Genomic DNA, 54,963 nt, shown 5'->3' on the forward strand with positions numbered 1-54,963 from the left:
CTCCCAAACCAAGGTTTTTGAGAACCTCAGCGCTTAACCCCGCATCGGCAATTTCTTTTAACGCATTGGCGATTAAAGGGTACTGTTTATGCGGATTATCAGCAGCAATATGCTTTTTCATCTGATCATCAGCGTAGCCCTTTACCTCAATAACTTTATCGTCAACGTACTGACGCGTTGCCAGCACAACCGACGGATCAATTTTCAGGGAAATTGATGATGTGCTCGACACAATAAGAATCATGCGGATGGTCTGCGTGCGGCCACTGCCTTCCTGCAGCTGAGGCTTATATGTCTCCGGGCAGTTAGCCACGGCGATCAGAATGCCGTCGTCGTCATAGAGACCGATCTCTCGGATCCAGAAACCGCCCTCATTCTCGGGAATAATCTGTTCAGCGATGATCTGGCTGGTATTGTTTGGGTCAACAGCGAGCAGGTTCAGCGGCGCTATGCGTTTTTGGTTGACGAGCTTCGTCTGCGCCGGGTCGGGGGTTGGCAACGTTCCGTTGGCGTCGCCTACCGCCATTTGCGTCAGGTTGAGTTGCGTACCAAGTGCCGTCGCGTTAGCTAGCCGCGCCGCGCCCTGATTCGTCAGTATGGCAAAATATTTTGCGGTCATGCGTTCACTCTCAGGTTATCAATCAAATGGATGGCCGAGGCCGGGTAATAATCACCACTGACAATAAGTTCCTCAGTGGTATAGGGGTAAACAGCCAGCGCATCGCCGTGATAGCATCCTGCGCCAACATAAAACTCTCCCGTTGAGCTCAGGCTGATAGCCAGCCCGGTCATGTGTCTACTTGCCGGTTTGGCATCCTCAATGAGCCGTTCAAGCTCCTGATACATTTCGTCAGTGATGCCGTTATCAAGCACACCGACAACCAGACGGAATGTGCCAGGCTCCTCACCGAGCTGCCACCACTCGCGCACCTCAATCAAAAAGCCAAGCGGTTCCACCACACGACGCAATGCGCTGATGGTTCCTTTGTGCTGATGGACGAAAAACGAGGACATAATGACGCTGCGCTTCGTGCTCTCCGGCCACGCCTCATCCCAACGGTCTACCGACAGCGCCCATGCCAGGTAGGGAAGTAAATTCACCGGGCACGCGCTGGGGTTCCATAAGGTGCGTAGCGGTACCGGCACTCGTTCAATATTCGAGAGCGCAGCGGCAGCGGCGACTTCCAGCGGCGAGGATCCAACGGGTAACAGCCTTTCACTCATCCGAACCCCCGATCGCTATCTGATACGAGGTACAGTTCGAGGCCTGCGACTTACTCAGTACAATGTCAGAGTGGGGAGATTCCAGTTCCACGCGCTGCACGCCTTCAACGTGAAGTGCTGCATAGATGGCCGAGAGACGAATATCGCGTCCAAGGCGATGCTGCGCGCTGATATAATTCTGCAGCTTCTGCTCTGCAGCTTGCCTGATGGGTTCAGCTTCTGGTCCGGGATAAACGTAGAGCGTTGCGTTTATCTTGTAAGGCACAATTTCTGCTGACTGGACAGTTACACGATCGCCGACCGGGCGGACGGTTTCAGCGTTAAGCGCTTTTTCAACAACCGCCAGTAGTTCAGGACGAGCGGTACCATCACCCTCACGGGATAACACCGAAATCGTCACGTATGCGGGCTGAGGGCTTTCAACTGAAACGTCAGCGACCCGTCCGTCGGCGCTTCGACCATGATATTCATAGGCTCCAACCGGTCCCGCGACGCTCAACCCTTCAAAGGCCTGCTGCGCACGCAGTCGCAGGTCAGCATCAGACTCCATGACGGCAGCCGTTGGCGGAATGGTAGTGTCATCGCCCGGGGTGATGGTCAGGCGTTCGGTATTATTGTTTCCCGCAATAACGTCCAGATCGTGACCGGAAGAATAGGCCAGCGTCACGGCCAGCGCAGCCTCATTAACCCGCTGGCGCCAGATAACTTCCCGGTAGGCATTCTCCTGCAGCAGCTTCACAATCGGCTCGGATTCCAGCGTCAGCGTCCGTGCAATCGCCTCTCGCTCCTCTTCCGGATAGAGGGAGACAAAGGTGGCCTTTCGTTCTGCCAACAGCGTTTCATAATCCACCTCCTCCACGACATCAGGCGCGGCGAGCTGGCTCAGATCAACAATAGCCATAGCGTTTAACTCAGTGAAATGGTGATAGAAAAGGATTGCCCGGAGGTCGGGCGCGTGCCGGTGATATCGACATACAACGTCCCGTCGTTCTCCGAACGCTCGAAAGTGATGGCCGTCAGGCTTATTCGCGGCTCCCATTTCTGGATGGCGGAATAACAGGCGGCCATGATTTGCAGACGCAGCGCCGGGCTCTGCGGCCTGTCGATCATCGCCGCCAGCAGCGAGCCGTAATCCCGCCGCATGACCCGCGAGCCAATCGGCGTAATCAGAATGTCGCGCACGCTTTGCCGGATGTGTTCCGCCTCTGAAAGGCTAAGCCCGGTCTGCCTGTTCATCCCCCTGTAACGCACCGTCATTGTGTCCCCTTAGTCCAGCTTCCGCCGCTTTGCACACTGCCGTGCGCGTGGTTATCCACCTGCACCCCGTTGGAGGTGAATTTACCGCCGGAATGCTCAATATTTCCGGCCATCACACCGCCCTTCTGCACTTCAAGAGAGGCGGTAATTAACTTGTTAGTGCACACCACTTCAGGCGTATCCAGCGTGATGCGGGACGTTGACGTCACCCTCACCTCCGGCACGGTGGCGGTCAGCGATTCAGAGGCGGTAATATCGGCCGTTTTAATGCCTGTAACCGTCAGCGCCCCGTGACCGGGTTCGTACTCGATGACCGCCCCGTCAGGAAACGAGACGTGGAACGCATCAGGCGACCCGGACGGCGCCGGATGGTCGTCAGAGAAAATGCCGGGCAGCACAAAAGCGGTATCAAGCTCGCCGCCGATGGCCAGCAGCAGCACCTGTTCCCCCTCGGAAGGGGCCCACCAGACGCGCGAACGTCCCGCACGACAGGTGAGCCAGTTCAGCCAGGTGGTTTTCATCCCGCCGGTCTGGACACGACAAAGTCCTCTGCTGAGGTCAACATCGGTCACAACACCGATACGAATAAGATTGCGGATCGCGCGAGCGATGCCGTTCATGGAAGTTAATGTATTCATGAGAAGAGAATGCCGTTCAGGAGGAACGGCAGCAACGAGACGGGGTTTTCTGCGGGATGATACAACAAGCGGTCCAGACGGCAGGCGGATGGCGGCCTTCAGCGCGGGGAAATTACTCCTCCCACTGGCTGACCAGCTCGCCGTTGACGTACAGCGCCTTCGGCCGCGTGACGGGCTCCGGCAGCGGCGGCTCGGGGGAATACGTCGCGTGCAGAGCGCCCTGCTCCTGGGAAACAAGAATACGCTCGGTTAATTGCACGCTGATGGTGATATCCATCGTATCGTCATCGTTTAAGACGATCGCGAAGGTGTAACCGTTTTTACGGCCTTCATCGAGGGTAAAAATATCCGGCTGGTTTTCCCGAAGCCAGGCCAGCACCGGGACGAAAAATCCCTCGCTGTCGCCGGTGAAGCCGCTAACCTTCACGTTCAGCGCATACCGCTTTTCAAAGGAGAGCGAGGAGGCCTGGCGGGCGTCAATATTGCCGCCTCCGACCGACATCTGCAGGCGCTCCGGGTTGGCATTGAGTTGGGGGATCGCGTCAATTAATGCCTGACGCAGGCTCTTGAGTTTGTGCATCGAGTTTATCCTGACAGTCTTTAATGGTTTCAACCTGCAGCGCGCAGGCGATAAGGGCGTATTCCAGCCTGCGAATATCCGCGCTGAGATCGCCGTTAGTGGCGGGTTCGCTTCCCGGCATCGGGCAAAGGCTCACCTTCGGGCAGGCGTTGTAAACAATGTGCTGCGGAGGCGCAGGCGGTGCGGGTGTGCAGCCTGCGGACAGCATCAGGCAGCTGAGCGGTATACCAGCGGCGTAACGCTTCATTTTCATTGAGTAATCTCCCGATAGTCGCTTCCCGTCTTGCCCCCTCCTCGCCCGCCGTGACAAGCTCCTCACGGAGCCTGACCTGGGCGTTTTCATTTGCTCTGGCCATCCGCTGCGACAGGGACAGCTGCTGATTAAGCGTGGCGAGGGCCGTTTTTTGCTCGCTGGCGACCCGATTGGCCGTAGCTAAGGAACGGGACAGGTTCAGATTGTCATGACGAAGCCACAGCGCGATGGCCAGCAGCCCGGCCAGCGCCAGCATGAGCGTTCTCATGGCAGCCCCTTCATGCACCAGGCCTTCTCGCGGACGCGACGGTTTTCCAGCCCGGCATTTTTGACGCCGTTGACGTACACCCAGCGGGTAAGCTGCCCGCATGCCTGCACCCACTGTTTACGTTTGATAAAGGACATCAGCGTCGAACGGCAGGCGGCGCCTGCGCCGACATTAAAGGTAAAACTCACCAGCGCGTCATAGACCCGGGGCGGCATCTCTACTGGCGCACACGCCGCCAGACGCCGCTCAACATTGAGCACATCAGCGACCAGATTTACCGCGGCCTCACGCTCGGTAATGTCCCGCGTCGGCACAACGTTTGCCGTGTGGCCAATGCCGGACGTCCATACGCCGGCGCTACACCGGTAGGGCGAGAGGCGACATCCTTCGAGATCGGCAATCAACGCCAATCCTTCCGGGGACGTTTTCAGTAATCGAAAGTCAGGCATCAGCACCGCCAGGGCCAGCACGCCGGCGACGCTGCAACGCTTAATGATTGAGTTCACGAATGCTCTTCTTATCGAGGCCAAGAGACTGGAGATAGCGCCAGGTTTTTCGCTTAAACCAGTAATTCGTTAATGCGGTAAAAATGGCGCAAAGACTCCCGACGTACAGCGCGACTTTTTCAGGAGACATCGCCCCGAACCAGGCCAGCGCCACGGCCAGCCAGTAGGCGATAAACGTGGTGATTTTCTCCAGGCTCAGTCCCATAGGTTTACGGATTCTTTTGTGGGGGCGCTATTCACCTCCGGCATCTCTACCGGCGTGCCGTGAGGCAAGATAACGCCTAACTCCGCGAGGCCAGGATTGGCCTTCAGAACGGCTTCAACGACGCCAGCCGTGCGCCCATAAAAGCGGGCGCAAACGGCATCAAGCGTGTCCCCCTGCATTGCATAGATTTTCATCAGACGCTCCCAACATCCGGTTTCCAGGTACTGTAGAGTTTCCCGGGCCAGCAGGCTTTTCGCTATCGCTGACGGATGGACAATCGCGGGCACAACAGATCGTCCGCGAGCGGCGAAGCGTGGTTCAACGGAAGCGCAAAACAGGAATGAGGGTGTTGGTACGGGTGATGACGCCGGGGCTAGCGCCAGCTCTCGTCTTCCCAGACTTCCCGGAGGATAGCGTCCAGCGCCTCGCGATCGGCTTCTTTTTCAAGCCCCTGGAGCTCGACACCCGTCACCGATCCTATTTTCACGTTCACCCGCGATGACGGAAACAGGTAGCGTATTCTGCGGGTCAGTTCGCACTGAAAGGCCTCAACGACGGCATGATCGATCTGCTGATCTTTATCGAGAGTAATGTTCACCCGAACGTTACCCTCTTTTTTGATTCGTTCCGGAACAGGCGATGCTGAGAACACAACGGTAAATGCGTTGTTCTTGATTAAATTTCCCCGCGCTATCTCAGCAATCAAATTCAGGGCAATCTCACGATCTCTTTCCTGACACGTTCCTTCCGTCGTCAGTCGCGCAATCAGCTCGACTCGTTCAATCATGACCTGCTCGTTCAACTCTCTGTCCACATAACCTCCACCACGAGATACTGTATAAACATACAGTAGCACGTATTCACAAAAAGAGTGAAGCGAAAAATCAGAACCCTTCACGGTATGTACATGATATGGATGGAGATTAGCGTGCCCTCTGAGCGAAGAGATCCGTTAAAAGCCCAATACGTTCAAGGATTTTCCGCGCCTTTTGCTGGTAAGAACACGGTGCCGGAAATAGCGATCCGTCAGCTGCGCCCCTGCACCATTTATCGTTAAAGCGGCTGATGCCTCCCGCCATAAGATGCAGGGCTTCTGCCCGGCTGATGGCTATCCCGGTGGCGAGCCGTATCTCATCGATCACCTTCTCCGGTACCCCGTTCTGCGGGTCGCTCGCGAAGACGACGGGCGCTGTCGCGCCAGGGCGGATGAATTTGATGCGTTCGGTTAACGCCCGCCTCGCACGTCGGCTGAGGGGTTGAGAAAGATCGGTCTGCGTACAGTTATTGACAGAACTCCGAGAGGATACGGGCGCGTCCTTAAGATCCGCGGCCCGCTTCGGCACAATTTTCCACTGCGTGAGCCGGGTTAAAACTGGGCTGCCCGCGCCAACGGCAGAATCGTACACGCCGCGGATGCGGACCGTTTCCTCGCCGTACTGGTTAAACCCGGCGCGCGGCTCATACAGCGTGCGCACCTGTAAATCATCGCGACGCACAAACGGCCCGCCCTGCGCAGTAACGTAACCCGCCCAGTCCCCGGCGTCGGCAGCCTCCTGGACGGCGGCAAACTCAACGCTCAGACCGCGCGCGGCATCGGTATCCACCAGACGCCGCAGCTCGCGGTAGACCGTAACCGGCGCGCCGCCGATGAACTGAAACTGGCGAATGTGCCAGCGCCCTGCCCAGGCCGACACGGCGGACGCCGTCTCCTTCAGCAGCCCGCCGCTTTCGCTATCGGTCTCGCCATCGAGCGCATAGCCGTCGATATTCTTTGAGATGTATTTGGCGATATAGCCGGTAGCGCTGCCTTTCTGCGGATCGATCGCGTCCGCGTGAAAGCGCGCCTGTCTGGCGCCTTCGCTCTGCAGCTCGGCAGCATCCTCCTGCCGGGCATAATCCCCGATAATCCGGCGAACGCATTCGACGTCTTCCGGCAGCATAAACATCAGCATGTGCCAGTGGGGTGTACCGTCGTGATGGGGTTCCGCAACGCGGATACCAAAGATACGGCGCCCGTCCCGGTGCAGTTTTGCCCTGATACGCGCCCACAGGCGGGTAAAGTAGATTTGCGTATCCGCCGGGCTGGCCCCGTTCCACTTCGCGTTGGGGAAGCCTGATTTCAGCGTCGCGTGATACTGCGCGGGCGCGGTTAAGGTATAGAACTCGCCCACGTAGCCCAGCGCCTCACAGATATTTTCAAACCCGCGGATGCGGGTCATCAGTTCACAGCGACGTATCGCCGGGTTGGCCGCCGAGCTGTCGTATTTTTCAATCAGGCTGATGCGGTTGCCCTCTTCATCTTCCAGCTCCATGCCCTTGAGAAATTCGCGCGTGCGGCGCTTCTGCTCGCGCCACTCGGTCACGCAGCGTTTGCTCGCATACGCCGTTCTCCGTTTGCTGACGTTGCCGAGGGCGATCTGCAAATGCTCGCGCCAGGCAGCCGCGACCCGACGCAGACGCCCGCGCCACCACGCCTCGGAAAACATGCGGATCACCGCCGCGGCAACGTCATCTTTGTTGAAAAACGTCTTCGACACCCGCTCCCAGTGCGGTGGCGACACGTTGAACTGCCGGGCAATCAGTCCGGCGCGCTGATACCAGACGTACAGCGTCTGGTATTCGCCCATCTCAGCATCATTAATATTCGCCAGCTCGCCGCGAATAAAGCTGGCGATATCTGCGGCCAGCAGGTCGATGTCCGCGCGGGACATATCAGGAAGGCGGTTATAGCGGGCAACCAGTTCGACCATCCGCGAGGCGAGGTATTGCAGAAGCAGAGTGTCGAAATGGCCGTCAAACACGGCCCTGGAGACCTCGTCGTGCAGGCCTGTGCAGGCATAGCGTTCAGAGACCCGCCTCAGACGGGGCAACATCCTTTTGCAGAAGCGGATCAAAAAGGCGTTAGCCTGCGGGCTGCCCCGATGCTGTTCGAGGGCGTCAACCGTGCGCCAGACCTCGAAGCGTACGCAGTCTGGCTGCTGTGAGAGGGCAATTCTTGCCTGCTGCAGCGCCGCGAAAAGGCGATCGCGGCGCTGCTGTTGGGCGTGGGTGAGATAAGGGCTGGCAATGGCCGACCGTGGGGCATTCCACGGATAAGCAAATGACGTAGCCAACTTATCCTCCCCGGACGTGTTTATTTTTCATCTCCGCGATCTCCTGGCAGGTCACGCACAGGGCTACGCCAGGCACCGCTATTCGGCGCGCCTCCGGTATCGGGGCCTCGCAGTCCTCGCAGAGGAAACGCGAAGGCGATGCGGGTCGTCTGCGGGCGCGATTAATGTAACGCTCTCTGTCCTCCTGCTCGCGCACCTGCGCAAGATCGATAAAATCGGCCATCAGTGTAGCTCCTGGGATTCACGCTCGTAGCGGGCCGCCTCGTGGCACAGCAGTTCGGCAACGTCTTCTCCGCTCATGCCGGTTTTGTAGATATGGCTCGCCAGGGCCTCCAGACGCAGGGAGACCGCGAGGGCTCGCGCGCATCGTTCCTCTGTTTTTGCCTCTGCCAGCAGGCGCTTCAGTTCTTCACTTCCGGTCGGATAAGGGCGGTTTTCACTGTTTCGCATCACGCGTTCTCCTTAAATTCAGGCAAAAGGATGCCCGGCGGGTTTACGCCATTAGTTTTTGGGTTGGGTTATATCGGCATGGTCAGCCGTTCAGGAAATAAACTCACGACAGCACGAAAATGATTCATGGCGTTAATCAGCGCCCTTTTCTCCTCTGTGGTTAGCTCACTGAGCTCGCACTCATGACGGGCGACGGGCAATCTCGCCAGGAAAAAGAGGGCGGCCAGCGCCCTGCTGTTCTCCTCAAAACAGGGATCGCGCTTATCGCGCAGCTCAGCCATAAACCGCGCCAGCTCTTTTCCGCTATCGCTCCCGTATCGGGCGCGCAGTTCAGCGATGTGGTTAAGCCCGCTAAGGCGAGCTCCCACGCTAAGTGGAACCCTTGCACGGGCAGCTTCTATCGCCATATCTCCCCTCGCGTAAACTCACGCACGCTAGTGCGCTGAAAACGGGCAGAGCACGGTTTTTTCCGCCGTTTGATGATTGCGATTTCAGATGCCATGCTGCATGATTCCCATTTTGATAATGTCTGCAATCATTAGCCTCTGTTTGCCAACGCCTGCCGCTGATTGCCCGAATTTGTAATGATACTAATACTCAATTGAGTATTAGTAAACACCCAAAGGAATATATTTTGATTTTAGATTCTCAAGTGAATAATGAAGAGTTACTCGATAGAATCTGTCAGGTATATGGTTTCACGCAGAAAATCCAGCTGGCCCGGCACTTTAATATCGCCGCCAGCTCGCTTCAGAACCGCTACGCGCGCGGTACCGTCTCTTACGACTTTGCGGTTCAGTGCGCGCTGGACACCGGCGCCAGCCTTCGCTGGCTGATGACCGGACAAGGTGCGCAGTTTGAAGGTCACCCCGCGCCGGGCGATCCGGTTTCGGTTTCCACATTCACACTGAGTGATGGAAAGCTGGAAGAAAATACCACTTTGAGTATTGACTCTGGTTTCTTTAGCAAACCGCTGGCTCGCGGCATCGCCGTTCGGGCGGAGGGAAAGCTGCACTTTATTGAAAAAGAGGCATCGTTAACCGACGGCCTGTGGCTGGTTGAGATTGAAGGCACCGCCAGCATCCGCGACCTCACGCTGCTGCCGGGTAAAAAACTCCACGTGGCGGGCGGCAAGGTTCCGTTTGAATGCGGTATCGACGAGATAAAAACGGTGGGGCGCGTGGTGGGGATTTACAGCGAGGTTAATTGAGGGTGGGTCGTGAGAATCCTACTGGCGGTTGGATTTGCGAGCCCTATCCAAACGGGGCAATAGGCAAACGTATCAAAAAGAAATTCGCCACCAAAGGCGAGGCGCTGGCGTTCGAACAGTACACCGTTCAAAACCCGTGGCAGGAAGAAAAGGAAGACAGGCGCACGTTAAAAGAGTTGGTTGACTCATGGTATAGCGCTCGTGGCATTACTTTAAAAGATGGCTTAAAACGCCAGTTAGCGATGTACCATGCTTTTGAGTGTATGGGCGAACCACTCGCACGCGATTTCGGTGCGCAGATGTTTTCCCACTACCGGGAAAAGCAGTTAAAAGGTGAGTATGCCCGTTCAAACAGGGTGAAAGAGGTATCGCCTCGTACGCCTAATCTTGAGCTGGCCTACTTCCGGGCGGTATTCAATGAGCTAAACCGCCTCGGAGAATGGAAGGGTGAGAACCCGCTGAAAAATATGCGCCCATTCCGCACAGAAGAAATGGAAATGGCCTGGCTAACTCACGACCAAATTTCGCAACTGCTCGGAGAGTGCAAAAGGCATGACCACCCTGATTTAGAAACAGTGGTAAGAATCTGTCTCGCCACTGGCGCACGCTGGTCTGAGGCCGAGAGTCTGAGAAAAAGCCAGCTCGCGAAATGCAAAATCACATACACCAACACAAAAGGCAGAAAAAACCGCACTGTCCCAATCAGCAAAGAGCTCTATGAGTCTCTGCCTGATGATAAAAAAGGCCGTTTGTTCAGTGATTGTTATGGCGCGTTCAGGTCAGCTCTAGAAAGAACAGGCATCGAATTACCGGCAGGGCAACTTACCCACGTTTTGCGCCATACCTTCGCCAGTCACTTTATGATGAATGGTGGTAATATTCTGGTCTTGCAGCGCGTACTCGGCCATACCGACATCAAAATGACGATGCGATATGCTCATTTTTCACCTGATCATCTTGAAGACGCAGTAAAATTCAACCCATTAAATATTAATAATGAAATTAAAGGAGATGAGTTTTGAATTCTATACCAAATTTATCAATTACTGAGTTATCATTTTCTGGTGGACAAACACTAAAACTCTCTAAGAGAGATAAGTTATTAATTGTTGGACCTAACAATAGCGGAAAATCACAATCAATCAGAGATATTGTAATCTTACAATCTGAGCATCAAGGCACCCCCATAGTCGTTACAAGTATAAAAACACAAAAGAATTTCGACAAAATATCACTCGAGAATTATCTCAAAGAAAATGCGGCATTAGTAAATGGAACGTATCATATAGGAGCCGCACAAGTGCACATGAATCATGTTTCAACTTATAGTGGACACGAAAAAATATATTCACTATCCAAATTATTCACTAAGCAAATAAATGCAAAAGACAGATTAAATATATGTGAACCCCAATCTAGCATTGATTTAACACAACCAAAAACAGTTCCACAGCATGTCCTTTATGACAATAGTGAATTGATGGATAAAGTTAGTGCTATTTTTAAAAAGGCGTTCAACAAAGAATTAGCTTTCGATTATCGCGCGGGAAAAACGATACCAATTCACCTTGTTGAGAAGAAAGATCTTGACCATATTGCTGATCGTGTAAGCAATGAATATGTTAATTTGTTGAGGGAATTTCCACGATTAGATAAACAAGGTGATGGAATTAAAAGTTATGCGGGAATTTTGTTTGAAACCATTGCTCATAACTACGATGTTACAATGATTGATGAACCCGAAGCATTTTTACATCCACCACAAATGCGGAGATTAGGGCAAACACTTTCAGAGGAAGTAAATGGGCAATTGATAGTTGCTACTCATAGTAGCGATATTCTCCGAGGTTTTCTTGAAGGAACAAAGGGAGACCTCAAAGTTATAAGAGTAAGAAGAGACAACAATGTTAATTATATACATGAACTAGATCAGACAATCGTAAAAGAACTATGGTCAAAACCAAATCTGAGATATTCAAATGCATTAGAGGCTATTTTTCATGAGCAGGTAATTATCTGCGAAGATGATAGCGACTGTAGATTATTCAATTATGTTGCAGATCATCTGATAAATGAACATAACCATATTTTTCCTGACACATGTTTTGTTCCAACAGGCGGAAAGCATGCTATACCAGGAATTGCAAATGCACTACGATTATCCGGCGTTCCTGTCAAATCAATTTTCGACTTTGATCTTATTTCAGAAAAAAACATATTGAAAAAAACTTTATTGGCTTTTGGTTGTGAGGTCGAGAAATTGGATAAAGTTTTAACTCTATGGGATCAGATAAATGCAGAGATAACGCAAAAATGCAAGGTAATTAGTAATGAGGATATCAAGAAAAATATTCTTGAATTTCTAGAAAAAACACCTGCAGATAAAGTTTCAAAGAATAAAATAGAAGAATTTTTCAAACAAAAGAAACCATGGAGTCATGTTAAGGATAATGGTATAACCGGATTACCTAAGGGTAATATACGTAAGATATTTCATGAATTCAATAATGAGCTAAAAGCCTTGGGAATATTTCTGATTCCAGTTGGTGAAATTGAGAATTTCAGTGCAGAAACTGGCCTTCATGGTCCTGCCTTTGTTGAGAAATTTCTCACTGAAAGGAATGTTGAAGATGACGATTTGAAGAGTCTTAAGGATTTCGTCTTTGAAGTTTTCAGCTCAAAAATTTCTAATCCAGTTTTAGCATTAAAAGAAACCATCATTGGTGGCGATAAAGTGGCGGTAGAAATGGCGAATAATGGGTAATCATTGGCAAATAGTGGCAATCTATGTCAATGATAAATAACGCAAAGCAATGATTTTCGGTTGTTGTGATAGGCACTCATAATCGCTTGGTCGCTGGTTCAAGTCCAGCAGGGGCCACCAAATTTTAGCTTTGCAATCATATAATTAAGCCACTCCAGCGAGTGGCTTTTTTCTATGTTACTGACAGCGGCCCTTTATCGTCCCCCTACTTCTTAACTGAGCCCGTTCCCAATCCAGACCCCAACTGTATGACGCAGAGCAGAACAGGCTTAACTTCGCCTCGACGACCACCTTGCGGGTCAGTTTTATGATTAGCTTTTGTATCGAGTGAAATGCCGGTAAATTTTTTTCGTTGCCAAAATGGCGAGTACGCCCAGGAGAATTGAAGCTAAGCCAAGGAAAACTAGTAAAGAAAGGAGATGACTGAACAAGCCACCAAAGCTAGTGAAATCACTCAATCGTGCAAACTGCTCCGGAGTGAGTACACGAACGACGATCTCTGGAATAGTTAGAAAGAAAATAATTACTACCAGAACATAAATTGCCACTCTACCGCTTTTTTTCATTATCTTCCTTGCCCCCTATGACAACGATGATCAATTATTGACAGGGTCATGTTACAACAAGGGAAATTACAATGGCAGAAGGCTATGCAAAAATGAAGCTGCAATCAGAAAGGAATTTAGCTCTGGCGCTTACCAAAGCATTGCGAGAAATACAAGCCACCAATATGAGCACTATCGAAAATCTGAAGCTTGGTACACAGCGTTTAATGAACTATGGCTCGTGCTTGATACCAGACGATTACTACCGCAATGCCTGTCGCGAGCTAATAAATGAGGACCGCCGTCTAACATTAGCACTTGCTGAAATTTATAATCGAAACGATGTTGCTCTTGATATGGTTGAGATTTACTTTCGGAAAACTCTCAAACGACTTGGAGAGCAAAAGAGTAGCAATCTCGCTGTCTTTCTTAAAAAGGAATTAGGCGATAAGGCTTATGAGTACGCCGAAAAATCCAGCAAACTAGCGCTGTCCTTAACTATTGCAAAGCTCATAATCAGTAGTGGTGATTTTCATCAGTCGCATATCAGAATGGTCAATTCATTATCATCAATGTATGTTAACGGCGCCATAATCTATTCGAAAGCGCAGGTAGCTGCATTAGCGGCTAATAAGCTCAAATTTCAGGATTCAGAATATTATCAGGCCTTGTACCAACAGAATCTTGAGATGCTTTATTTTCTTATTGAACCACAAATGACAAAAATAATTTATCAAGTTGAATCAGGTGGAAACAATGAGGAAATAATCGGCGATGCTTTATATGAGTTATTAAAAAGATGAAACGAGCAATATTATGGTTTCTGCAGTCTTATATTTATTACATCCCTATAGCACTCATCGTTGCTGGTGCTTATATATTCGCGCGTTTCCTGCCTGACTATTTTGGTATTCTTACCTTTGCAGGGATCATCATTGTTACCTATTTTTATGTAAAACATAATCGTTGGTTCTGATGGGAGTAGGGAAATCAACAGCCCTCACGCGCGCGCGCAAAAAAAGCCAACCCCGTACTCTCCAGGTGTTGGCCCTATCTTAAAGCTGCGACAATCTCACCATGTTAAAACACGTACGCATGTCCAGCGTAAATTCGTTAGAAACGACATGTGCCTTCAATCGATATACAGATGCTCAACTGGCGTGTAGCTACGCCTGCATCTAACGCGAAGTCAGATAACTTTACGCGAGCCGTATTCACGGCCAGGATTGTCCTGCCTGCTGCCTGAGTATTCCTTCTCTTACCTCCACACTGCCCGCCCCCCGGAAGGGAACTGGAATCCCTCTGGTATCCCTCTCTTTGGTCCACTGCCTAATCTACAGATATTTTACCGAACCGTAATGCCTTTACTTGCGTATTTTGCGTAGGGACCCGCCTTGCTTTAGAGATAATTACTCTATATTTCAATGAATTAGATTTAACCTCATAAAGCAACTCTCTTATTTTCCTGTTAAGCGCCCATCTTCACACTCTGTAAATTCTAAAGAAATCCCCCATCGCGCCGATCATCATCCGTGTGTATTATTTCCTGTAGCTTTTACAACAACTAACCTTAACTCAAATACTTAAGCGCCAAAGCGAAAGGCATCATGAGCACACCGATCAAACGGCTAGAAATCATTAAAAATGCCATTGAACTGGAAGATGACGACATCATCCAGAGCCAGCTGACACGCCTGAAAAATGAAGCGTTTGACGATGAGCTACAGGCAATCGTCGTGGCGCTTGAGGAGAAGAACTACACCGCTGCGATGGCGGCAATTACCGCCTGGCTGCAGGGCCAGCGCGCCGTAACCCAGTGGCGAGATCCGCAGGTGGCCGCCAGCAAGCTGGAGCTGAAGGCGCTGGAAGAGCGTCTACGCGATCTGATTGACCGGCGCAACGCCCGGGTGCAGCAGCTTGATGAGTTCAACGATCTCTATTTTTCTCGCCTCGGGCCGCTGATGCAGCAGATCCTCGCCCTGCGTAAAACGCTGGCCGAGCTCAATCTGCGCCGTCAGCAGGCGGAAGCGCGTCGTCGCGAGGAAGATTACCGTCGCTGCCAGCGCTATATGGCGCAGGCGGTAGAGGTGCTGGCGACGCTCACCCAGCGCTGGCGCGATCTCCCGGCCGACTCCGTGCAGGCCGCTGAGGCGCGTAAGCATCTGGAACAGCAAAGCAATCTGATTGCCAACCTGCTGGCCGAAGCGCTGGAGCTGGAGAGCGGCTTAACGCGCGAAGAGGAGCCTGCGCGTCAGGCGCGCGACGACGCTAACGAAGAGTACGAGAAGTATCGCGAGCAGCATCACGATGCCGAAGTGCGGCTGCGCAAGGGCAAGGATCTTTCGGAAGAGGATCGGAACGAGCTCAAGCGCCTCTGGCGGCAGGCGAGCAAGCTCTGCCACCCGGATCTGGTGGCGGACGACCTGAAAGAGGAAGCTAACGCGATGATGGTCCAGCTCAACCAGGCGAAGCAGCGTGGCGACGTTAAAACCATTCGCTCACTGGTGGCCCGGCTGCAGCAGGGCTTTGAGCCATTGATGGCAAGCGACAGGCTGAACGATCTGGAACGTATCCGCAAAAAAATGGCGCAGGTTCGCGAGCAAATCGACATTTTAGTGAACGAGCTGGCGGAGCTGGAGAAAGAGGAGTCCTGGCTTCTGGTCTCGTCGCTGAACAATATGGAAGCATACTTCGCTCAGCAGGAGAAAGCGCTGCACGAGGTCCGCGCCTCGCTCGAACATCAGGTGAGCGAAGCGCAGCTGGATTCCGCCGCCTGATTATTTGGCGTGCCAGTATGCGCTGGCACGCACCAGTTGAGGGTCAATCGCGTCGGTTTCAAACTGACGGCTCAGCGTCTTCACTACCTTCCCTTCCCCGGTCAGCCAGATGAAGTAATCTTCCCCTGGAACGGTCAGCGCCGCCAGATGGTCCGCTACCGCCTGCTCGCTGTGGCCCACCACCCAGGTGATTTCGAACTCGCTCAGGTGTGCCAGATAGTCTTTATAAGATTCGTCCCCGACCGTCACTACCGCATGAACCTGCGGGCGAACCGGCAGTTTAGCAATGCTTTCTAAGCGTCGACGCAGCGCGGGCATGCCGGACTCGTCGCACACGTACAGCTGCCAGGCGTAATCCTCCGGCACCACCAGCGAACCACGCGGACCGCCGATGGTCAGCCTGTCTCCCGCTTTCGCCTCGACCGCCCAGCGGCTGGCAATGCCGCCGTCGTGAATGAAGAAATCGAGTACCAGCTCATGGTTTGCCTCGTCGTACAGCGGCGTGTAGTCGCGCGTCTGAGGACGTACGCCGTCACCCCAGTCGATGCCTTCATCGGTGACCACCGGCGGTACAAATACCGCCCCAGGAGCCGGGAAAAAGACTTTTGTATGGTCGTCGAAACCGCGGGAGCTAAAGCCCTCCAGCTGCTCGCCGCCTAAAACAATGCGCTGGAAACCCGCGCTGGCGCGCTCAACGCGGAGCACCGTCAGCTCGCGAAAGCGCAGGTCATTACGAACACGCTGTGGGTAACGGGTAGATGCCATTTTTAGCCCCTTCTATGGTGAATACGATATATCTAAATCAATTATCCAAATGATAATGATTACTAGTAAGTAAAAATGCAAGATCTTTTAGATTGCATCTGAATATATCTTAGATATAGTTTAGATATATCAAATTGAGAGAGCTACTATGCGACACGAACACGACAGCGGCAGGCGCCGACCGCGCTTTTTCGGCCACGGCGATCTGCGGCTGGTGATTCTGGATATCCTGACCCGCAGCGCGAGCCACGGCTACGAGCTGATCAAAGAGATCGAGAACCTGACCCAGGGGAATTACACCCCGAGCCCAGGAGTGATCTACCCGACCCTGGATTATCTTCAGGATCAAACCTTTATCACCATTACGGAAGAAGAGAACGGTCGTAAGACGATTACGATTACCGCTGAAGGACAACGCTGGCTGGACGAAAACCGGGAACAGCTGGAACAGATCCAGGTGCGTATCAAAGCGCGTTCCGTCGGTTTTCAGCTGCGCAAAAACCCGCAGATGAAGCGGGCGCTGGATAACTTCAAAGCGGTGTTAGACCTGAAGGTGAATCAGGGAGAGCTCAGCGACGCGCAGCTCAAGCAGATTATCGGCGTTATTGACCGCGCGGCGCTCGAGATCTCCCAGCTGGACTAAGCCGGAGCGTGCTCGCTCACGCGGAAGACGCGTACCAGCTCCTTCAGGTGCATCGCCTGTTCGTTAAGCGATGCTGCCGCCGCGACGGACTCCTCCACCAGCGCGGAGTTCTGCTGGGTGGTGGCATCAATCAGGCCAATCGCGCTGTTAATCTGCGAGATACCTTCCGTCTGCTCGTGGCTGGCCTGGCGGATTTCGCGCAGGATCACGTCCATCTCTTCCACGTTGCCGACCATCCCGTTGATCAACGCACTCGCTTTTTCAACCAGGTTCATCCCGTCCTGGGTCTGGCTGGTAGAGCTCTCAATCAGCTCGCGGATTTCGCTGGCAGACGACGCGCTCTTCTGGGCAAGCTGGCGAACTTCACCCGCCACCACCGCAAAGCCGCGACCGTGCTCGCCGGCGCGCGCCGCTTCCACCGCCGCGTTCAACGCCAGAATATTGGTCTGGAAAGCAATAGCGTCGATCAGGTCGATAATGTCGGACATTCGGTTCGATGTTTCGTTAATCAGGCGCATTTTGCTGGTCACCTGCTTCATCATCTCGCCGTTGTTTTTGACCACCGTGGCGGCATCCGCCGAGAGGTTGGTCGCTTCCCCGGTATGCGAGGCGGTATTTTTCACCGTTGCGGTGATCTGCTCCATCGAGGCGGCGGTCTGTTCTACAGAACTTGCCTGCTCTTCCGTGCGCGCGGCCAGATCCTGGTTCCCGGCGACAATCTGCGCGGCTGCGCTGGAGATATTCTCCGAGCCGGTTTGCACCTGCTGCACGATGTCCAGCAGTCGCGTTTTCATCTCCATCAGCGCATGCAGCAGCAGACCCGTTTCGTCTTTACCATGTGGCGTGATGCTGCCCGTCAGATCGCCCTCAGAAATGGCTTTTGCAAAATGCACCGCCTCGCCGAGCGGACGAGTGATAGCGCGCACGATAAACCAGCCAATCAGGCTGCCTGCCGCAACGCTAAAAAGCGTGAGCAGGATCAGCAGCAGGCGGTTAGACCTGAAATCCCCTTCCACCTGCGCGCCGGCACTCTGCATCTCGCTGTTTTGAATGGTAATCAGCTCCTTCACCTTCGCTTTATAAGCCTGCTGCACGGCGAGGGTGGTGGTCATCATCTCCTGAATAGCGCCCGCACGATTGTTGTTCTGCACCGCCTGCAGAATGCGGTAGCGCGAGTCCAGATACTGCTGGCGCACGCTGCGGATCTCCGCCAGAACCTGCTGAGACTTTTGATCCTGCAACGCGTTGTTCAGCTCGCCCAGGATCACCGTGATGTGCTCGCTGATCTCTTTCAGGCGCTGCTGAGATTGCCCCGTATAGGTGCCCTGCTCGTCCAGCAGCATCAGCTGTTGAGTGCTAATAAATTCCTGGAAGTTATCGATTAACTGGTTCGCTTTTACCGTGGTCGGATAATCACTGGTAATAATCGATTGCATCCCGTTATTAGCCCGGTTCAGGCTCAGCAGAGACAGGCTCGCACTGATGGCCATCAGGACAATAAAGAACCCGAACGCCAGAAATAATTTCGTGCCGATCTTTACGTCATGTAAAAACATATTTTCTCCATCGATGTGATTATTTCTCAGACGATCGCTGTTATCGGTAACGATTTCGCTAACTTTATGAGTTTGATCGTTTTTTTATTTAATAACCCCCGCAATGCATAGGTGTAGGCTATTAATGTAGCCTCATCGATCGTTACCAGACCGTCAAACGGGGTATTTTCGAAATAGCATTCTGAAGAACTGACTTAGGCAGGAATAAATAACTGAGGCAATTTCTTTAGTTATTTAATATTAAATTAACAATAAACCACATTAATAGTCACAATCAGAAAAATAAAAAGCCGTTTATTCCCTACGGTATAAACGGCTTTTTTGGAACATTACTGACTCAGTGGAGCACAGTCACCGCATCCTTTAGGCGTCCGGCGCGGTGCTTCACCATTGCAGAAATGTGGGCGCTCTCCTCGACCAGGTCGGCGTTTTTCTGCGTGATGCTGTCGAGTTCGGCCACCGCGCGGGTCAACTCTGACAGCCCGGTTGCCTGCTCGGAGGTCGCGTGGCTGATCTGGGCGATAAGCTGCGTCACGTTTTTCACCTGCACCACGATATCATCCATCGTGCGGCCTGCGGCGTGAACCTGCTCAGAGCCGGACTGCACCTTGCTGGCGCTGGCATCAATCAGTTTACGAATATCATTGGCGGCACTGGCGCTGCGGCTGGCGAGATGGCGCACTTCGCCCGCGACCACGGCAAAACCTTTTCCCTGCTCTCCTGCCCTTGCCGCTTCAACCGCCGCGTTCAGCGCCAGAATATTGGTCTGGAAAGCGATGTCGTTAATCAGGGAGGTAATCGAGCCAATTCGCTGCGTGCTGTCGGCAATGTCATCCATGGTTTTGACCACGGTCTGCATCGCGTTGCCCCCTTTCGTTGCCGCGCTGCTCGCGGCCATGGAGAGTTTATCCACCTCGGCGGCGGTTTCAGAGTTACTCTGAACGGAAGCGGCCATCTGGTTCATTGTTGCGACGGTCTGCTGCACGTTCGCCACGGTCTGACGCGTGCGATCGTTCAGGTCTTCATTTCCCTGCGCCAGCCTGTCGCTGCCGTCACGGACGCTCACTACCTGGCTCGACACGTCATTGATTAACCAGCGGCACATCAGGCCCAGCTGCCCGACCGCGCGCAGCGTCAGCCCGAGCTCGTCGCTGCGGTTCAGATGCTGCACGCTGTTGCGCTCACCGGTTGCGACCTTCAGGGCCTGTTGCGCCACATTCTCTACCGGGCGGACAATCTGTTGCTCAAACAGCAGCGTTCCCAGCAGCATCACCACCGCGGCAGCAACGAGCGGCATCCACCCGGCGGAAGTCGCGACCAGCGTGGCGGCGAGTAGCGCAAAAAGCGCCGCCATCACGCTACGCACGCGCCAGCGCAGCGGCATTGCCGGCAGTTTGCCCAGCCAGCCTTTTCCAACCACCAGCCCCTTGTGCACGCGTTTCTTACAGCTCCCGTCGTTCAGCGCCCGGTAGAGCGGCTCCACGATCGCAATCTCTTCGGCTGTGGCTTTGGTGCGAATGGACATATAGCCCGTCACCTGCCCGCGGCGCACCATCGGCACCGCATTCGCACGCACCCAGTAGTGGTCGCCGTTTTTGCGCCGGTTTTTGACAATTCCGCTCCACGGCTCGCCCTGCTGCAGCGTGTACCACATATCGGCAAACGCGGCTTTTGGCATGTCGGGGTGGCGGACCAGATTGTGCGGCTGGCCCGTCAGCTCATCAAGCTGGTAGCCGCTCACCTGCACAAAGGTGTCGTTGGCGTGTGTAATGTAGCTGTGGACGTCTGTGGTAGACATTAAGGTGGTGTCATCGTCCAGAGGATATTCATTCTGGGTGACATAGGTTGGAGAGGACATCGTGGGCATCCCTTGCAGGTTATTTGAATGTTAATTTTGTGGGTCAATGTTTTTTCGGCGGTAAACAATTTATCTTTAGTTGTTAAACTTGATGAAGATCGCAGATTTCACTTAAACCATACTTTTTGTACGATTTTATAATTCATTGATTTCAAATAATTTCTCAAAGAAATTACCTATAAAGCATGACCAGTTAATGCCCACTTAAGTTGCAGCCAATGCACTTCTTTAGTGCAGATGCGCTTTTCCGGCCTCATTTACCCTTTTTGTCCTGTACCGCTAAATCCCGTTTCGGTTGCTCCGGCATGATTAAATATTGTGCAACATTATTTTAACCTGGCGTTTATCCCGATTTTCGTTAAGTCATCTGAAGTGGCGTAATCCCTGCAATACTTAAACCAGTATCATGTGATACGCGATCCCCGGGAGCACATTTTGAACAGGTTACCTTCCAGCGCCTCGGCTCTTGCCTGTACCGCGCACGCACTGAATCTCATTGAGAAGCGAACGCTCGATCATGAGGAGATGAAACAACTTAACCGAGAGGTCATCGATTACTTTAAAGAGCACGTCAATCCAGGTTTTCTGGAGTATCGCAAATCTGTTACCGCCGGCGGGGATTACGGAGCCGTAGAGTGGCAAGCGGGGAGTCTTAACACGCTTGTCGACACCCAGGGACAGGAGTTTATCGATTGCCTGGGTGGTTTTGGTATCTTCAACGTGGGGCACCGTAATCCAGTTGTGGTTTCCGCCGTACAGAATCAACTTGCGAAACAACCTCTCCATAGCCAGGAACTGCTCGACCCGCTTCGCGCCATGCTCGCGAAAACGCTGGCGGCCTTAACGCCCGGCAAACTGAAGTACAGTTTCTTTAGCAACAGCGGCACGGAATCGGTCGAAGCGGCGATTAAACTCGCCAAAGCGTACCAGTCGCCGCGCGGGAAATTCACCTTTATCGCCACCAGCGGCGCGTTCCACGGTAAATCTCTGGGCGCATTGTCTGCTACCGCCAAATCCACCTTCCGCAAACCGTTTATGCCGCTGCTGCCGGGCTTCCGCCACGTGCCGTTCGGCGACATTAACGCCATGCGCACCGTGCTGAGCGAATGCCGTAAAACCGGTGATGACGTGGCGGCGGTGATCCTGGAGCCGATTCAGGGTGAAGGCGGCGTGATCCTCCCTCCGCAGGGCTATCTGCCCGCCGTGCGTCAGCTGTGCGATGAGTTTGGCGCGCTGCTGATCCTCGACGAAGTCCAGACCGGGATGGGGCGCACCGGCAAGATGTTTGCCTGCGAGCACGAAAACGTTCAGCCGGACATCCTGTGCCTGGCGAAAGCGCTCGGCGGCGGCGTGATGCCGATTGGTGCGACGGTTGCGACTGAAGAGGTGTTCTCGGTGCTGTTCGACAACCCGTTCCTGCATACCACCACCTTTGGCGGTAACCCGCTGGCCTGCGCGGCCGCGCTGGCAACCATCAATGTGCTGCTGGAGCAAAACCTGCCCGCGCAGGCGGAGCAGAAAGGCGACATGCTGCTGGACGGCTTCCGTCAGCTAGGCCGGGAGTATCCGGACCTGGTGCAGGACGCGCGTGGGAAAGGGATGCTGATGGCGATTGAATTTGTCGACAACGAAACCGGCTATAGCTTCGCGAGCGAGATGTTCCGCCAGCGGGTGCTGGTCGCCGGAACGCTCAACAACTCGAAAACCATCCGCATTGAACCGCCGCTGACGCTGACGATTGAGCAGTGCGAGCAGGTGCTGAAAGCGGCGCGTAAAGCGCTGGCAGCGCTGCGAATAAGTGTGGAAGAGGCGTAATCAACGCCGGGTGGCGCTACGCTTACCCGGCCTACAAAATACTGCATGCAGGCCCGGTAAGCGTAGCGCCACCGGGCTGCTTTTTATCGGTGAAATTCCGCCACCGTCATGGTGAAGCGAAGCACGGTATCGCCTTCGTTCGCATATCCGTGCGCCGCTTCCGTTTTCGCCACCGCCGATGCGCCAGCGTTAACCTGGGTCACCGTCTCATCCACCGTCAACGTTAAAACGCCTTCGTTCACGTGCAGCAGCTCAAAGGTTCCCGCCGGGTGCCCCGGAGAGGTAAAGCGCTCTCCCGGCTGCATCTCCCACTGCCATAGCTCAATCATATCCGGGCCTGCGGTTCCCGCCAGCAGTCTGGCGCGTCCACCCTGTGCGCCCTGCCACAGCACCGGAATCGCGGCCTCTTCGATAACGTGCACCAGCGGCTCGCTGGATACGTTGACGATATCCGCTACGGAGATGCCGAGCGCGGCGGCCAGCTTGCACAAGATGGCGATACTGGGGTTGGCTGCGCCCTTTTCGATCTCCACCAGCATGCCTTTGCTAACGCTTGCCCGGCGGGACAACTCGTCCAGAGACAGCTTTTTCTCTTTGCGCCAGTTGCGTATGCGGTTTGCCACGGCCAGGCTTACCAGGGCAACATCGGCACCCTGCGAAGTCATTATATTGACTTTATCAGTCATTGGTCACTACCATGGTATAAAACAGTCAATACAGGATTATTTATGTCTCTCGTTACGCCGTCAATAGATTCGCATCTTGCCGGGATTGCCCCGGGCTTTCGGGCGCTGAGCATTCTGGTTGAAGCTGCGCCGATAACCCACCCCGAGGTTGCGCCCGCCGCGTTGGCGCAGTCCTGCCAGCAGATGTTGAATGATGATGTGCCATGGGCTGATGCACACCTTTCAGACTGGGATGAGGTGTTTAAAGCCTTCGGCGCGAAACCGAAACGCACGCCCTGCTCGGCATCTGCCCTGCGCAAGCGGGTACTGAAAGACGGTTCGCTGCCGTCGCTGGATCCGGTCGTAGATATCTATAACGCGGTGAGTATTCGCTATGCCATTCCGGTGGGCGGGGAAAATCTCGCGGCGTATTCGGGTGCGCCGCGTCTGACGCTGGCCGACGGCAGCGAGCCGTTTGATACCTTCAAAGAGGGACAACCAGTGATGGAACATCCGGAACCGGGCGAGGTTATCTGGCGCGACGATCTCGGCGTCACCTGCCGCCGCTGGAACTGGCGACAGGGGGTACGTACCCGTCTGGACAGGCAGGCACAATCCATGTGGTTTATTCTTGAAAGCCTGCCGTCGATGCCCCTTGCGGCACTGGAAGAGGCAGGAGAAGAACTGGTCAACAACCTGCAGCGGCTGATGCCGGGAGCCACGGCTCGGGTTCAGCTGCTGACGCTGTAGGAGGACAACACGATGTTTCACGGGTTAAGCGCGTTTCCGTTAACCCCCCTGAAAGAGGGGACGTTTGACGAGCACTCCTTCATCAATCTTCTGCGCCCCGTGGTCGACGCTGGTATGGATTCACTGGGCATTTTGGGCTCAACGGGAAGTTACGCCTATCTGACCGTTGAAGAGCGCGGTCGGATCGCACGCTGCGCGGTGGCGCATGCTGATGACATTCCGGTCATCGTCAGCATCGGCGCATTGCGGCTGGACGATATTCTGCGTCTAGCTGACGACGCGCAATCGGCAGGTGTCTCCGGCGTGCTGCTGGCACCCGTGTCGTACCAGCGATTAACGGAAGACGAAGTATTTAATCTGTATGAAACGGTGACCCGCCAGCTCTCAGTACCGCTGTGCATTTACGATAATCCCGCCACAACCGGTTTTTCGTTTAGCGATGAACTGTTATTTGCCGCCGCGGCCCTGCCGAATATAGGGTCCATTAAGCTTGGCCGCGTGCCGGAGGACCTGTTGCAGGTACGCGCTCGTCTTCCTGATACCGTCACGCTGGGCATCGCCGGTGACTGGCGAGCGGCCTCCGCCCTGCAGGCCGGGTTTGACGTCTGGTACTCGGTGGTCGGCGGGTTGTTTCCGCAAACAGCGCTGGCGATTGCCCGTTCGAAAGAGTCGGCACAATCCGAGCGGCTGGAGCCGCTTTGGGCGCTGTTCCGCCATTATGGTAGTTTGCGGGTGGTAGCGGCAGCGGCAGAAATGCTGGGGAAAGTGGAAACACCCGCGCTACCCTTCCCCCTTCAGGCTCTTCAGGGTGAGCCGCGCGAAGCGCTTGCTACGATACTTGCGGATCTGGCGCTGGCTTGAACAACGCCGGGTGGCGCTAGCGCTGACCCGGCCTACAAAACCTTTATAACGCCTGTTACTCCGGCAACAGCCCCACAAAACTGCGTTTCTTGCGCGGCTCCGACATCAGCTCCTCAAGCTTATCCACGCACGCTAGATAGTGCGGGGTTTGCTTGTGCGCCAGCACCGCCTCCTCGTCTTTATAGGCTTCGTAGATAAAGAACCGGGTCTTCACCCTCGGGTCCTGCAATACGTCAAAGCGCAGGTTTCCCGGCTCCTGGATTGCCCCCTCGTGGTTGGCGCGAAACACCTCCAGAAACTCGTCCACCCGCTCGGGCTTAATGTTGATCTCCACCAGCGTCACGTTCATTTTGCTTCTCCCTGTTTCTCATCCTGCCAGAACTGGAACGCATCGCGGGCGTTCCAGTTCTCGTGAACCACTTTTTTCACCGCCTTCAGCATGGCGAGCGGCGCGCTGGACTGGAAGATATTGCGCCCCATGTCCACGCCGGATGCGCCCTGATCGATAGCGCGCCAGCACATCTCCAGCGCCTCGTGCTCCGGCAGCTTTTTGCCCCCGGCGATCACAATCGGCACCGGGCAGCTGGCGGTCACTTTTTCAAAGCCCTCGTCCACGTAGTAGGTTTTGACGAACTGCGCCCCCATTTCGGCGGCGATGCGGCTGGCCAGCGAGAAATAGCGCGCGTCGCGCGCCATCTCTTTCCCCACGCCCGTCACCGCCAGCGTCGGCATACCGTAGCGCGCGCCCGCATCGACAAGCTTGATGATGTTGTTGATCGACTGATGCTCAAACTCGCTGCCAATGTAAACCTGCGCCGCCACCGCGCAGACGTTCAGGCGCAGCGCGTCCTCCATCGCCACCGCCACGCACTCGTTCGACAGTTCGCCCAGAATCGAGTTACCGCCGGACGCGCGCAGCACCACCGGTTTGTTCGTCGCGGCTGGCACCTGGCTCCTGAGGATGCCGCGGGTGCACATCAGCACGTCGGTTTCGCCAAACAGCGGCGCGATGGAGAGATCGATACGCTCAAGGCCGGTGGTCGGCCCCTGAAAGTAGCCGTGGTCAAAGGCCAGCATCACCGTGCGGTTGCTCTGCGGGTTGAAGATGCGCGCAAGCCTGGACTGCATGCCCCAGTCCAGCGAGCCGCAGCCCTTCAGGGTGTACGGCACATTCTGCTGCGGCGTGCCGATGCCAAAATCCTTGCCGTCTTTGATGTCGTCTAAATCAGCCATTTGCTCCCCCGTCAGAAATCGTATTTGCTGATGTTCTCTTTGGTGAACACCACGCGCTCCGGCAGCAGCACGATGCCGTTGCCCTTCGCCTCATACTGGTAGCCCTGCACGCTGTTCGGCTCGACCTTCAGCGCGCCGATATTTTTTACGTCCACGCTGTCGCCGACGTTAAGATCGCCTTTTTTCAGCAGGCGATCGGCGACGTTGACCGCAATTTTGCCCTGTTGTACGACATCCCACAGGCCGAAGGCTTTCACCGTGCCGCGCTCAACGTACGGGCGCATCACGTTCGGCGTGCTGAAGCCGACAATCGCCACCCCTTCCCGCTTCAGGTTTTCCGCCGCCTGCGCCGCCGCTGGAAGCGCGTTGGCGTCCGGGGCGATAATCGCATCCAGATCCGGATAGGCTTTTAAGATCCCTTCGGCGGTTTGCAGGGATTTGGTGGCGTCGTTATAGCCAAACTGGGTCGTCACGACCTGCCACTGGGGGTGATCTTTCTCGATTTTGGCCTTCGCCTCTTTCACCCACTGGTTCTGGTCGGTGACGGTCGGGCTGGAGTAGAAGAACGCTACTTTAGCGTTCGGTTTGGTGACCTGTTTGCCCGCCATCTCCACCAGCAGGCCGCCCAGCTGCTCCGGCGTCCCCTGGTTGATGTAGATGCTGCGGCACTCCGGTTTGGTGTCGGAATCCCAGGTCAGGACCTTGACGCCGCGCTGCATCGCGCGCTTGAGCGCCGGGCAGAGGCCGTCCGGCGACACGGCGGAGACGATAATGGCGTTATAGCCCTGGTTAACGAAGTTATTGATGAGCTGCACCTGCCCGGAGACGCTCGGCTCGGTCGGGCCATCGTAGGTCACGTCCACGCCGAGGTCTTTCCCCGTCTCTTTCGCGCCGTTGCCGCCGCTGGTGAAGAACCCCACGCCCACCAGCTTCGGGATAAAGGCAATGCGGTCCGCCGCCTGCGCCGAGGCGAAGCTGAGGGCCATTGCCAGGACTATCAGTTTTGTTTTCATCTTACGCTCCGGATAGTTTTCTAAAGAGAGAACGCACCCACTCGCGGTGCAGACTCAGCGAACGTCCCATCACCACCACAACCAGCAGCGCCCCTGACAGCGCGCTCGACACCTGGTTAGGGATGCCGACCATCTGTAAACCCTGCTGCAGGTAGCCCACCAGCAGCGCCGCCAGCGCCGTACCAACAACCGAACCTGACCCGCCGTAGATATTGGCCCCGCCGAGCACGGCGGCGGTGAGCGCAGGCATCAGCAAATCGCGCCCCAGATCCGAACGCGCGGAGCCGAAATAGGAGACCATCACCAGTGCGGCAATCGCCGAGGCCACGCCCACCAGGCCGTACAGCGCGTAGGGCATGCCGTTCACCGACAGCGCCGCATAGCGCGCCGCGCGCGGGTTTTGCCCAATCAAAAACAGATGACGACCAAAGCGCCCGCGGTGGGTAATCAGCCAGAAGAAAACCGTAATCACCGCGAACAGCACCAGCGGGATCGGCAGGCCCAGCACCGTGAGGTTAGCGAACGCCGTGAAGCCGTCCGGGAAACCGCCGATGCCCTCGTAGCCCGTCGCACCCGCCATGCCGGAGAGCAGCAGCGCGCCGCCGCCGTAGAGGTAAAGCGTGCCGAGGGTGATGACTAAAGGACTAATGCCGGTGTAGTGGATCAGCGCCGCATTCAGCAGCCCGCACAGCAGGCCGAGCAGCAGCGTCAATGGAATAGCGACCGCCATCGGCCACCCGGACTGCATCATCACGCCCAGCGCGATGGCGCACAGGCCGATAGTTGAGCCGAGGGAGATGTCGATCCCGCCGCTGATGATGACCAGCGTGAGCGGCAGCGCCACGATACCGATGCAGATGAAGTCGCTGGTGCTGAAAAGCAGCATGTTGACGTCGAGCATGCGCGGGTTGATGGCGCCAAAGAGCAGGATCTCCAGCACCAGTAAAATCAGCAGCGCGCTTTCCCAGTTAAGCCTCATTTACGCCACCTCTTTTTTGCGTTTGGGAAACGGGGTGACGTGCTTTCCCCCTTTGTTACCCGGCTGGAAGCGGCCGTACTTCAGCGCCCGCTGATGGCGCGCCAGCGCCTGGCGCAGACGCCCGTCGAGCACCAGCACGCCCAGCAGCACCAGCCCGGCGATAAAGTCGTTCCACCACGCCGGGAGCCTGAACAGCACCAGCACGGTGTCGATTTGGGTCAGGAAGAAGGCGCCGAGCAGCGCGCCAATCAGCGTGCCCGTGCCGCCCAGCAGCGAAATACCGCCGAGCACGCAGGCGGCGATGGCCTTCATCTCCAGCCCGCTGCCGGTCTGGTTGGGCACAAAGCCAATCTGCGCGGCAAAGACGATCCCGGCGCAGGCCGCCAGCATGCCGTTGAGGGTAAAGGCGATCATGCGGGTGCGGTTCACCGCCACGCCCAGCTGGCGCGCGGCGGCGAGGTTATCCCCCACCGCGTAGAAATCACGCCCGAACGCGGTGCGCGAGAGCGTCCACGCGCCCGTGACCGCGATAATCAACACCAGCATGCCGAGCGGCGAAATGCCGATGGCGGCAGGCTCAGAGAGGGATTTCAGCCCGGGTGGCAGTCCTTCAATCCACTTTCCGCCGGTCCAGAGCAGCATCGCGCCACGGTACAGCCCCAGCGTGCCGAGGGTGGCGACAATCGCCGGGATGCGCAGCCCCACCACCAGAAACCCGTTGAACGCCCCGGCCAGCGCGCCAACAGACAGCGCGAAGAGAATGGAAATGGGCAGGCTGTAGCCGCTGTTCAGCGCCACGCCGACGGCAATGGCGGACAGCCCGACGGTTGAGCCAACGGACACGTCGATATTGCGGGTCAGCATCACCAGCGCGGCACCGATGGCCAGCAGGATCAGGATCTGCGAGCTGGCGAAAATCATCCCCAGCGTCTGCAGGCTGAAGTAGGACGGATTCAGCGCCACCAGCACGGCGAACAGCGCCAGAATGGCGAGGAACGCGCTCAGCTCGCGGTTTTTCAGCAAGGTCTTCATGACTGCCCTCCGAATGCCAGCGCCATCATCCTGTCGAGGCTGACGGCGTGGCGCGGCAGCTCGCCGCTGAGCACGCCCTGATGCATCACCAGCACGCGGTCCGCAAGGCCCGGGAACTCGTCAAGATCGCTTGAGATCATCAGCACCGCCACGTTCTGCGCCGCCACGCTTTTTATCAGCTGATAGATGTCGGCGCGCGCCGAGACGTCCACTCCGCGCGTCGGTTCATCGACGATCAGCAATAAGGGGTTGGCCTCCAGACAGCGCGCCAGCAGCACCTTCTGCTGGTTGCCGCCGGAGAGCGTGCGCACGGTTTGATCCGCATGATTGAGCTTGATCCCCAGCGCCCGGTGATAGCGCTCCACCACCGCCGACTCCCGCTTGCGCTGCTGCCAAATCGACGGCTCGTTCAGCGCCACCGTGTTCCAGCGGATCGGCGCGTCGAGGAACAGGCCGGATACCTGCCTGTCTTCCGGCAGGTAGACCAGCCCTTTTTCCAGGCGTGAACTTACCGGCTCGGCGGTAAAGTCCTGATTCTCCAGCCAGACGCGTCCGCCGCGTACCGGCCGCAGGCCGTAGAGCGTTTCCGCAAACTCGGTGCGCCCGGATCCCACCAGCCCGGCCAGGCCGACGATCTCGCCGGCGAAGATCTCAAGGCTGAGATCGATAAAGCCTTCCCCGGTGAGATCCTCTACCCGCAGCACCGGGAAATCCTGCGCCTGGGTGCGGCGGTTGCCCGGCAGCGCCAGCCACAGCTTTTGCGTATCGCTGAGGGATTTCTCCCGGCTTACCGGCGTCATGGCGGCGATCAGGGCGCTGTCGTCAAACTGCGCGGTTTCACCGCTCAGCACCACCGCGCCGTCGCGCATCACCGAGACGTGGCTTGCCAGCTGGCGAATCTCCGGCAGCTTGTGCGAGATAAAGACAATCCCGACGCCGAGCGCCTGCAGGGCGCGGATCTGGCGGAACAGCCGCTCGGTTTCGCCGGGCGTGAGGGAGGCCGTGGGTTCGTCGAGGATCAGGATCCTGGCGTTGCGCATCAGCCCGCGCAGGATCTCCACCATCTGCTGATCCGCCACCTCCAGGGTGCTGGCAGTGGCGTCGAGGTTAAGCTGGCATTGGAGCTGCTGGAGCTTCTCCGCCAGGCGCTTTTCCAGATCGCGTCCGCGCGGCAGGCGGAACAGGATGTTTTCCCGCACCGTCAGGTTGGGGAACAGCAGCGGCTCCTGCGGCACCAGATAAATGCCTAACCCGTGCGCCTGAGCGGGCGTGAGCCGCGCATATGACTGCCCCTCGACAGAAAGTTCACCGCCGTCCGGCGTTTCGACCCCGGCGATGATCTTCATCAGCGTCGATTTTCCCGCGCCGTTTCCGCCCATCAGGGCGTGCACCTGGCCCGCAAGCAGCGTGAAATCAATGCCTTTTAAGACCGGCACGCCTGAGAACTGCTTGCTGATATTCCGCGCGTCGAGAAGTGGTGTCATCATCGCTCCGCTATTGAACAAATGATTTTTAGATTTAATAATGTTCAAAAGCGTAGACGGTGAACTATATTTACAACCGTGCAGGGATCACAGTTTTATCGATTGAGATACAGATAAACCAGAAACGATCTAAAAGATCCGTTTTGTCGCGTGGCTCACACTTTCCCTTCGCGCCATCACGAACATATGATCTAAATTTTTATAAGAGTTCAACTATGAGCGATAAACGCACTGCGGAAGAAGGACGGTTTGCCGGGCTGGCACTGGCGGAAGAGGAGCTGGTGGCGCGCGTGGCCTGGTGCTACTACCACGACGGGCTGACCCAGAACGACATCGGCGAGCGGCTCGGGCTGCCGCGCCTGAAGATCTCCCGCCTGCTGGAAAAAGGCCGTCAGTCCGGGGTGATCCGCGTGCAGATCAACTCCCGCTACGAGGGCTGCCTGGCGCTGGAGACCGAGCTACAGCAGCGCTTTGGCCTGAAGCTGGTGCGCGTGATGCCCGCGTTAAATACGCCGCCGATGAACGTGCGGCTGGGCATAGGCGCGGCGCAGTCGCTGATGGGCGTACTGGAGCCCGGCCAGCTTCTGGCGGTGGGGTTTGGTGAAACCACCATGAGCTGCCTGCAGCACCTGAGCGGCTTTATCAGCTCGCAGCAGATCCGCCTGGTGACGCTCTCCGGCGGCGTCGGGCCGTACATGACCGGTATTGGCCAGCTGGACGCGGCCTGCAGCGTCAGCATGATCCCCGCCCCGCTTCGCGTGTCATCCGCAGAGGTGGCCGGGATCTTAAAACGCGAGACCAGCGTGCGGGACGTGATCCTCGCCGCGACCGCCGCCGACGTGGCGGTGGTCGGCATTGGTTCAGTGAACCAGCGCCGTGACGCCACGATACTGCGATCCGGCTATATCAGCGAAGGTGAACAGCTGATGTACGCCCGCAAAGGGGCGATCGGCGACATTCTCGGTTATTTCCTCAATGCCGAAGGGGAATGCGTCGAGGAGCTGGAGATCCACAAAGAACTGCTGGGCGTCACGCTCGATGAACTGGCGCAGCTGCCCACCATCGTTGGCGTGGCCGGAGGGGAAGAGAAAGCCGATGCGATTTATGCCGCACTGAAGGGTCGCCGTATCAATGGCCTGGTGACGGAGGAGACGACAGCCCGCGCGGTGCTGGCTCTGGCCGACTAAGAGCCGCCCTGCGCTAACAACGAGGCAAGCTCATGAGTTACCTTTTAGCGTTAGATGCAGGGACAGGCAGCGTTCGCGCCGTGATTTTCGATTTACAGGGCAACCAGATTGCCGTCGGCCAGGCCGAGTGGAAGCACCTGAGCGTGGAGAACGTGCCGGGATCGATGGAGTTCGATCTGGAGACCAACTGGCAGCTGGCTTGCCGGTGCATTCATCAGGCGCTGGAACGTGCGCGCCTGAGCACGGCGGATATTCAGTCCGTCGCCTGCTGCTCGATGCGCGAAGGGATCGTGCTGTACGACCGCGACGGCGAGGCCATCTGGGCCTGCGCCAACGTCGACGCCCGCGCCAGCCGCGAGGTGGCCGAACTCAAAGAGATCCACGACGACCGTTTTGAATCCCAGGTGTATGAGGTTTCCGGCCAGACGCTGGCGCTGAGCGCCATGCCGCGCCTGCTGTGGCTGGCGCACCATAGTCCTGACATCTACCGTAAAGCCGCCACCATCACCATGATCAGCGACTGGCTGGCGGCGAAGCTCTCCGGCGAGCTGGCTGTTGACCCGTCTAACGCGGGCACCACCGGCATGCTGGATCTCTTCTCCCGCGACTGGCGTCCGGCGCTGCTCGATATGGCCGGGCTGCGCGCAGATATCCTCTCCCCGGTGAAAGAGACCGGCACCGTGCTGGGCGCGATTACCAAAGAGGCCGCGCAGCAGAGTGGCCTGCGCGAAGGCACCCCGGTGGTGATGGGCGGCGGCGACGTGCAGCTGGGCTGTCTGGGGCTGGGCGTGGTCCGCGCCGGACAGACGGCGGTGCTGGGCGGCACCTTCTGGCAGCAGGTGGTCAACCTGCCGCAGGTGCGTACCGACCCCGAGATGAATATCCGCGTGAACCCGCACGTTATCCCCGGCATGGCGCAGGCGGAGTCGATCAGCTTCTTTACCGGGCTGACCATGCGCTGGTTCCGCGACGCCTTCTGCGCCGAGGAAAAGCTGATTGCCGAGCGGATGGGGATGGACACCTATTCCCTGCTGGAAGAGATGGCGAGCCGCGTACCGGCAGGCTCCCACGGGGTGATGCCGATTTTCTCCGACGCGATGCATTTCAAGCAGTGGTACCACGCCGCGCCGTCGTTCATTAACCTTTCCATCGACCCGGAAAAGTGCAACAAAGCGACGCTGTTCCGCGCCCTGGAGGAGAACGCGGCGATCGTCTCGGCCTGCAACCTGGCGCAGATCTCGCGCTTCTCCGGCGTGACGTTTGAAAGCCTGGTGTTTGCGGGCGGCGGGGCCAAAGGCGCCCTGTGGAGCCAGATTTTAAGCGACGTCACCGGGCTGCCGGTGCGCGTGCCGGAAGTGAAAGAGGCGACGGCGCTCGGCTGCGCGATTGCCGCAGGCGCGGGCGCGGGGCTGTTTGCGGATATGGCCTCGACGGGCGAGCGGCTGGTGAAGTGGAGCCGCGAGTTCACGCCGAACCCGCAGCACCGCGAGCTGTACGACGGCATGATGCAGAAATGGCAGGCAGTGTACGCGGACCAGCTCGGGCTGGTGGACAGCGGGCTGACGACGTCGATGTGGCAGGCCCCGGGGTTAGTAAAAACCCACACCCCTCACCCTGCCCCTCTCCCCTGAGGGGAGAGGGAAAAAATCAGATCGAGCCAATTCTTTGAGACCGCACCAGCCAGTCCCCTCTCCCCTTTGGGGAGAGGGTTAGGGTGAGGGGCGAAGTTCTTTGAGATCTATCACAATCATTCGATCCTGCTTTTACCTTTCCGCTCCCGCTGGCTAAATTAGTAACTCATCCGACCACATAACAATAATTTTACACTGGAAGAGACTATGAGCCGCTACCCGTCGTTATTCGCCCCTCTCGATCTGGGATTCACCACACTCAAAAACCGCGTGTTGATGGGCTCGATGCACACCGGGCTGGAGGAGCATCCGGACGGGGCCGAGCGTCTGGCAGCCTTCTATGCCGAGCGCGCCCGCCACGGGGTGGCGCTGATTGTCACCGGCGGCGTGGCCCCTGCGCCTTCCGGCGTGGGCATGGAGGGCGGCGCGGTCCTGAACGATGCGTCACAGCTGCCGCACCACCGCATTGTGACCGACGCGGTACACCGCGAGGGCGGTAAAATCGCCCTGCAAATCCTGCACACCGGGCGCTACAGCTATCAGCCGAACCTGGTCGCGCCGTCGGCCATTCAGGCGCCAATCAACCGCTTTAAACCTCACGCCCTCAGCCACGATGAGATCCTGGCGCTGATCGACGACTTTGCCCGCTGCGCGGCGCTGGCGCGCGAGGCGGGCTATGACGGCGTGGAGGTGATGGGCTCAGAAGGCTATCTGATCAACGAGTTTCTCGCGGCCCGCACCAACCAGCGCGACGACGAATGGGGCGGCGACTATGCCCGCCGGATGCGCTTTGCCGTGGAGGTGGTGCGCGCGGTGCGCGAACGTGCGGGCGCAGACTTTATTATCGTCTTCCGCCTGTCGATGCTCGACCTGGTGGAAGGCGGCGGCACGTTCGACGAAACCGTGCAGCTGGCGCAGGCGATTGAAGCCGCCGGTGCCACGATTATCAACACCGGCATCGGCTGGCACGAGGCGCGCATCCCGACCATCGCCACGCCGGTGCCGCGCGCGGCGTTCAGCTGGGTAACACGGAAGCTGAAAGGCAAAGTCTCTGTTCCACTGGTCACCACCAACCGCATTAACGATCCGCAGGTAGCGGACGATGTGATTTCACGCGGCGACGCCGACATGGTGTCGATGGCGCGCCCGTTCCTGGCCGATGCCGAACTGCTCTCCAAAGCGCAAAGCGGCCGTGCGGACGAGATCAACACCTGCATCGGCTGTAACCAGGCCTGTCTGGATCAGATCTTCGTCGGCAAGGTCACCTCTTGCCTGGTTAACCCGCGCGCCTGCCATGAAACCAAAATGCCGATCGTTCCGGCGGTTAATAAAAAACGTCTGGCCGTGGTGGGCGCTGGCCCCGCGGGCCTGGCGTTTGCGGTGAATGCCGCCTCGCGCGGGCACAGCGTGACGCTGTTTGATGCGCTAGCGGAGATTGGCGGGCAGTTTAATATCGCCAAACAGATCCCCGGCAAAGAGGAGTTCTATGAAACCCTGCGCTACTACCGCCGGATGATCGACCTGACGGGCGTCGAGCTGCGGCTAAACCAGTTTGTGAATGCGGCGGATCTGGCCGGTTTCGACGAGGTGATCCTGGCGAGCGGGATCGTACCGCGCCTGCCGACGATCGAGGGTATCGATCATCCGAAGGTGTTGAGCTATCTGGATGTATTGCGTGACAAAACGCCGGTTGGCGAGAAGGTGGCGATTATCGGCTGCGGCGGGATCGGCTTTGATACCGCCATGTACTTAAGCCAGCCGGGCGAGGCCACCAGCCAGAACATCGCCGAGTTTTGCGTGGAATGGGGTATCGACACCAGCCTGAACCAGTCCGGAGGGCTACGCCCGGAAGGGCCGCAGCTGCCGAAAAGCCCGCGGCAGATCGTGATGCTGCAGCGCAAGGCCAGCAAGCCGGGCGAAGGGCTGGGCAAAACCACGGGCTGGATCCACCGCGCCACCCTGCTCTCGCGCGGGGTGAAGATGATCCCGGCGGTGAGCTACCAGAAGATCGACGACGAGGGTCTGCACGTCACGATCGGCGGCGAGCCGCAGCTGTTACGTGTGGATCATGTGATTTTATGCGCCGGGCAGGAGCCAAAGCGCGATCTGGCGGATCCGCTGCGCGAAGCCGGTAAAACGGTGCATTTGATCGGCGGGTGCGATGTGGCGATGGAGCTGGACGCGCGGCGGGCAATTGCGCAGGGGACGAAGCTGGCTCTGGCGATCTAGGGTATTGCCGGGCGGCCAGGGTAAAAGCAAAACGGCAACCCAGTTGCCGTTTTTAGCGTTTGCTCCCTCTCCCTGTGGGAGAGGGTCGGGGTGAGGGCATCAGGCCGCACATCCCCAATCTTAACGACGACGTCCCAGCTTCACCGCCTTCAGCACCACGAACTTATTGTTCGTCGCAACGGTGACGCAGTTGCCGAAAATCTTCTTCAGCTTGTGGAAGTAGTCCAGGTGGCGGTTCGCCACGATGTACAGCTCGCCGTTGATTTTCAGGCAGCGGCGCGCGTGGTGGAACATCTCCCACGCGACGTTATCCGTCAGGGCGTGCTTCTGGTGGAACGGCGGGTTGCAGAACACGGCATTGAAGCGGAAAGGCTCTACGCCGGACAGCGCGTTGTTGATCATAAACTCGCAGCGGTCCAGCGCTTCCGGCATGTTGGTTTCCACGTTCAGACGGCTGGAGGCCACCGCCATCGGCGACTCGTCGCTGAACACCACGCTGGCGTCCGGGTTCTTCGCCAGCAGCGTCAGGCCAATCACGCCGTTACCGCAGCCCAGATCGACAATCTCACCTTCCAGATTTTCCGGCAGATGTTCCATAAAGAAACGCGCCCCGATATCCAGCCCGGTGCGGGAGAAGACGTTCGCATGGTTGTGGATGGTCCAGTCGGTGCCTTCCAGCTTCCAGCTCAGGGTCTCCGGCGCGTCGGCCAGCTCCGGCGCGCTGAAGGTGCAGTTGATCAGGCGCGCTTTTTTCCAGGCCAGCGTCGTGGTGGTCGGGCCGAGGACTTTCTCGAACAGCTCGAGCGTCGAGGTGTGAATATCGCGCGCTTTAGCGCCCGCAATGATGCGCGTTTCCGGCGTCACGACCTTACGCAGCGCGCGCAGCTGTTGCTCCAGCAGCGCCATGGTTTTTGGCACTTTGATCAGCACCACGCCCGGCGCCTGCGGGTAGTCCGCGGTGCTGTCGAGGAACTTCACGCTGGACTCTTCGATGTCGTTATGGCGCAGGTTTTCACGCGTCGCCAGCTCGCTCAGGTAGGAATCGCCGATGCTGTATGGCGTGTGCTCCGCCAGGGCGCAGCCCAGCGCGCCAAAGGCGTCATTCAGGATCAAAACCGGGCCGCGGATTTCAGTCTCATCCAACTGCTGCAGCAGATATTCATCCGCCGCTTCCCACGCCATGAGCGGGTTAACGTCGTCCGTTTCCGGGAAACGTTTAAGGTTGAGTGAACGGAAACCGTTGTCTAAGTGGCTCATCGGCCCTCCTGAATGGTAAAATTTGGCGTATCCCTGAAAAGGGTGCGTGAGTATACCCGTTTTCGCATTAATTTGGGCTTTTGATGAACCAACTTACTTATCTCCAGGGCTATCCGGAGCATTTACTGACTCAGGTTCGCAGCCTGATTGCCGAGCAGAAGCTCGGCACGGTGCTGGAAAAACGCTATCCCGGCACGCACGATTTCGCGACCGATAAGGCCCTCTGGCAGTATACGCAGGATCTGAAAAGCCGGTATCTGAAGAGCGCGCCGCCGATCAACAAGGTGATGTACGACAACAAGATCCACGTGCTGAAAAACGCGCTCGGCCTGCACACCGCCATCTCCCGCGTACAGGGCGGCAAGCTGAAAGCGAAGGCCGAAATCCGCGTCGCGACGGTTTTCCGTAACGCGCCGGAAGCCTTTCTGCGGATGATCGTGGTCCACGAGCTGGCGCACCTGAAGGAGAAAGAGCACGACAAAGCGTTCTATTCCCTGTGCTGCCACATGGAGCCGCAGTACCACCAGCTGGAGTTTGATACCCGACTATGGCTTACGCATTTATCGTTAAATGGTAATGCGGAATAGCGCACGCGAATTGTCATGATGACGTGCTACAGTGGCTAAAGGTTCCCCGCTACGGAGTACGTAAACGTTTATGATACGTTTCGCAGTCATTGGTACGAACTGGATCACGCGCCAGTTCGTCGACGCCGCCCACGAAACCGGCAAACTTAAGCTTACCGCAGTCTATTCCCGCAGCCTTGAGCAGGCGCAGAGTTTTGCCAACGATTACCTCGTTGAGCATCTCTTCACTTCGCTTGATGACATGGCGCAAAGCGACGCCATTGACGCGGTGTATATCGCCAGCCCGAACTCCCTGCACTTCCCGCAAACGAAGCTGTTCCTCAGCCATAAAAAGCATGTGATTTGCGAGAAGCCGCTGGCGTCAAATATTGAGGAAGTGGAAGCGGCCATTGCGCTTGCCCGCGAAAACCAGGTGGTGCTGTTCGAAGCGTTCAAAACCGCCAGCCTGCCGAATTTCCTGCTGCTGCAGCAGTCCCTGCCGAAAATTGGCAAAGTGCGTAAAGCCTTTATCAACTACTGCCAGTACTCGTCGCGCTACCAGCGCTACCTGGACGGCGAGAACCCCAACACCTTTAACCCGGCGTTCTCGAACGGCTCGATTATGGATATCGGTTTCTACTGCCTGGCCTCTGCCGTGGCCCTGTGGGGCGAACCGCACGGCGTCAGCGCCACCGCCAGCCTGCTGGAGAGCGGCGTGGATGCGCACGGTGTTGCGGTGCTGGATTACGGTGATTTCAGCGTCACGCTACAGCACTCCAAAGTCAGCGATTCCGTGCTGCCGAGCGAAATTCAGGGCGAAGCGGGCTCGCTGGTTATCGAGAAGATCTCCGAGTGCCAGAAAGTGAGCTTTGTGCCGCGCGGCGGCAAAGCGCAGGAGCTGACGCAGCCTCAGCATATTAACACTATGCTCTATGAGGCAGAGGTCTTCGCCCGTCTGGTGGAAGACAACGAAGTGAATCACCCCGGCCTCGCGGTGAGCCGCACCACGGCGAAGCTGCAAACGGAGATCCGTCGCCAGACCGGCGTGGTATTCCCGGCAGACGGCGTGAGCGCGGAAGCGATCGCGTAAAGCTGTGTAATGAAACGGCGCAAACCATTGACGAAACCGATGGTCTGACATATTTTGTTACCTGCAAAGGGGAGTAACTTCTTCGCCGGTGGATCGTCATTACGATGCGTTAAACACGCATCCGGTCGCCGGGCAACCTTCGTGGTTGTAAGTGAGACCTTGCCGGAAGGCGAGGTCTATGCATAAAAAGCTAACGGCTATCGTCTTCTGACCATGGCCGTTTTTGTTTTTTATGTGTAAGGAAAATAGTATGCATTCTGTCGGCACTCCAATGTTGTGGGGCGGATTCGCGGTTGTCGTGCTCATCATGCTGGCGATCGACCTCTTTTTGCAGGGGCGTCGCGGCGCACACGGCATGAGCATCAAACAGGCTGCGGCCTGGTCTCTGGTGTGGGTCACCCTCTCCCTGCTGTTCTGTGCCGCCTTCTGGTGGTACCTGGCCTCGACCGAAGGCCGCGCGGTGGCCGACCCTCAGGCGCTCGCCTTCCTCACCGGTTATCTGATTGAAAAAGCCCTGGCGGTTGATAACGTCTTCGTCTGGCTGATGCTGTTCAGCTACTTTGCCGTGCCTGCTGCCCTGCAGCGACGCGTGCTGGTCTACGGCGTGCTGGGCGCGATTATCCTGCGTACCATCATGATCTTCGCCGGCAGCTGGCTGATTACCCAGTTCGAATGGCTGCTGTACGTCTTCGGCGCGTTCCTGCTGTTCACCGGGGTCAAAATGGCGCTGGCGAAAGAAGACGGCTCCGCGATTGGCGATCGCCCGCTGGTGAAGTGGATCCGTGGGCATCTGCGCATGACCGACAAGATCGAGAGCGAGCACTTCTTCGTGCGCAAGAACGGCCTGCTGTTCGCCACTCCGCTGCTGCTGGTACTGATTCTGGTTGAGCTGAGCGACGTGATTTTCGCGGTGGACAGCATTCCGGCGATCTTCGCGGTGACCACCGACCCGTTCATCGTCCTGACGTCTAACCTGTTCGCCATTCTCGGCCTGCGTGCGATGTACTTCCTGCTGGCGGGCGCGGCGGAGCGATTCTCGATGCTGAAGTACGGTCTGTCGGTGATCCTGGTGTTTATCGGCATCAAGATGCTGATCGTCGATTTCTACCATATCCCGATCGCCATTTCGCTCGGCGTGGTGTTTGGCATTCTGATCGTGACGCTGATTATCAATACCTGGGTTAACCGCCAGCACGATAAGAAGCAGCAGGTGGAGTAATCCCCCTCACCCCAGCCCTCTCCCGCAGGGAGAGGGTGAACACACTTTTGTAACGCAGCAGTTAAAAAATATGATGCAACACGTAAAATCCAGCATTTTACGCTTTCTTCCTTTCGCGCATTCCCTATACTCGACCAGGCAAACATTTACTTACATCCGGACATAAATGTGACTAAGAGCACATCCGGGATGGAACGCAATTTCACTCAGGAAATACGTATGAGCACACAATCAAGCGGACTGTTCGCGCGCCTGGCGCAGGGCAGCCTCGTTAAACAAATTCTGGTCGGGCTGGTGCTGGGTATTCTGCTGGCGATGGTGTCAAAACCTGCTGCGGAGGCTACGGGGCTGCTCGGGACCCTTTTCGTTGGCGCACTGAAGGCCGTCGCACCGGTACTGGTTCTGATGCTGGTCATGGCGTCGATTGCCAACCACCAGCACGGACAAAAAACCAACATTCGCCCCATTCTGTTCCTGTATCTGCTGGGAACCTTCTCGGCTGCCTTAACGGCCGTGGTGTTTAGCTTCCTGTTCCCGTCCACGCTGCACCTGACCAGCGCGGCCGGTGACATCACGCCGCCATCCGGCATTGTCGAAGTGCTTCGCGGACTGCTGATGAGCATGGTTTCTAACCCCATCACCGCGCTGATGAGCGGAAACTACATTGGCATCCTGGTCTGGGCGATTGGTCTGGGCTTCGCGCTGCGTCACGGTAACGACACCACGAAAAACCTGGTCAACGATCTGTCCAACGCCGTGACCTTTATGGTGAAGCTGGTGATTCGCTTTGCGCCAATCGGTATTTTCGGGCTGGTCTCCTCTACGCTTGCAACCACCGGTTTCGACGCGCTGTGGGGCTACGCGCAGCTGCTGGTTGTGCTGGTCGGCTGTATGCTGCTGGTGGCGCTGGTGATCAACCCGCTGCTGGTGTTCTGGCAGATCCGCCGCAACCCGTATCCGCTGGTGCTGACCTGCCTGCGCGAAAGCGGCGTGTATGCCTTCTTCACCCGCAGCTCTGCGGCGAACATTCCGGTTAACATGGCGCTGGCGGAGAAGCTGAACCTGGACCGCGATACCTACTCCGTGTCGATCCCACTGGGCGCAACCGTAAACATGGCGGGCGCGGCAATCACCATTACCGTTCTGACCCTGGCGGCGGTGCATACGCTGGGCATTCCGGTGGATCTGCCAACCGCATTGCTGCTGAGCGTGGTGGCGTCACTGTGTGCCTGTGGCGCATCCGGCGTAGCGGGCGGTTCGCTGCTGCTGATCCCCCTGGCGTGTAATATGTTCGGCATCCCGAACGAGATTGCGATGCAGGTTGTGGCCGTCGGCTTTATCATCGGCGTGCTGCAGGACTCCTGCGAAACAGCGCTGAACTCCTCTACCGACGTGCTGTTTACCGCAGCGGCCTGTCAGGCGGAAGACGCGCGTTTAGCGAAGAACCCCCTGCGAGGCTAACAGCAAAACGGCAACCCTGAGGTTGCCGTTTTTAGTGTTTGTCCCCTCTCCCCGTGGGAGAGGGTCAGGGTGAGGGCATCAGGCCGCACCGATTAAAGCGTCACACCACTCTTAAAGATCGCCAGCTCGCGGAAGTCGTTCTTCTCGTTACAGGTCTGCCTGCCGTTAGCAAATTCCACGATAGTATCCACGAACTCCGTCAGCAGCTGCGGCATCGCTTTGCCGTGAATCAGCTGGCCCGCATCAAAGTCGATCCAGTGCTTTTTCTTTGCCGCCAGCTCGCTGTTGGTAGCGATTTTCACCGTCGGCACAAAACCACCGTACGGCGTACCGCGACCGGTACTGAACAGCACCATATGGCAGCCGGCACCCGCCAGCGCGCTGGTGGCGACCGCATCGTTGCCCGGTGCGCTCAGCAGGTTCAGACCGTGAGTTTTCAGGCGCTCGCCGTAGCGCAGAACGTCGGCCACCTGGCTCGCGCCCGCTTTCTGAGTGCAGCCGAGGGATTTCTCTTCCAGCGTGGTGATCCCGCCCGCTTTGTTGCCCGGCGACGGGTTCTCGTAAATCGGCTGATTGTGGGCGATGAAGTACTGTTTGAAGTCGTTCACCATGGTGACGGTCTTCTCAAAGGTTTCTTCGTCGCGGCAGTGGCTCATCAGAATACGCTCCGCGCCGAACATTTCCGGCACTTCGGTCAACACCGTCGTGCCGCCGTTGGCAATCACGTAATCCGAGAAGCGGCCCAGCATCGGGTTAGCGGTAATGCCGGAAAGGCCATCTGACCCGCCGCACTCCAGCCCAAACTTCAGCTCGCTCAGCTTGCCCGGCTCGCGCCTGTCGTGGCGCATCACCTCATAAAGCTGGTGAAGCTGTTCAACGCCCGCTTCCACTTCGTCGTCCTGATGCTGGCACACCATAAAATGCACGCGCTCGGGATCGAACTCGCCCAGCGTGTCGCGGAAGGCGTCCACCTGATTGTTCTCGCAGCCCAGACCGATCACCAGAACCGCGCCCGCGTTCGGGTGACGCACCATGTTTTGCAGCATGGTGCGGGTGTTAATGTGGTCGTCACCGAGCTGGGAACAGCCGTAGGTGTGGCTGAAGAGATGCACGCCGTCAGTCCCTTCGGCGTTGTTGGTCTCTTTCAGGAAGCGCGTCTGGATCTGGCGCGCAATTCCGTTGACGCAGCCGACGGTCGGGAGGATCCACAGCTCGTTGCGGATCCCCACGTCGCCGCTGGCGCGACGGTAGATCTGCACCTCACGATCCGCCGCCTGACGCTCTTCCGCCGGTAAATCAGGTTGATAGCTGTACTCGTCCAGATCGCTCAGATTGGTGCGGGTATTGTGTGAGTGAATGTATTCACCCGGCGCAATATCCGCCAGCGCATGGCCGATGGGCAAACCGTACTTCACCACGTTCTCCCCTTTCGCAATGGGGATCAGGGCAAACTTGTGTCCACGGACGATCGCCTGACGCAGGGTGACGCTCTGGTTATCAACGGTCACCACGTCGCCTTCAGCGAGATCCGTCAGCGCGACGGCCACGTTATCCAGCGAATGGATTTTGATGTATTGCATATCAACCTCAAACGGCCTTAGTTCAGTTCAATGGCGAAGTAGTCACGCGCATTGTTAAAGCAGATGTTTCTCACCATTTCGCCCAGCAGCTGGATATCCGCTGGCGCTTCGCCCGCGTGTACCCAGCGGCCAATCATCTGGCACAGAATGCGTCGGAAATATTCATGACGGGTATAGGACAGGAAGCTGCGGCTGTCGGTCAGCATGCCGACAAAGCGGCTCAGCAGACCCAGCTGCGCGAGCTGCGTCATCTGACGCTCCATGCCATCTTTCTGATCGTTAAACCACCAGCCGGAACCGAACTGCATCTTGCCCGGCATCCCTTCGCCCTGGAAGTTGCCGACCATGGTACCCAGCACTTCGTTATCGCGCGGGTTCAGGCAGTACAGGATGGTTTTAGGCAGCAGGTTTTGTTCGTTCTGTTTGCTCAGCAGTTTTGACAGCTCTTCCGCCAGCGGACGATCGTTGATGGAGTCGAAGCCCACGTCAGCACCGAGCAGTTTGAACTGGCGCTGGTTATTATTGCGTAGCGCGCCGATATGGTACTGCTGTACCCAGCCGCGACGCGCGTATTCCGCACCGAGGAATACCAGCACCGCCGTTTTGAACTGCGCCACTTCGTGCTCGCTTAAGCCTTCGCCAGAGAGACGACGCGCCAGAATGCTGTCCAGCTCGGCTTCGTTTGATTCCGCAAACAGCACCACGTCCAGCGCGTGGTCAGACACTTTACAGCCGTGCGCCGCGAAGTGATCCAGACGTTTGGTCAGCGCGGTTTGCAGGTCAGCGAAACGACGGATGTCGGTATCCGACACTTCCGCCAGCTTCGCCATGTAGTCGGTGAAGGTGGCCTGCTCAATGTTGAAGGCTTTGTCCGGGCGCCAGCTTGGCAGCACTTTGATATCAAAAGAGGTGTCTTTCGCGACAACGGCATGATGCTCCAGGGAGTCGATCGGATCGTCGGTGGTGCCCACCATCTTCACGTTCATCTGCTTCATGATGCCGCGCGCGGAGAAGTTATCCTGCGCCAGCAGCGCGTTGCAGCGATCCCAGATTTCATCCGCGGTCGTTGGGGAAAGCAGCTTGCCGGTGATGCCAAACGGACGGCGGAGTTCAAGATGGGTCCAGTGGTAGAGCGGGTTGCCGATGGTGTGCGGAACGGTTGCCGCCCAGGCGTCAAACTTCTCGCGGTCGGTCGCATCGCCGGTACACAGGCGCTCAGCCACGCCGTTGGTGCGCATGGCACGCCATTTATAGTGGTCACCCTTCAGCCAGATGTCATACAGGTTTTTGAAGCGATAATTTTCGGCAACCTGCTGCGGCGGTAAATGGCAGTGGTAGTCGAAAATCGGCTGGTCTTTTGCGTAGTCGTGGTACAGGCGGCGAGCAAATTCGGTATCTAACAGAAAATCTTCGGTCATAAACGGCGTCATTATCGTCTTCCTCATTACGGGAGCGCAGAAAGCGTATGTTCATATGCTGCAAAGTTATCACACCAATTTCCACCAACCGAAGCTTTTTTCGTGAGTGAGATCAATAAACGCCAACAAATAAATTACCCTCAATGAAGCAAACCCTTCTGCAGGCCGCGCCAATACTGGCTTTGCGCGCGACGATTAATGTCCCCACAAAGAATCATACATTTGTGATGTCACTCACCTTTTAAAGTTGTATGACAAGTTATCTTTTCGCCGTCGCAAACACTCAGCCGACGGAATGCATTACCGGTGTGAGAGACATCGGGTTTAACGGTACGGATACCGACTTATGCACGCTTACTTATGGCAAGGTTCGGGCCGTTCCGGGACATGCTCCTGGTTACGCCCCTCCCGTTACACAACTGCTCCCGGAAACGGTTGAGAGGTTGCCGTGCTCTGGCGCGGAAATAACATAACGATGAGGTTTTAGATGCGTAAAATTAAAGGGTTACGTTGGTATATGATCGCACTGGTGACGTTAGGCACCGTGCTGGGCTACCTGACGCGTAACACCGTGGCAGCAGCAGCGCCAACGTTGATGGAAGAGCTGCATATCTCCACGCAGCAATACTCCTACATCATTGCCGCCTATTCCGCGGCTTATACCATCATGCAGCCTGTTGCGGGCTATGTGCTGGACATTCTCGGTACCAAAATCGGTTATGCCTTCTTCGCCATCGCCTGGGCGGTGTTCTGCGGTGCAACCGCGCTGGCAGGCAGCTGGGGTGGACTGGCGCTGGCGCGCGGTGCGGTCGGTGCGGCTGAAGCCGCGATGATCCCGGCGGGCCTGAAGGCCAGCTCCGAGTGGTTCCCGGCGAAAGAGCGTTCCATTGCGGTCGGCTACTTCAACGTGGGCTCGTCCATCGGGGCGATGATAGCGCCGCCGCTGGTGGTGTGGGCTATCGTGATGCACAGCTGGCAGATGGCGTTCATTATCTCTGGCGTGCTGAGCTTCGCCTGGGCGATGGCGTGGCTGATTTTCTACAAACACCCGCGCGATCAGAAAAAGCTTTCCGAAGAAGAACGTGAATACATCATTGGCGGTCAGGAAGCGCAGCATCAGACCAACAACGGCAAAAAAATGACCGTCTGGCAGATCCTGGGTACCCGTCAGTTCTGGGGCATCGCCCTGCCGCGTTTCCTGGCTGAACCGGCCTGGGGTACCTTTAACGCGTGGATCCCCCTGTTCATGTTTAAAGTCTACGGCTTTAACCTGAAAGAGATCGCGATGTTCGCCTGGATGCCAATGCTGTTCGCTGACCTGGGCTGTATCGTGGGCGGCTACCTGCCACCGCTGTTCCAGCGCTGGTTTGGCGTGAACCTGATTGTTTCCCGTAAGATGGTGGTGACCATGGGCGCGCTGCTGATGATCGGCCCAGGCATGATCGGCCTGTTCACCAGCCCGTACGTCGCCATTGCCCTGCTGTGCATCGGTGGCTTTGCGCACCAGTCCCTGTCCGGCGCGCTGATTACGCTCTCGTCTGACGTCTTTGGTCGTAACGAAGTGGCAACCGCCAACGGTCTGACCGGCATGGCCGCCTGGACCGCGAGCACCATGTTTGCACTGGTGGTCGGCGCGCTGGCGGATACCATCGGCTTCAGCCCGCTGTTCGCGGTGCTGGCGATCTTCGACCTGATGGGTGCGGTGGTTATCTGGACGGTGCTGAAAAGCAAATCGGCAGAGGAGCTGGCGAAAGAGTCACTCGGGAAACCGGCGACGCAGAGTTAGCGAAAATGCGTTTCGCCGAAGCCGCCTCCGGGCGGCTTTTTTAATGGCAAAATCTGGAGAGTGGCACGCAAAAGTGGTATAACAAATCATCTGCCGTACCCTGCCTGGAGCGCATATGGAAATCACCGAACCACGTCGTTTATATCAACAACTTGCTGCGGAGCTGAAAGATCGCATCGAGCAAGGCGTCTATCTTGTCGGTGATAAACTTCCCGCCGAGCGCTTTATCGCGGATGAAAAAAGCGTCAGCCGCACCGTGGTGCGTGAAGCAATTATCATGCTGGAAGTGGAAGGCTACGTTGAGGTACGCAAAGGCTCCGGCATTCACGTGATTTCTAATCTGCCGAAACACTCTCCCGTCGCGGACGAAAGTCTGGAATTCGCCAGCTATGGCCCGTTTGAGCTGCTCCAGGCTCGCCAGCTGATCGAAAGCAATATTGCTGAGTTTGCGGCGACGCAGGTGACCAAGCAGGACATCATGAAGCTGATGGAGATCCAGGAGAATGCCCGTAAGGAGAAATGTTTCCGCGATTCAGAGTGGGATCTGCAGTTCCACGTTCAGGTCGCCCTGGCAACCCAAAATACGGCCCTGGCGGCAATCGTTGAAAAAATGTGGACTCAGCGCGTTCACAACCCGTACTGGAAAAAACTGCACGACCATATCGATTCCCGTACCGTCGACAACTGGTGCGACGATCACGACCAAATCCTTAAGGCGCTGATTCGTAAAGATCCGCATGCCGCTAAGCTGGCGATGTGGCAGCACCTGGAAAACACCAAGCAGATGCTGTTCAACGAAACCAGCGATGACTTCGAATTTAACGCTGACCGCTATCTTTTTGCCGATAATCCGGTTGTTCATCTCGATACGGCCCCCAGTGCCGCAAAATAGATGACCTTTCTGCTGGCAGGCGCTACGTCGCGCCTTCCGGCTTACAGGAGTAAGCAAAACATATATAGTGTCAGCCTTTGTAAATCCCCTCGCTCACTTCCTGGGCTTACGCCAAAATCAACTCACCCCTGCAAATTCTGTGACGCAGAACGTTGGGCTTTGTTACAATTGGATTCAATTCCTTATTTTGTAAGTTAGTGCTTGCTAACCAGCCAATTAACAGGGAACAGTGTTGGCCACACCGCAATGTGTCCGCGAGCGACCATAATGAAATCACAACAATGTCGCCGTGCTGTTTGTCCCGGATAACAGGCGTGACGTTAACCGATTTCCAGGAACACTGAATGGAACTTTTGACCCAACTACTGCATGCCCTCTGGGCGCAGGATTTTGAAACGCTGGCCAACCCTTCCATGATTGGCATGCTCTATTTCGTCTTGTTTATGATCCTGTTCCTTGAGAACGGTTTGCTGCCTGCTGCTTTCCTGCCCGGTGACAGTTTGCTGGTGCTTGTCGGCGTGCTGTGTGCCAAAGGGGCGATGGCGTTTCCACACACCATTTTATTACTGACCGTTGCGGCCAGCCTCGGCTGCTGGGTGAGCTATATCCAGGGACGATGGCTGGGCAATACCCGGATCGTCCAGAACTGGCTCTCTCATCTTCCCGCGCATTATCACCAGCGGGCGCACCACCTTTTCCACAAGCACGGGCTTTCCGCGCTGCTGATTGGCCGCTTTATCGCCTTTGTTCGCACCCTGCTGCCGACCATTGCCGGTCTGTCGGGGTTGAGCAGCACGCGCTTCCAGTTCTTTAACTGGATGAGCGGCCTGCTATGGGTGCTTATTCTGACGACGCTCGGCTATGCGCTGGGTAAAACGCCGGTCTTTATGAAATATGAAGACCAGCTGATGTCCTGCCTGATGCTGCTGCCTGTGGTTCTGCTGGTCTTCGGCCTGATTGGCTCACTGGTTGTCCTGTGGAAAAAGAAATACGGAGCCAGAGGCTAACGATGGCTATCTCACCGCTCGCCCTGCGCCGTTTTGCCGTTGCCGTGATTACGCTGATCGTCCTCAGCGCCATGCTGCTGGCATGGAGCGCGCTTTCGCATCAGGAATCGACGCTGGCTATTCGCCCGGTAAACCAGGGCGCCAGCGTGCCTGACGGTTTTTCTGTCTGGCATCATCTGGACGCGAACGGGATCCGCTTTAAGAGCATTACCCCGCAGGACGATGTTTTACTGATCAAGTTTGATTCCCGTGCGCAAAGTGCCGCCGCGAAAGTGGTTCTCGACCGTACCCTGCCGCACGGGTATATCATTGCCCAGCAGGAAGATGACAGCCAGCCTGCAGCCTGGCTGTCATTGATTCGCGATACGTCGCATCGGTTTGGATAACTTCCAGGATTCCGAATCTTTTCACTCACTTTGGTGAATCCCCCGTTTACTTACTATGCTTAAGTACGCGGAGCACCCCTCGATGTACTCCGCATAACTTTGGATAGCGGCTAACGCCGCAACACAATGGAAGGTTTCGATAATGAAATTCCGCATGACTCTGGCTCTGGCCCTTTTTTCTTTAAGCACAGCATCCTTCGCAAACTCTCTCTGTCAGGAGAAAGAACAGGATATTCAGCGTGAGATCGGTTATGCCGAAAAGCATAACAATCAGCACCGTGTTGATGGTCTTAAAAAAGCGCTGAGCGAAGTGAAAGCGAACTGTTCAGACAGCAAGCTTCGTGCCGATCACAAGAAGAAAATCGCTGAACAGAAGGACGAGATAGCCGAGCGCCGTCGCGACCTGCAGGAAGCGAAAGAGAAAGGAGATGCGGAAAAAATTGCTAAGCGCGAGAAGAAGTTGAAAGAAGCGCAGGATGACCTGAAAGCGCTGGAAGCTCGCGATTATTGAGTTAACGGAAATCTCAACAGGAGAGAGAATCATGTCAAAAGATACGACGTCTGAACATCTGCGCGCTGAACTGAAATCCCTGGCCGATACCCTTGAAGAGGTGCTGAACTCCTCTGCTGACAAGTCAAAAGAAGAGGTCAGCAAGCTGCGCAGCAAGGCGGAGCAGGCGCTGAAAGAGAGCCGCTATCGCCTGGGTGAAACCGGTGATGCGCTGGCGAAACAGACCCGCGAAGCGGCTGCGCGCGCGGACGAATATGTGCGTGATAATCCATGGACGGGTGTAGGGATTGGTGCCGCAGTGGGTGTGGTACTGGGTGTCCTTCTGACGCGGCGTTGATATGGAAGATCCTCGTCACGCACAAGGGCCTGCTAACAACGTCCTCGGCATCGGCCAGCGTATTTTAACGACGCTGGTCGGGATTGCCGAAACGCGCGTCCGGCTGGCAGTGGTGGAGCTGGAAGAGGAGAAAGCGAACCTCTTCCAGATGCTGCTAATGCTCGGGCTGACCATGCTCTTTGCCGCGTTTGGTCTGATGAGCCTGATGGTGTTAATCATCTGGGCCATCGATCCGCAGTATCGTCTTAACGCGATGATTGCCACCACCGTCGTTCTGCTGGTCGCCGCGTTGATAGGCGGTATCTGGACGCTGCGTAAAGCGCGCAAATCCACTTTCCTGCGCCATACGCGTCAGGAACTGGCGAACGATCGCGCTCTGCTGGAGGATGACTAGCCGTGAGCGATAAAGCCGAACGTCAAAAGCGAAAAGCGTACCTGTTAAGCCAGATCCAGCAGCAACGGCTGGATCTGTCAGCCAGTCGTCGCGACTGGATCGACGCGACGCGACGGTTTGACCGGGGCTGGAATACCGTCCTGAGCCTGCGTTCGTGGGCGCTGGTCGGCAGCAGCGTAATGGCGATCTGGTCCGTTCGTCATCCGAACATGCTGATCCGCTGGGCTCGTCGTGGATTCGGCGCCTGGAGCGCCTGGCGTCTGGTGAAAGCAACGTTACGGCAGCAGCAGCTGCGGTGATAAAAGCAAAACGGTAACTCAGGTTACCGTTTTTTGTTTTTGCGCCCTCTCCCCGTGGGAAAGGGTTGGGGTTATGGCACCAGCGCGCACGTTCCCTTACTCAATATCTTTGAAGAAGATTGACAGTTTTCCTTGCTAACAATTACCACCCGCCCCGTTTATTATCCTCTCCATCGACAGCAACGCCGCGGTATCTACCCGGAATTGCAGACAAATAATGTTCAGCCGCTCATGTGGTTTCCTGGAGAGTAAAATGAAAAAATTAGAAGATGTTGGTGTACTGGTCGCGCGTATTCTGATGCCAATTCTGTTCATCGTGGCAGGTTGGGGAAAAATCACCGGTTATGCGGGTACCCAGCAGTATATGGAAGCCATGGGCGTTCCGGGATTCCTGCTGCCGCTGACCATTCTTCTTGAGTTCGGCGGCGGCCTGGCGGTACTGTTCGGCTTCCTGACCCGTACTACCGCGCTGTTTACCGCAGGCTTCACCGTGCTGACGGCGTTCATCTTCCACAGCAACTTTGCGGAAGGCGTGAACTCTCTGATGTTCATGAAAAACCTGACCATCGCGGGTGGCTTCCTGCTGCTGGCCGTCACTGGCCCGGGCGCATACAGCATCGACCGCGTTCTGAATAAGAAGTGGTAAGCACGCTATACTGAATGAACACAAAGCGAGGAGACATCTCCTCGCTTTTGCTATCTGACGGAGGAGAAAAAATGGGACAACTCGTAGACGGCGTATGGCAGGATGTCTGGTATGACACCAAATCCACCGGAGGTCGCTTCAAGCGCTCAGTTTCGGCCTTCCGTAACTGGCTGACTGCCGACGGCGCGCCAGGCCCGAGCGGCGAAGGCGGCTTCGCGGCTGAGAAAGACCGTTATCATCTTTATGTTTCGCTTGCCTGCCCGTGGGCACACCGCACGCTGATTGTGCGCAAGCTTAAAGGTCTCGAATCCTTAATTCCGGTTTCGGTCGTGAACCCGCTGATGCTGGAAAACGGCTGGACGTTTGACAGTGATTTCCCCGCGGCGACCGGCGACGATCTCTACCACCACGATTTCCTTTACCAGCTCTATCTGCGCGCCGATCCGCACTACACCGGGCGCGTTACCGTGCCGGTGCTGTGGGACAAGAAAAACCAGACGATTGTCAGCAATGAGTCTGCGGAAATCATTCGCATGTTCAACACCGCGTTTGACGCTCACGGCGCCCGCGCCGGGGATTACTATCCGGTTGAACTGCGCGAAAAGATTGATGAGCTGAACAGCTGGATTTACGACAACGTCAACAACGGCGTCTACAAGGCCGGTTTCGCCACCAGCCAGGAAGCGTATGACGAAGCGGTTGGAAAGGTGTTTGAATCGCTGGAGCGTCTGGAGCAGATCCTGGGCCAGCATCGCTACCTGACGGGCGATCGCCTGACGGAAGCGGACATCCGCCTGTGGACCACGCTGGTTCGCTTCGATCCGGTCTATGTCACCCACTTTAAGTGCGACAAGCACCGCATCAGCGATTACCTGAACCTGCATGGTTTCCTGCGTGACATCTACCAGATGCCGGGTATTGCCGACACGGTCGACTTCGACCATATCCGCACCCACTATTTCCGCAGCCACAAAACCATCAACCCGACGGGCATTATCTCCATTGGGCCGTGGCAGGATCTGGATGAACCTCACGGGCGCGACGTCCGATTTGGATAAATACGAAGGGCATCACCAGATGCCCTTTTTTAATTCACAATCTCCATCTATCCTTACCTCGATCGCTTAGAAAACAAGTGATTGACTGACTAATGAGGCAAGGAAAAATGGACTGGTATTTAAAAGTACTGCGTAACTACATTGGATTTGGTGGCCGTGCCCGCCGCAAAGAGTACTGGATGTTCGTTCTGGTGAACTTCATTCTCATTATGGTGCTGGGTATTGTGGATAAAATTCTTGGCTGGGAGCGGGCTGGCGGTGAAGGCGTGCTGACCACCATTTATGGCCTGTTAGTCCTGCTGCCATCGTGGGCGGTGCTGTTCCGTCGACTGCACGACACCGATCGTTCAGCGTGGTGGTTATTGCTGCTGTTGATCCCGATTATTGGCTGGATCGTGATTTTGATCTTCAACTGCCAGAGCGGGACGCCGGGCGAAAACCGCTTTGGTCCGGATCCTAAGATCGGCGCATAAAAAAAGCCCGGTGGCGCTTCGCTTACCGGGCCTACCAATTACGATTTTATTTATTGTATTGCGTGAAAAGCTTCGGAATTTCGCGTAAACACCATGATTTGGCTTCGCCCATGCTGTCACGGCGCCACGCCATAATGATATCAACCTCGTGGCTATATTCCGGGCTGACTACGCGCAGCCGCCCTTCTGCAATGTCTTTTTCGACAAACGGGTACGGCATGGTCGCCACGCCCAGACCGGCCAATAGCGCCTGCCGTTTGTCTTCCAGCGAGGTCACCGTCAGACGAGGCTGTTTATCCAGCAGCTGCACCGTCAGCACCGGACGCTCGCGCGCGGTATCCGCTACCGCCACGCCGCGATACTTCACGCGCGTCACTTCAGAGAGCGGCTCCGGCTCCTGGTGAATCGGGTGATTAGGTGCGGCAACATAGACGTTCATCACGCTGTAGAGCTTGCGCGAGTTGATTTCCGATGAGGAACGGAAGTGCATGTCCGGCGCAATCACAATATCCGCCCTGCCCGTTTCCAGACGTTCCCACGCGCCTGCCAGCACCTCGGTGATGATTGACAGCTGCGTATTGGCCTTCGCCGCCAGGCGGTCCACCAGCGGGAACAGCGCTTCTGTCGGCACCAGCGCTTCGGTAACTAACGTCAGATGGGTTTCCCAGCCGCGCGCCAGCGCTTCGGCGTCCGTTGTGAGCTTGTCCGCCGCTTCCAGCAGCACGCGGCCGCGCTCCAGCAGCATTCGCCCCACGTTGGTGAATTTTGTTCGATGACCGGAGCGGTCAAACAGCACCACGTCCAGCTCTTCTTCCAGCTTCTGCATGGTGTAGCTTAGCGCAGACGGAACGCGCCCCAGCTCATCTGCCGCCGCCGCAAAACTGCCGCGCCGGTCAATCGCGTCCATGACGCGAAGCGCCTCAAGCGTCAATGCTCTCTCTTTAGCCATCTCGTTCTCATTCAGTAAATTTGAACATACCGGGCAGAATATCTGGCTAACAATGCAGCGTCCATACCTTTACCATTGTTTTAGTGTAAAGAGAGGTCAAGTTTATGATTACGACAAGAACAGCTAAACAGTGCGGACAAGCCGATTTCGGTTGGCTGCAGGCCCGCTACACCTTTTCCTTTGGACACTACTTTGACCCTAAACTCCTCGGTTACGCTTCACTGCGCGTGTTGAATCAGGAAGTGCTCGCCCCGGGCGCCTCCTTCCAGCCGCGTACGTACCCGAAAGTCGATATCCTGAACCTGATCCTGGAAGGCGAGGCAGAATACCGCGATAGCGAGGGCAATCATGTCCAGGCAAAGGCTGGCGAAGCGTTGTTAATTTCCACGCAGCCGGGCATCAGCTACAGCGAACATAACCTCAGCAAAGACAAAACGCTGACCCGTATGCAGCTGTGGCTGGACGCCTGCCCCGAGCGGGAAAATCCGCTGGTACAGAAGTTAGATTTAACGGGCGATAAGCAGCAGCTGATTGCATCGCCGGACGGCAGTAAAGGTAGCCTGCAGCTGCGCCAGCAGGTGTGGCTGCACCATATCGAACTGAAGAAAGGTGAACAGGCGAGCTTCCAGCTTCATGGTCCGCGCGCCTATTTGCAGTCTATTCACGGTACGGTACATGCGGTGACGCACACGGAAGAGAAAGAAGCGCTCACCTGCGGCGACGGGGCGTTTATTCGTGATGAAGCGAATATCACCCTGGTGGCGGATACGCCGCTGCGCGCGCTGCTGATTGATTTGCCGGTTTAGAGAATGCTCTCACCCTAACCCTCTCCCAATGGGAGAGGGAACCGATCGAGCCACGGCAGAATCATCCGGCGCCGTAAGAAATCACTCTGCCAGCGCGTTAGCCATATCGGTTCTAATCTGCTTACGCTGTTCCGGCGTCAACACCTGGCTGACGTCGAAGTAATATTTCACGCGGTAATAGCGGGTCTGCTCTTCAATTTTGCTAAAGGCAGCAAGCTGGCTTTTCACCGTGCTTTCGTCCCATTTACCCGCCTGGAACATGTCGATCAGCGCGCCGTCCTTCACCCCCGTCATGGGGATCTTGCTGACATTTTGTTCCAGCTGCTTATGCAGATCCTCAATCTTTTTAACCTGCTCATTGCTGAGCTTCAGGTGCTGTACCAGCGGATCCCGCGAGGGAGACGGGGCAGCCTCAACGTTCGCGGCCTGTGCCGTTAAGCTGCACGCTGCCAGCGAGGCGGCGGCCAGCGCAATACGGGTCATTTTCATCATCTTACTGTCCTTACATGCTGTGATAGGGAAAAGCAGGCGTATTGTTTTTCAAGAGCGGATGAATATGTGTGAGTAATTATATAAACAATTTTGTATGTTTAGCGGGCAAAAAAATGCCCCCAGGGTGAGGGGGCATGAGACCTGAATGTCATCAGATAGATTGCGTAAACGTCCTCGAAATCACATCCTGCTGCTGCTCGCGCGTCAGGGCGTTAAAACGCACCGCATAGCCTGAAACGCGGATCGTCAGGTTCGGGTAATTCTCGGGATGCGCGATGGCATCGAGGAGCATTTCCCGGTTCATGACGTTGACGTTCAGATGCTGCCCGCCCTCAATGGACGCTTCGTGATGGAAGTACCCGTCCAGCAGCCCCACCAGGTTGGTTTTGCGCACCAGCTCGTCCTTGCCCAGCGCCTGCGGCACGATGGAGAAGGTGTAGGAGATCCCGTCTTTCGCGTAGGTGAACGGCAGCTTGGCCACCGACGTTAGCGAGGCCACGGCCCCTTTTCTGTCGCGGCCGTGCATCGGGTTCGCGCCAGGCGCAAACGGCGTGCCGCCGCGGCGTCCGTCCGGCGTGTTCCCGGTCTTCTGGCCGTAAACCACGTTGGAGGTGATAGTCAGAATCGACTGGGTTGGCACCGCGTTGCGGTAGGTTGGCAGCGCCTGAATTTTCTTCATAAAGCGCTCCACCAGGTCGCAGGCGATGCTGTCCACGCGGTCGTCGTTGTTGCCGTACTGCGGATAGTCCCCTTCAATCACGAAATCGACCGCCAGACCGGTGTGGTCGCGCACCGGCTTCACCGTGGCGTATTTAATGGCCGACAGGGAATCCGCTGCTACCGAC

The 54,963-nt window shown here is 56.6% G+C and carries 61 protein-coding genes (1 of these 61 only partly in view); 28 read left to right on the forward strand and 33 right to left on the reverse strand.

Annotation, left to right across the window (positions count from 1 at the left end):
- The 16 genes from AC27FC_RS14850 to AC27FC_RS14925 all read right to left on the reverse strand — a co-directional run.
- Nucleotides 1–619 (reverse strand): phage tail protein (locus AC27FC_RS14850; protein ID WP_181573910.1); only part of this gene is annotated, 619 nt, incomplete at its 3' end.
- Nucleotides 616–1,224 carry a phage tail protein I gene (locus AC27FC_RS14855; protein WP_039260511.1) on the reverse strand — a complete coding sequence of 203 codons (609 nt, stop codon included), beginning with the start codon at nt 1,222–1,224 and terminating at the stop codon, nt 616–618. The genes AC27FC_RS14855 and AC27FC_RS14850, both read right to left, overlap by 4 nt.
- Nucleotides 1,217–2,125 (reverse strand): baseplate assembly protein, encoded by a 909-nt coding sequence (locus tag AC27FC_RS14860; protein ID WP_033146687.1) that lies wholly within the window; start codon nt 2,123–2,125, stop codon nt 1,217–1,219. Before AC27FC_RS14860 ends, AC27FC_RS14855 begins: the two co-directional genes overlap by 8 nt.
- 5 nt (nt 2,126–2,130) lie before the next feature.
- Nucleotides 2,131–2,481: a GPW/gp25 family protein gene (locus AC27FC_RS14865; protein ID WP_064673337.1), complete on the reverse strand. Its 351-nt coding sequence runs from the start codon at nt 2,479–2,481 to the stop codon at nt 2,131–2,133.
- Complete coding sequence (locus AC27FC_RS14870) at nt 2,478–3,119, reverse strand: phage baseplate assembly protein V (protein WP_033146689.1); 642 nt, start codon at nt 3,117–3,119, stop codon at nt 2,478–2,480. The genes AC27FC_RS14865 and AC27FC_RS14870 overlap by 4 nt, the downstream gene beginning before the upstream one ends.
- A gap of 112 nt (nt 3,120–3,231) precedes the next feature.
- Nucleotides 3,232–3,699, reverse strand: coding sequence for a phage tail protein (locus AC27FC_RS14875; protein ID WP_196355063.1), 468 nt, complete (start codon nt 3,697–3,699; stop codon nt 3,232–3,234).
- Entirely contained in the window at nt 3,662–3,907 is a 246-nt protein-coding gene (gene lysC / locus AC27FC_RS14880) for an Rz1-like lysis system protein LysC (protein ID WP_233095367.1), read from the reverse strand. The genes AC27FC_RS14875 and lysC overlap by 38 nt, the downstream gene beginning before the upstream one ends.
- Nucleotides 3,795–4,220: an Rz-like lysis system protein LysB gene (gene lysB / locus AC27FC_RS14885; RefSeq protein WP_196355062.1), complete on the reverse strand. Its 426-nt coding sequence runs from the start codon at nt 4,218–4,220 to the stop codon at nt 3,795–3,797. Before lysB ends, lysC begins: the two co-directional genes overlap by 113 nt.
- A complete protein-coding gene (locus AC27FC_RS14890) occupies nt 4,217–4,726 on the reverse strand; it encodes a lysozyme (protein ID WP_196355061.1) in 510 nt (169 codons plus the stop codon). Before AC27FC_RS14890 ends, lysB begins: the two co-directional genes overlap by 4 nt.
- Nucleotides 4,710–4,931 (reverse strand): phage holin family protein, encoded by a 222-nt coding sequence (locus AC27FC_RS14895; RefSeq protein WP_029741404.1) that lies wholly within the window; start codon nt 4,929–4,931, stop codon nt 4,710–4,712. The genes AC27FC_RS14890 and AC27FC_RS14895 overlap by 17 nt, the downstream gene beginning before the upstream one ends.
- On the reverse strand, nt 4,922–5,125 hold the full coding sequence (locus AC27FC_RS14900) for a tail protein X (RefSeq protein ID WP_023309248.1): 204 nt from the start codon (nt 5,123–5,125) through the stop codon (nt 4,922–4,924). Before AC27FC_RS14900 ends, AC27FC_RS14895 begins: the two co-directional genes overlap by 10 nt.
- Nucleotides 5,126–5,304: 179 nt before the next feature.
- Nucleotides 5,305–5,745 carry a DinI-like family protein gene (locus AC27FC_RS14905; protein ID WP_196355060.1) on the reverse strand — a complete coding sequence of 147 codons (441 nt, stop codon included), beginning with the start codon at nt 5,743–5,745 and terminating at the stop codon, nt 5,305–5,307.
- 109 nt (nt 5,746–5,854) lie between these two features.
- Nucleotides 5,855–8,044: a replication endonuclease gene (locus AC27FC_RS14910; protein WP_196355059.1), complete on the reverse strand. Its 2,190-nt coding sequence runs from the start codon at nt 8,042–8,044 to the stop codon at nt 5,855–5,857.
- Between the two features lies 1 nt (nt 8,045).
- The gene (locus tag AC27FC_RS14915) at nt 8,046–8,267 is read right to left on the reverse strand and encodes a TraR/DksA family transcriptional regulator (RefSeq protein ID WP_033146695.1); all 222 of its coding nucleotides are present in this window, start codon (nt 8,265–8,267) and stop codon (nt 8,046–8,048) included.
- Entirely contained in the window at nt 8,267–8,494 is a 228-nt protein-coding gene (locus tag AC27FC_RS14920) for a DUF2732 family protein (RefSeq protein WP_029741400.1), read from the reverse strand. Before AC27FC_RS14920 ends, AC27FC_RS14915 begins: the two co-directional genes overlap by 1 nt.
- Before the next feature lie 68 nt (nt 8,495–8,562).
- On the reverse strand, nt 8,563–8,901 hold the full coding sequence (locus AC27FC_RS14925) for a DUF5347 domain-containing protein (RefSeq protein WP_033146696.1): 339 nt from the start codon (nt 8,899–8,901) through the stop codon (nt 8,563–8,565).
- Between the two features lie 227 nt (nt 8,902–9,128).
- On the opposite strand from AC27FC_RS14925, the gene AC27FC_RS14930 reads away from it, so the two are divergent.
- From AC27FC_RS14930 to AC27FC_RS14940, 3 genes are read left to right on the forward strand one after another with little or no spacing between them, the layout of a single operon-like run.
- On the forward strand, nt 9,129–9,704 hold the full coding sequence (locus AC27FC_RS14930) for a phage repressor protein CI (protein WP_047060318.1): 576 nt from the start codon (nt 9,129–9,131) through the stop codon (nt 9,702–9,704).
- A 2-nt stretch (nt 9,705–9,706) separates the two neighbouring features.
- Nucleotides 9,707–10,726: a phage integrase gene (locus tag AC27FC_RS14935; RefSeq protein ID WP_196355058.1), complete on the forward strand. Its 1,020-nt coding sequence runs from the start codon at nt 9,707–9,709 to the stop codon at nt 10,724–10,726.
- Nucleotides 10,723–12,468, forward strand: coding sequence for an ATP-dependent nuclease (locus AC27FC_RS14940; RefSeq protein WP_196355057.1), 1,746 nt, complete (start codon nt 10,723–10,725; stop codon nt 12,466–12,468). Before AC27FC_RS14935 ends, AC27FC_RS14940 begins: the two co-directional genes overlap by 4 nt.
- 311 nt (nt 12,469–12,779) lie before the next feature.
- On the opposite strand, the gene AC27FC_RS14945 is transcribed toward AC27FC_RS14940, so the two are convergent.
- Nucleotides 12,780–13,034, reverse strand: coding sequence for a hypothetical protein (locus AC27FC_RS14945; protein ID WP_196355056.1), 255 nt, complete (start codon nt 13,032–13,034; stop codon nt 12,780–12,782).
- 71 nt (nt 13,035–13,105) lie between these two features.
- On the opposite strand from AC27FC_RS14945, the gene AC27FC_RS14950 reads away from it, so the two are divergent.
- A complete protein-coding gene (locus tag AC27FC_RS14950; RefSeq protein ID WP_196355055.1) occupies nt 13,106–13,816 on the forward strand; it encodes a hypothetical protein in 711 nt (236 codons plus the stop codon).
- Nucleotides 13,817–14,620: 804 nt separating this feature from the next.
- Nucleotides 14,621–15,790 (forward strand): coiled-coil domain-containing protein, encoded by a 1,170-nt coding sequence (locus AC27FC_RS14955; RefSeq protein ID WP_033146698.1) that lies wholly within the window; start codon nt 14,621–14,623, stop codon nt 15,788–15,790.
- On the opposite strand, the gene AC27FC_RS14960 is transcribed toward AC27FC_RS14955, so the two are convergent.
- On the reverse strand, nt 15,791–16,555 hold the full coding sequence (locus tag AC27FC_RS14960; RefSeq protein ID WP_069303328.1) for a siderophore-interacting protein: 765 nt from the start codon (nt 16,553–16,555) through the stop codon (nt 15,791–15,793). It lies immediately after the preceding gene.
- 148 nt (nt 16,556–16,703) lie between these two features.
- Here AC27FC_RS14960 and AC27FC_RS14965 point away from each other — a divergent pair, with 148 nt between their 5' ends.
- Nucleotides 16,704–17,198 (forward strand): PadR family transcriptional regulator, encoded by a 495-nt coding sequence (locus tag AC27FC_RS14965; protein WP_094934446.1) that lies wholly within the window; start codon nt 16,704–16,706, stop codon nt 17,196–17,198.
- Here AC27FC_RS14965 and AC27FC_RS14970 read toward each other — a convergent pair.
- The gene (locus AC27FC_RS14970; protein WP_023333505.1) at nt 17,195–18,754 is read right to left on the reverse strand and encodes a methyl-accepting chemotaxis protein; all 1,560 of its coding nucleotides are present in this window, start codon (nt 18,752–18,754) and stop codon (nt 17,195–17,197) included. The two genes, AC27FC_RS14965 and AC27FC_RS14970, sit on opposite strands and share 4 nt — an antisense overlap.
- 337 nt (nt 18,755–19,091) lie before the next feature.
- The gene (locus tag AC27FC_RS14975) at nt 19,092–20,612 is read right to left on the reverse strand and encodes a methyl-accepting chemotaxis protein (RefSeq protein WP_196355054.1); all 1,521 of its coding nucleotides are present in this window, start codon (nt 20,610–20,612) and stop codon (nt 19,092–19,094) included.
- 435 nt (nt 20,613–21,047) lie between these two features.
- Between AC27FC_RS14975 and ygjG the strand changes: the two genes are divergently transcribed.
- On the forward strand, nt 21,048–22,427 hold the full coding sequence (gene ygjG / locus AC27FC_RS14980; RefSeq protein ID WP_023309267.1) for a putrescine aminotransferase: 1,380 nt from the start codon (nt 21,048–21,050) through the stop codon (nt 22,425–22,427).
- An 83-nt stretch (nt 22,428–22,510) separates the two neighbouring features.
- Here ygjG and AC27FC_RS14985 read toward each other — a convergent pair whose 3' ends face one another.
- Nucleotides 22,511–23,113: a helix-turn-helix domain-containing protein gene (locus AC27FC_RS14985; protein WP_039260488.1), complete on the reverse strand. Its 603-nt coding sequence runs from the start codon at nt 23,111–23,113 to the stop codon at nt 22,511–22,513.
- A gap of 42 nt (nt 23,114–23,155) precedes the next feature.
- On the opposite strand from AC27FC_RS14985, the gene AC27FC_RS14990 reads away from it, so the two are divergent.
- Nucleotides 23,156–23,842, forward strand: a complete 687-nt coding sequence (locus tag AC27FC_RS14990) for a B3/B4 domain-containing protein (protein WP_094934448.1) — start codon at nt 23,156–23,158, stop codon at nt 23,840–23,842.
- Nucleotides 23,843–23,854: 12 nt separating this feature from the next.
- Nucleotides 23,855–24,703: a dihydrodipicolinate synthase family protein gene (locus AC27FC_RS14995; RefSeq protein ID WP_033146705.1), complete on the forward strand. Its 849-nt coding sequence runs from the start codon at nt 23,855–23,857 to the stop codon at nt 24,701–24,703.
- Nucleotides 24,704–24,758: 55 nt separating this feature from the next.
- Here the strand turns inward: AC27FC_RS14995 and lsrG are convergent, their stop codons facing one another.
- The 6 genes from lsrG to lsrA are packed head-to-tail and all read right to left on the reverse strand — an operon-like array spanning nt 24,759 to nt 30,444.
- Nucleotides 24,759–25,052, reverse strand: a complete 294-nt coding sequence (gene lsrG, locus AC27FC_RS15000; RefSeq protein ID WP_008503162.1) for a (4S)-4-hydroxy-5-phosphonooxypentane-2,3-dione isomerase — start codon at nt 25,050–25,052, stop codon at nt 24,759–24,761.
- On the reverse strand, nt 25,049–25,936 hold the full coding sequence (lsrF, locus tag AC27FC_RS15005; RefSeq protein WP_033146707.1) for a 3-hydroxy-5-phosphonooxypentane-2,4-dione thiolase: 888 nt from the start codon (nt 25,934–25,936) through the stop codon (nt 25,049–25,051). The genes lsrG and lsrF overlap by 4 nt, the downstream gene beginning before the upstream one ends.
- 11 nt (nt 25,937–25,947) lie before the next feature.
- Entirely contained in the window at nt 25,948–26,949 is a 1,002-nt protein-coding gene (gene lsrB / locus AC27FC_RS15010; protein ID WP_094934449.1) for an autoinducer 2 ABC transporter substrate-binding protein LsrB, read from the reverse strand.
- Nucleotide 26,950: 1 nt separating this feature from the next.
- Complete coding sequence (gene lsrD / locus AC27FC_RS15015) at nt 26,951–27,928, reverse strand: autoinducer 2 ABC transporter permease LsrD (RefSeq protein ID WP_064673346.1); 978 nt, start codon at nt 27,926–27,928, stop codon at nt 26,951–26,953.
- Nucleotides 27,929–28,960 (reverse strand): autoinducer 2 ABC transporter permease LsrC, encoded by a 1,032-nt coding sequence (gene lsrC / locus AC27FC_RS15020; protein ID WP_048981226.1) that lies wholly within the window; start codon nt 28,958–28,960, stop codon nt 27,929–27,931.
- A complete protein-coding gene (gene lsrA / locus AC27FC_RS15025) occupies nt 28,957–30,444 on the reverse strand; it encodes an autoinducer 2 ABC transporter ATP-binding protein LsrA (RefSeq protein WP_196355065.1) in 1,488 nt (495 codons plus the stop codon). Before lsrA ends, lsrC begins: the two co-directional genes overlap by 4 nt.
- A 215-nt stretch (nt 30,445–30,659) precedes the next feature.
- On the opposite strand from lsrA, the gene lsrR reads away from it, so the two are divergent.
- The 3 genes from lsrR to AC27FC_RS15040 all read left to right on the forward strand — a co-directional run bounded on the left by lsrR (nt 30,660) and on the right by AC27FC_RS15040 (nt 35,491).
- Nucleotides 30,660–31,631 (forward strand): transcriptional regulator LsrR, encoded by a 972-nt coding sequence (lsrR, locus tag AC27FC_RS15030; RefSeq protein WP_196355053.1) that lies wholly within the window; start codon nt 30,660–30,662, stop codon nt 31,629–31,631.
- 32 nt (nt 31,632–31,663) lie between these two features.
- Nucleotides 31,664–33,262: an autoinducer-2 kinase gene (lsrK, locus tag AC27FC_RS15035; protein WP_487160237.1), complete on the forward strand. Its 1,599-nt coding sequence runs from the start codon at nt 31,664–31,666 to the stop codon at nt 33,260–33,262.
- A 207-nt stretch (nt 33,263–33,469) separates the two neighbouring features.
- The gene (locus tag AC27FC_RS15040; protein WP_196355052.1) at nt 33,470–35,491 is read left to right on the forward strand and encodes an NADPH-dependent 2,4-dienoyl-CoA reductase; all 2,022 of its coding nucleotides are present in this window, start codon (nt 33,470–33,472) and stop codon (nt 35,489–35,491) included.
- A gap of 120 nt (nt 35,492–35,611) precedes the next feature.
- Here the strand turns inward: AC27FC_RS15040 and rlmG are convergent, their stop codons facing one another.
- Nucleotides 35,612–36,748, reverse strand: coding sequence for a 23S rRNA (guanine(1835)-N(2))-methyltransferase RlmG (rlmG, locus tag AC27FC_RS15045; RefSeq protein WP_010435862.1), 1,137 nt, complete (start codon nt 36,746–36,748; stop codon nt 35,612–35,614).
- 83 nt (nt 36,749–36,831) lie between these two features.
- Between rlmG and AC27FC_RS15050 the strand changes: the two genes are divergently transcribed.
- From AC27FC_RS15050 to sstT, 4 genes are all read left to right on the forward strand, one after another.
- Entirely contained in the window at nt 36,832–37,335 is a 504-nt protein-coding gene (locus AC27FC_RS15050; protein WP_069303332.1) for a YgjP-like metallopeptidase domain-containing protein, read from the forward strand.
- A gap of 70 nt (nt 37,336–37,405) precedes the next feature.
- Nucleotides 37,406–38,404, forward strand: coding sequence for a Gfo/Idh/MocA family protein (locus tag AC27FC_RS15055; protein WP_033146716.1), 999 nt, complete (start codon nt 37,406–37,408; stop codon nt 38,402–38,404).
- Between the two features lie 250 nt (nt 38,405–38,654).
- Nucleotides 38,655–39,623, forward strand: a complete 969-nt coding sequence (locus AC27FC_RS15060; protein WP_029739669.1) for a TerC family protein — start codon at nt 38,655–38,657, stop codon at nt 39,621–39,623.
- Nucleotides 39,624–39,842: 219 nt separating this feature from the next.
- Complete coding sequence (gene sstT, locus AC27FC_RS15065) at nt 39,843–41,084, forward strand: serine/threonine transporter SstT (RefSeq protein WP_033146717.1); 1,242 nt, start codon at nt 39,843–39,845, stop codon at nt 41,082–41,084.
- 92 nt (nt 41,085–41,176) lie between these two features.
- Here the strand turns inward: sstT and AC27FC_RS15070 are convergent, their stop codons facing one another.
- The gene (locus tag AC27FC_RS15070) at nt 41,177–42,664 is read right to left on the reverse strand and encodes a UxaA family hydrolase (protein WP_094934456.1); all 1,488 of its coding nucleotides are present in this window, start codon (nt 42,662–42,664) and stop codon (nt 41,177–41,179) included.
- A gap of 17 nt (nt 42,665–42,681) precedes the next feature.
- Nucleotides 42,682–44,094, reverse strand: a complete 1,413-nt coding sequence (uxaC, locus tag AC27FC_RS15075; protein ID WP_047060289.1) for a glucuronate isomerase — start codon at nt 44,092–44,094, stop codon at nt 42,682–42,684.
- Nucleotides 44,095–44,569: 475 nt separating this feature from the next.
- Between uxaC and AC27FC_RS15080 the strand changes: the two genes are divergently transcribed.
- The 11 genes from AC27FC_RS15080 to AC27FC_RS15130 all read left to right on the forward strand — a co-directional run bounded on the left by AC27FC_RS15080 (nt 44,570) and on the right by AC27FC_RS15130 (nt 51,871).
- The gene (locus tag AC27FC_RS15080) at nt 44,570–45,868 is read left to right on the forward strand and encodes an MFS transporter (RefSeq protein WP_023333537.1); all 1,299 of its coding nucleotides are present in this window, start codon (nt 44,570–44,572) and stop codon (nt 45,866–45,868) included.
- A gap of 115 nt (nt 45,869–45,983) precedes the next feature.
- Nucleotides 45,984–46,760: a transcriptional regulator ExuR gene (gene exuR / locus AC27FC_RS15085; protein WP_023615584.1), complete on the forward strand. Its 777-nt coding sequence runs from the start codon at nt 45,984–45,986 to the stop codon at nt 46,758–46,760.
- A 344-nt stretch (nt 46,761–47,104) separates the two neighbouring features.
- Complete coding sequence (gene yqjA / locus AC27FC_RS15090) at nt 47,105–47,767, forward strand: DedA family general envelope maintenance protein YqjA (RefSeq protein ID WP_024906405.1); 663 nt, start codon at nt 47,105–47,107, stop codon at nt 47,765–47,767.
- Nucleotides 47,768–47,769: 2 nt separating this feature from the next.
- Nucleotides 47,770–48,153 carry an EnvZ/OmpR regulon moderator MzrA gene (mzrA, locus tag AC27FC_RS15095; protein WP_039260467.1) on the forward strand — a complete coding sequence of 128 codons (384 nt, stop codon included), beginning with the start codon at nt 47,770–47,772 and terminating at the stop codon, nt 48,151–48,153.
- Between the two features lie 142 nt (nt 48,154–48,295).
- On the forward strand, nt 48,296–48,664 hold the full coding sequence (locus AC27FC_RS15100) for a DUF1090 domain-containing protein (protein ID WP_023309291.1): 369 nt from the start codon (nt 48,296–48,298) through the stop codon (nt 48,662–48,664).
- 31 nt (nt 48,665–48,695) lie between these two features.
- Nucleotides 48,696–49,001, forward strand: a complete 306-nt coding sequence (locus AC27FC_RS15105; protein ID WP_008503141.1) for an ElaB/YgaM/YqjD family protein — start codon at nt 48,696–48,698, stop codon at nt 48,999–49,001.
- Between the two features lies 1 nt (nt 49,002).
- Nucleotides 49,003–49,395, forward strand: coding sequence for a phage holin family protein (locus tag AC27FC_RS15110; RefSeq protein WP_023333540.1), 393 nt, complete (start codon nt 49,003–49,005; stop codon nt 49,393–49,395).
- A gap of 2 nt (nt 49,396–49,397) precedes the next feature.
- Complete coding sequence (locus AC27FC_RS15115; protein ID WP_039260464.1) at nt 49,398–49,694, forward strand: YqjK-like family protein; 297 nt, start codon at nt 49,398–49,400, stop codon at nt 49,692–49,694.
- Between the two features lie 253 nt (nt 49,695–49,947).
- Nucleotides 49,948–50,340: a DoxX family protein gene (locus AC27FC_RS15120; RefSeq protein WP_023309292.1), complete on the forward strand. Its 393-nt coding sequence runs from the start codon at nt 49,948–49,950 to the stop codon at nt 50,338–50,340.
- A 71-nt stretch (nt 50,341–50,411) separates the two neighbouring features.
- On the forward strand, nt 50,412–51,398 hold the full coding sequence (locus AC27FC_RS15125; RefSeq protein WP_054830056.1) for a glutathione S-transferase family protein: 987 nt from the start codon (nt 50,412–50,414) through the stop codon (nt 51,396–51,398).
- A 107-nt stretch (nt 51,399–51,505) separates the two neighbouring features.
- Complete coding sequence (locus AC27FC_RS15130) at nt 51,506–51,871, forward strand: DUF805 domain-containing protein (RefSeq protein WP_029739660.1); 366 nt, start codon at nt 51,506–51,508, stop codon at nt 51,869–51,871.
- Nucleotides 51,872–51,917: 46 nt separating this feature from the next.
- On the opposite strand, the gene AC27FC_RS15135 is transcribed toward AC27FC_RS15130, so the two are convergent.
- Entirely contained in the window at nt 51,918–52,820 is a 903-nt protein-coding gene (locus tag AC27FC_RS15135) for a LysR family transcriptional regulator (protein ID WP_029739659.1), read from the reverse strand.
- 104 nt (nt 52,821–52,924) lie between these two features.
- Here AC27FC_RS15135 and AC27FC_RS15140 point away from each other — a divergent pair, with 104 nt between their 5' ends.
- Nucleotides 52,925–53,626 (forward strand): pirin family protein, encoded by a 702-nt coding sequence (locus AC27FC_RS15140; protein WP_023309295.1) that lies wholly within the window; start codon nt 52,925–52,927, stop codon nt 53,624–53,626.
- An 81-nt stretch (nt 53,627–53,707) separates the two neighbouring features.
- Here the strand turns inward: AC27FC_RS15140 and AC27FC_RS15145 are convergent, their stop codons facing one another.
- Together AC27FC_RS15145 and pflB are read right to left on the reverse strand one after the other, a co-directional pair.
- Nucleotides 53,708–54,118 carry a Spy/CpxP family protein refolding chaperone gene (locus tag AC27FC_RS15145; RefSeq protein ID WP_487160238.1) on the reverse strand — a complete coding sequence of 137 codons (411 nt, stop codon included), beginning with the start codon at nt 54,116–54,118 and terminating at the stop codon, nt 53,708–53,710.
- Between the two features lie 151 nt (nt 54,119–54,269).
- Nucleotides 54,270–54,963, reverse strand: partial view of a formate C-acetyltransferase gene (gene pflB / locus AC27FC_RS15150; protein WP_023309297.1) — the end only. Its footprint extends 1,601 nt past the window's final position; the window shows 694 of its 2,295 coding nt (coding positions 1,602–2,295); its start codon lies beyond the right edge, outside the window; it ends in the stop codon at nt 54,270–54,272.

This window comes from Enterobacter sp. C3_dUdeg (genome assembly GCF_057536195.1).

What these genes read in the sequence shown, in the direction of transcription:
- AC27FC_RS14855 (WP_039260511.1), bottom strand. Translation starts at nt 1,224, where the DNA reads ATGAGTGAAAGGCTGTTACCCGTTGGATCCTCGCCGCTGGAAGTCGCC.
- AC27FC_RS14860 (WP_033146687.1), bottom strand. Translation starts at nt 2,125, where the DNA reads ATGGCTATTGTTGATCTGAGCCAGCTCGCCGCGCCTGATGTCGTGGAG.
- AC27FC_RS14865 (WP_064673337.1), bottom strand. Translation starts at nt 2,481, where the DNA reads ATGACGGTGCGTTACAGGGGGATGAACAGGCAGACCGGGCTTAGCCTT.
- AC27FC_RS14870 (WP_033146689.1), bottom strand. Translation starts at nt 3,119, where the DNA reads ATGAATACATTAACTTCCATGAACGGCATCGCTCGCGCGATCCGCAAT.
- AC27FC_RS14875 (WP_196355063.1), bottom strand. Translation starts at nt 3,699, where the DNA reads ATGCACAAACTCAAGAGCCTGCGTCAGGCATTAATTGACGCGATCCCC.
- lysC (WP_233095367.1), bottom strand. Translation starts at nt 3,907, where the DNA reads ATGCTGTCCGCAGGCTGCACACCCGCACCGCCTGCGCCTCCGCAGCAC.
- lysB (WP_196355062.1), bottom strand. Translation starts at nt 4,220, where the DNA reads ATGAGAACGCTCATGCTGGCGCTGGCCGGGCTGCTGGCCATCGCGCTG.
- AC27FC_RS14895 (WP_029741404.1), bottom strand. Translation starts at nt 4,931, where the DNA reads ATGGGACTGAGCCTGGAGAAAATCACCACGTTTATCGCCTACTGGCTG.
- AC27FC_RS14900 (WP_023309248.1), bottom strand. Translation starts at nt 5,125, where the DNA reads ATGAAAATCTATGCAATGCAGGGGGACACGCTTGATGCCGTTTGCGCC.
- AC27FC_RS14915 (WP_033146695.1), bottom strand. Translation starts at nt 8,267, where the DNA reads ATGGCCGATTTTATCGATCTTGCGCAGGTGCGCGAGCAGGAGGACAGA.
- AC27FC_RS14920 (WP_029741400.1), bottom strand. Translation starts at nt 8,494, where the DNA reads ATGCGAAACAGTGAAAACCGCCCTTATCCGACCGGAAGTGAAGAACTG.
- AC27FC_RS14925 (WP_033146696.1), bottom strand. Translation starts at nt 8,901, where the DNA reads ATGGCGATAGAAGCTGCCCGTGCAAGGGTTCCACTTAGCGTGGGAGCT.
- AC27FC_RS14945 (WP_196355056.1), bottom strand. Translation starts at nt 13,034, where the DNA reads ATGAAAAAAAGCGGTAGAGTGGCAATTTATGTTCTGGTAGTAATTATT.
- AC27FC_RS14950 (WP_196355055.1), top strand. Translation starts at nt 13,106, where the DNA reads ATGGCAGAAGGCTATGCAAAAATGAAGCTGCAATCAGAAAGGAATTTA.
- AC27FC_RS14955 (WP_033146698.1), top strand. Translation starts at nt 14,621, where the DNA reads ATGAGCACACCGATCAAACGGCTAGAAATCATTAAAAATGCCATTGAA.
- AC27FC_RS14960 (WP_069303328.1), bottom strand. Translation starts at nt 16,555, where the DNA reads ATGGCATCTACCCGTTACCCACAGCGTGTTCGTAATGACCTGCGCTTT.
- AC27FC_RS14965 (WP_094934446.1), top strand. Translation starts at nt 16,704, where the DNA reads ATGCGACACGAACACGACAGCGGCAGGCGCCGACCGCGCTTTTTCGGC.
- AC27FC_RS14970 (WP_023333505.1), bottom strand. Translation starts at nt 18,754, where the DNA reads ATGTTTTTACATGACGTAAAGATCGGCACGAAATTATTTCTGGCGTTC.
- AC27FC_RS14975 (WP_196355054.1), bottom strand. Translation starts at nt 20,612, where the DNA reads ATGTCCTCTCCAACCTATGTCACCCAGAATGAATATCCTCTGGACGAT.
- AC27FC_RS14985 (WP_039260488.1), bottom strand. Translation starts at nt 23,113, where the DNA reads ATGACTGATAAAGTCAATATAATGACTTCGCAGGGTGCCGATGTTGCC.
- AC27FC_RS14990 (WP_094934448.1), top strand. Translation starts at nt 23,156, where the DNA reads ATGTCTCTCGTTACGCCGTCAATAGATTCGCATCTTGCCGGGATTGCC.
- AC27FC_RS14995 (WP_033146705.1), top strand. Translation starts at nt 23,855, where the DNA reads ATGTTTCACGGGTTAAGCGCGTTTCCGTTAACCCCCCTGAAAGAGGGG.
- lsrG (WP_008503162.1), bottom strand. Translation starts at nt 25,052, where the DNA reads ATGAACGTGACGCTGGTGGAGATCAACATTAAGCCCGAGCGGGTGGAC.
- lsrF (WP_033146707.1), bottom strand. Translation starts at nt 25,936, where the DNA reads ATGGCTGATTTAGACGACATCAAAGACGGCAAGGATTTTGGCATCGGC.
- lsrB (WP_094934449.1), bottom strand. Translation starts at nt 26,949, where the DNA reads ATGAAAACAAAACTGATAGTCCTGGCAATGGCCCTCAGCTTCGCCTCG.
- lsrD (WP_064673346.1), bottom strand. Translation starts at nt 27,928, where the DNA reads ATGAGGCTTAACTGGGAAAGCGCGCTGCTGATTTTACTGGTGCTGGAG.
- lsrC (WP_048981226.1), bottom strand. Translation starts at nt 28,960, where the DNA reads ATGAAGACCTTGCTGAAAAACCGCGAGCTGAGCGCGTTCCTCGCCATT.
- lsrA (WP_196355065.1), bottom strand. Translation starts at nt 30,444, where the DNA reads ATGACACCACTTCTCGACGCGCGGAATATCAGCAAGCAGTTCTCAGGC.
- lsrR (WP_196355053.1), top strand. Translation starts at nt 30,660, where the DNA reads ATGAGCGATAAACGCACTGCGGAAGAAGGACGGTTTGCCGGGCTGGCA.
- lsrK (WP_487160237.1), top strand. Translation starts at nt 31,664, where the DNA reads ATGAGTTACCTTTTAGCGTTAGATGCAGGGACAGGCAGCGTTCGCGCC.
- AC27FC_RS15040 (WP_196355052.1), top strand. Translation starts at nt 33,470, where the DNA reads ATGAGCCGCTACCCGTCGTTATTCGCCCCTCTCGATCTGGGATTCACC.
- rlmG (WP_010435862.1), bottom strand. Translation starts at nt 36,748, where the DNA reads ATGAGCCACTTAGACAACGGTTTCCGTTCACTCAACCTTAAACGTTTC.
- AC27FC_RS15050 (WP_069303332.1), top strand. Translation starts at nt 36,832, where the DNA reads ATGAACCAACTTACTTATCTCCAGGGCTATCCGGAGCATTTACTGACT.
- AC27FC_RS15055 (WP_033146716.1), top strand. Translation starts at nt 37,406, where the DNA reads ATGATACGTTTCGCAGTCATTGGTACGAACTGGATCACGCGCCAGTTC.
- AC27FC_RS15060 (WP_029739669.1), top strand. Translation starts at nt 38,655, where the DNA reads ATGCATTCTGTCGGCACTCCAATGTTGTGGGGCGGATTCGCGGTTGTC.
- sstT (WP_033146717.1), top strand. Translation starts at nt 39,843, where the DNA reads ATGAGCACACAATCAAGCGGACTGTTCGCGCGCCTGGCGCAGGGCAGC.
- AC27FC_RS15070 (WP_094934456.1), bottom strand. Translation starts at nt 42,664, where the DNA reads ATGCAATACATCAAAATCCATTCGCTGGATAACGTGGCCGTCGCGCTG.
- uxaC (WP_047060289.1), bottom strand. Translation starts at nt 44,094, where the DNA reads ATGACGCCGTTTATGACCGAAGATTTTCTGTTAGATACCGAATTTGCT.
- AC27FC_RS15080 (WP_023333537.1), top strand. Translation starts at nt 44,570, where the DNA reads ATGCGTAAAATTAAAGGGTTACGTTGGTATATGATCGCACTGGTGACG.
- exuR (WP_023615584.1), top strand. Translation starts at nt 45,984, where the DNA reads ATGGAAATCACCGAACCACGTCGTTTATATCAACAACTTGCTGCGGAG.
- yqjA (WP_024906405.1), top strand. Translation starts at nt 47,105, where the DNA reads ATGGAACTTTTGACCCAACTACTGCATGCCCTCTGGGCGCAGGATTTT.
- mzrA (WP_039260467.1), top strand. Translation starts at nt 47,770, where the DNA reads ATGGCTATCTCACCGCTCGCCCTGCGCCGTTTTGCCGTTGCCGTGATT.
- AC27FC_RS15100 (WP_023309291.1), top strand. Translation starts at nt 48,296, where the DNA reads ATGAAATTCCGCATGACTCTGGCTCTGGCCCTTTTTTCTTTAAGCACA.
- AC27FC_RS15105 (WP_008503141.1), top strand. Translation starts at nt 48,696, where the DNA reads ATGTCAAAAGATACGACGTCTGAACATCTGCGCGCTGAACTGAAATCC.
- AC27FC_RS15110 (WP_023333540.1), top strand. Translation starts at nt 49,003, where the DNA reads ATGGAAGATCCTCGTCACGCACAAGGGCCTGCTAACAACGTCCTCGGC.
- AC27FC_RS15120 (WP_023309292.1), top strand. Translation starts at nt 49,948, where the DNA reads ATGAAAAAATTAGAAGATGTTGGTGTACTGGTCGCGCGTATTCTGATG.
- AC27FC_RS15125 (WP_054830056.1), top strand. Translation starts at nt 50,412, where the DNA reads ATGGGACAACTCGTAGACGGCGTATGGCAGGATGTCTGGTATGACACC.
- AC27FC_RS15130 (WP_029739660.1), top strand. Translation starts at nt 51,506, where the DNA reads ATGGACTGGTATTTAAAAGTACTGCGTAACTACATTGGATTTGGTGGC.
- AC27FC_RS15135 (WP_029739659.1), bottom strand. Translation starts at nt 52,820, where the DNA reads ATGGCTAAAGAGAGAGCATTGACGCTTGAGGCGCTTCGCGTCATGGAC.
- AC27FC_RS15140 (WP_023309295.1), top strand. Translation starts at nt 52,925, where the DNA reads ATGATTACGACAAGAACAGCTAAACAGTGCGGACAAGCCGATTTCGGT.
- AC27FC_RS15145 (WP_487160238.1), bottom strand. Translation starts at nt 54,118, where the DNA reads ATGATGAAAATGACCCGTATTGCGCTGGCCGCCGCCTCGCTGGCAGCG.